This window comes from Streptomyces sp. NPDC017529 (genome assembly GCF_044329785.1).
Lineage (GTDB): Bacteria > Actinomycetota > Actinomycetes > Streptomycetales > Streptomycetaceae > Streptomyces.
In genome coordinates, this window is record NZ_JBIRJY010000010.1 from 204906 (window position 1) to 262576 (window position 57671).

The 57671-nt window shown below is 73.4% G+C and carries 24 protein-coding genes (1 of these 24 only partly in view); 17 read left to right on the forward strand and 7 right to left on the reverse strand.

The features are described 5' to 3' along the window. Positions 1-348: 348 nt before the first annotated feature. Positions 349-1002: a response regulator transcription factor gene (locus ACH4K4_RS25215; protein WP_398170234.1), complete on the reverse strand. Its 654-nt coding sequence runs from the start codon at positions 1000-1002 to the stop codon at positions 349-351. Between the two features lie 348 nt (positions 1003-1350). On the opposite strand from ACH4K4_RS25215, the gene ACH4K4_RS25220 reads away from it, so the two are divergent. The 3 genes from ACH4K4_RS25220 (at position 1351) to ACH4K4_RS25230 (ending at position 4942) form a co-directional block, all read left to right on the forward strand. After that, positions 1351-2775: a family 2B encapsulin nanocompartment shell protein gene (locus tag ACH4K4_RS25220; protein ID WP_398170235.1), complete on the forward strand. Its 1425-nt coding sequence runs from the start codon at positions 1351-1353 to the stop codon at positions 2773-2775. Between the two features lie 182 nt (positions 2776-2957). Next, positions 2958-4058 carry a family 2 encapsulin nanocompartment cargo protein terpene cyclase gene (locus ACH4K4_RS25225; RefSeq protein WP_398170336.1) on the forward strand — a complete coding sequence of 367 codons (1101 nt, stop codon included), beginning with the start codon at positions 2958-2960 and terminating at the stop codon, positions 4056-4058. A gap of 14 nt (positions 4059-4072) precedes the next feature. Next, the gene (locus ACH4K4_RS25230) at positions 4073-4942 is read left to right on the forward strand and encodes a geranyl diphosphate 2-C-methyltransferase (RefSeq protein WP_398170237.1); all 870 of its coding nucleotides are present in this window, start codon (positions 4073-4075) and stop codon (positions 4940-4942) included. 67 nt (positions 4943-5009) lie between these two features. Here ACH4K4_RS25230 and ACH4K4_RS25235 read toward each other — a convergent pair whose 3' ends face one another. Further along, a complete protein-coding gene (locus ACH4K4_RS25235; protein WP_398170239.1) occupies positions 5010-5999 on the reverse strand; it encodes a phospholipase in 990 nt (329 codons plus the stop codon). A 393-nt stretch (positions 6000-6392) separates the two neighbouring features. Here ACH4K4_RS25235 and ACH4K4_RS25240 point away from each other — a divergent pair, with 393 nt between their 5' ends. The 5 genes from ACH4K4_RS25240 (at position 6393) to ACH4K4_RS25260 (ending at position 38451) form a co-directional block, all read left to right on the forward strand. Continuing rightward, positions 6393-6551, forward strand: a complete 159-nt coding sequence (locus tag ACH4K4_RS25240) for a hypothetical protein (protein WP_398170241.1) — start codon at positions 6393-6395, stop codon at positions 6549-6551. Positions 6552-6995: 444 nt separating this feature from the next. After that, entirely contained in the window at positions 6996-29951 is a 22956-nt protein-coding gene (locus ACH4K4_RS25245; RefSeq protein ID WP_398170243.1) for a non-ribosomal peptide synthase/polyketide synthase, read from the forward strand. Beyond that, the gene (locus tag ACH4K4_RS25250; RefSeq protein ID WP_398170244.1) at positions 29948-37066 is read left to right on the forward strand and encodes an amino acid adenylation domain-containing protein; all 7119 of its coding nucleotides are present in this window, start codon (positions 29948-29950) and stop codon (positions 37064-37066) included. The genes ACH4K4_RS25245 and ACH4K4_RS25250 overlap by 4 nt, the downstream gene beginning before the upstream one ends. 61 nt (positions 37067-37127) lie before the next feature. After that, positions 37128-37358 (forward strand): MbtH family protein, encoded by a 231-nt coding sequence (locus tag ACH4K4_RS25255; protein ID WP_398170245.1) that lies wholly within the window; start codon positions 37128-37130, stop codon positions 37356-37358. A gap of 28 nt (positions 37359-37386) precedes the next feature. Then, entirely contained in the window at positions 37387-38451 is a 1065-nt protein-coding gene (locus ACH4K4_RS25260) for a TauD/TfdA family dioxygenase (protein WP_398170247.1), read from the forward strand. Positions 38452-38509: 58 nt separating this feature from the next. Here the strand turns inward: ACH4K4_RS25260 and ACH4K4_RS25265 are convergent, their stop codons facing one another. The 3 genes from ACH4K4_RS25265 to ACH4K4_RS25275 form a co-directional block, all read right to left on the reverse strand. Continuing rightward, the gene (locus tag ACH4K4_RS25265) at positions 38510-39295 is read right to left on the reverse strand and encodes an ArsR/SmtB family transcription factor (protein WP_398170249.1); all 786 of its coding nucleotides are present in this window, start codon (positions 39293-39295) and stop codon (positions 38510-38512) included. 365 nt (positions 39296-39660) lie between these two features. Further along, positions 39661-43197: a carboxylic acid reductase gene (gene car / locus ACH4K4_RS25270; RefSeq protein WP_398170250.1), complete on the reverse strand. Its 3537-nt coding sequence runs from the start codon at positions 43195-43197 to the stop codon at positions 39661-39663. Between the two features lie 56 nt (positions 43198-43253). After that, entirely contained in the window at positions 43254-43940 is a 687-nt protein-coding gene (locus ACH4K4_RS25275) for a FadR/GntR family transcriptional regulator (protein WP_398170251.1), read from the reverse strand. A gap of 171 nt (positions 43941-44111) precedes the next feature. Here ACH4K4_RS25275 and ACH4K4_RS25280 point away from each other — a divergent pair, with 171 nt between their 5' ends. From ACH4K4_RS25280 to ACH4K4_RS25295, 4 genes are all read left to right on the forward strand, one after another. After that, positions 44112-45677, forward strand: a complete 1566-nt coding sequence (locus ACH4K4_RS25280; RefSeq protein WP_398170253.1) for a glycosyltransferase family 39 protein — start codon at positions 44112-44114, stop codon at positions 45675-45677. Then, positions 45674-46912, forward strand: coding sequence for a glycosyltransferase 87 family protein (locus ACH4K4_RS25285; protein WP_398170255.1), 1239 nt, complete (start codon positions 45674-45676; stop codon positions 46910-46912). The genes ACH4K4_RS25280 and ACH4K4_RS25285 overlap by 4 nt, the downstream gene beginning before the upstream one ends. Before the next feature lie 238 nt (positions 46913-47150). Next, positions 47151-48191: a ParB N-terminal domain-containing protein gene (locus ACH4K4_RS25290; protein WP_398170257.1), complete on the forward strand. Its 1041-nt coding sequence runs from the start codon at positions 47151-47153 to the stop codon at positions 48189-48191. A gap of 107 nt (positions 48192-48298) precedes the next feature. Further along, positions 48299-48946 carry an HAD family hydrolase gene (locus tag ACH4K4_RS25295; protein ID WP_398170259.1) on the forward strand — a complete coding sequence of 216 codons (648 nt, stop codon included), beginning with the start codon at positions 48299-48301 and terminating at the stop codon, positions 48944-48946. 62 nt (positions 48947-49008) lie between these two features. On the opposite strand, the gene ACH4K4_RS25300 is transcribed toward ACH4K4_RS25295, so the two are convergent. Beyond that, entirely contained in the window at positions 49009-50283 is a 1275-nt protein-coding gene (locus ACH4K4_RS25300; protein WP_398170261.1) for a DegT/DnrJ/EryC1/StrS family aminotransferase, read from the reverse strand. 277 nt (positions 50284-50560) lie between these two features. On the opposite strand from ACH4K4_RS25300, the gene ACH4K4_RS25305 reads away from it, so the two are divergent. Both ACH4K4_RS25305 and ACH4K4_RS25310 read left to right on the forward strand, forming a co-directional pair. Further along, positions 50561-52120 (forward strand): GMC family oxidoreductase, encoded by a 1560-nt coding sequence (locus ACH4K4_RS25305; protein ID WP_398170263.1) that lies wholly within the window; start codon positions 50561-50563, stop codon positions 52118-52120. Positions 52121-52192: 72 nt separating this feature from the next. Continuing rightward, on the forward strand, positions 52193-53428 hold the full coding sequence (locus ACH4K4_RS25310; protein WP_398170265.1) for a DegT/DnrJ/EryC1/StrS family aminotransferase: 1236 nt from the start codon (positions 52193-52195) through the stop codon (positions 53426-53428). A 46-nt stretch (positions 53429-53474) separates the two neighbouring features. Here ACH4K4_RS25310 and ACH4K4_RS25315 read toward each other — a convergent pair whose 3' ends face one another. Next, on the reverse strand, positions 53475-54242 hold the full coding sequence (locus ACH4K4_RS25315) for an inositol monophosphatase family protein (protein WP_398170267.1): 768 nt from the start codon (positions 54240-54242) through the stop codon (positions 53475-53477). Positions 54243-54360: 118 nt separating this feature from the next. Here ACH4K4_RS25315 and ACH4K4_RS25320 point away from each other — a divergent pair, with 118 nt between their 5' ends. The 3 genes from ACH4K4_RS25320 to ACH4K4_RS25330 form a co-directional block, all read left to right on the forward strand. Then, positions 54361-55293: a phosphotransferase gene (locus tag ACH4K4_RS25320; protein ID WP_398170268.1), complete on the forward strand. Its 933-nt coding sequence runs from the start codon at positions 54361-54363 to the stop codon at positions 55291-55293. A gap of 108 nt (positions 55294-55401) precedes the next feature. After that, complete coding sequence (locus ACH4K4_RS25325) at positions 55402-56325, forward strand: aminoglycoside phosphotransferase family protein (RefSeq protein WP_398170270.1); 924 nt, start codon at positions 55402-55404, stop codon at positions 56323-56325. A gap of 468 nt (positions 56326-56793) precedes the next feature. Further along, positions 56794-57671, forward strand: the 5' portion of a protein-coding gene (locus ACH4K4_RS25330) for an inosamine-phosphate amidinotransferase 1 (protein ID WP_398170272.1). The gene runs 169 nt beyond the window's last position; the window shows 878 of its 1047 coding nt (coding positions 1-878); it begins with the start codon at positions 56794-56796; its stop codon lies off the right edge, out of view.

The window sequence follows — 57671 nt, forward strand, 5'->3', positions numbered from 1 at the left end:
GGGGTGTTGCGTGTTGCCCCCCCGGGGCGCGGGGTCGGCCCCCCCGCCGGCCCGCGCCCCGGGCCCCCCCGCGCGCCGCCCCCGGGGGCGCGGCGCGCGGCTCGTCACCGCTCAGGGCCGGTCCCCGCCGGACCGGCCGAACAGCTCGATCTCGGCGATGGCCACCTGCTTGTCGGCGGCGTTGCAGCAGGTAGGCGCTCTCCATGTTGGCGTACCTGCCGTGGGAGTCCTTTCCACTCCGCCCTGCCGCCGATCGTGGCCCCCGAACCGCCCCGAGCGCAGGCGCGTCGGGGACGGCGGCGGGGCAGCGCTCGTGCCTCAAGGGGCCGTGCCCCGCCGTCCGTCCGGTCAGATGTAGCCCTCACGGAGCGCGTACGCCACCGCGTGCGAGCGGTTGCGCAGGCGCAGGCGCGTGGTGAGACCGTGCATGACATTCTTGACGGTGCGTTCGGAGTACGACAGCTTGGCGGCGATCTCCGAGGTGTCGAGCCCCTCGGCCACCAGCCGCACCACGTCCACCTCGCGTGAGGTGAGGCCCAGGAAGGCCCCCGGATGGTCGGCACTGCCCCGGTGCAGCCGCCCCACCTGGCTGATGAGCCGGCCCAGCAGGTCCGCGGGCAGGTCGCCGCCGCCGTCGGCCGCGGTCAGCACCGCCTGCACCAGCCGGTGCGCGGTGGCCTCGCGGCGCCAGACGATGGCCCCCGCGCCGCACTCCATGACGTCCAGCAGTTCGTTCTCCCTGATGGTCCCCACGACGAGCACCACCCGCGCCCCCTCGCTGCGCACGACCCGCCGCAGCCGGGCGAGGGCGGCCTCGTCGAGTACGTCCTCGACGAGCACGGCCACGGTGGCGGAATCGTCCTCGCAGAGATCGACCTCCGGATGGCGGCGCAGCTGACTGACGACCCCTTCCCGGCTGATCGGATCGGGCGCCGTGACGACCACCCGCACCCGGCGCGCGGTGAGTACGGAAGCCGAGGCGGCCGGTTGCGAGCTGAGCAAGCGCTTCCCCTCTTCTACGTTGACTGCGACCCCAAGCATGCCGCCGGGACGGGGAACGCGGCGTCGGCAAGAACTACGTAGCCGGGACGCTACGTAATCGGACGCACCCCACCGAACGGCTTGGGCGGTCGTGTGCGCGTCGGTGCCGAGCGGGGAGAAGTGGTCGCCCGCGGGCCGTCCTTGCGAACGCGGGGTGCGCGGTACGTGCCGGCCGGGTGGGCGCGCCTGCCGCATCCGCCCGTCACGATGCGTTACCAATGCATGCGGAAAGCGACCGCGCCTGGCTCTCGGTGACGTCTGCCCTGCCGGCGCCAGGCGGGTTATCTCATGGACCGGGAGAGGTAGTCGATGACTGTCGAGACGAGCCCATCAGCAACTGCGGGGCCGCAGGAAGAAGCGCAGGAGCAGCAGCTCAGCCTCAACACGGCGGCGGCGCGGAACCTCGCGACCACCACCAAGTCCGAACCCCAGATGCAGGGGATCAGCTCGCGGTGGCTGCTGCGGAAGCTGCCGTGGGTCAACGTCCCCGGCGGTTCCTACCGGGTGAACCGGCGCCTGTCGTTCACCGTCGGGGACGGAAAGGTGACGTTCGAGAAGAGCGGGGCCAAGGTCCGCGTCGTCCCGGAGGAGCTGGCCGAGCTGCCGTTGCTGCGGGGGTTCGACGACCACACCGCGTTGGGCGCGCTGGCCGACAAGTTCGTCCAGAAGGAGTTCGAGCCCGGTCAGCTCATCGTGCAGCAGGGCCGGAAGGCCGACCACGTCTTCCTGATCGTGCATGGCAGGGTGGACAAGGTCAGGCCCGCCAAGTACGAGGGCGAGGCCATCGTGGGCCGGCTGTCGGACGGCGACAGTTTCGGCGGCAACGCGCTGGCGGGGGCGGACGGCGAGTGGCAGTTCACGGCCCGCGCGGCGACCGCGGTGACGGTGCTGACGCTGCCGCACAGTGCGTACAAGACGGTTGCCGGCCAGCACGAGGCGTTGCGGTCGCACGTCAGCAAGCGCAGTGGCGACGCGCAGAAGCCGACGAACAAGTCCGGCGAGGCCGCGATCGAGTTCCTGTCCAGCCACCAGGGTGAGCCGACGCTGCCGACCACGTTCGTGGATTACGAACTCTCGCCCCGCGAGTACGAGTTGAGCGTCGCGCAGACGGTGCTGAAGGTACACAGCCGGATCGCCGACCTCTACAACCAGCCGATGAACCAGACGCAACAGCAGCTGCGGCTCACCATCGAGGCGCTGCGCGAGCGCCAGGAGAAGGAACTGGTCAACAACCGCGAATTCGGGCTGCTCCACAACACCGACTTCGACCAGCGCATCCCGGCCCACTCCGGCCCGCCCACCCCGGACGACCTCGACGACCTGCTGAGCATGCGCCGTGGGACCAAGTACATCTTCGCCCACCCGCGCGCCATCGCCGCCTTCGGCAAGGAGTGCAACAAGCGCGGCCTCGCCATCAGCAGCGCCGACGTCGACGGCCACCACATCCCCGCCTGGCGCGGCGTGCCGATCCTGCCCTGCGGCAAGATCCCGGTCACGGAACACCAGACCTCGTCGATCATCGCCATGCGCACCGGCGAGGACGACCAAGGCGTCGTCGGGCTCTACCAGACCGGCCTGCCCGACGAGGTCGAGCCCGGACTCAACGTCCGGTTCATGGGAATCGACGAGAAGGCGATCATCTCCTACCTCGTCAGCACCTACTACTCCGCCGCGGTCCTCGTCCCGGACGCGATCGGCATTCTCGAAAACGTCGAGGTACGACCGCGTGACTGAGCGGCCGGTCCGGCGAGTGAAGGAGGGCTGAGACGGTGTCGTTGCCACCCCGGCTGTTCGCCGCTCCCGTCTGCCATGAGGCGGCAGACCAGGCGGGCGTCCCGCTTCCCGACCCGGCAGGTCCCGGGGAAGGGGACCCGGTCGCCCCGCCGCCCGAGCCTCCCGTACCCCTGGCGAAGCGGATGGCGGCGTGGCTTCCCGGCGGCCCCACCGGCTTGGGCACTTCGGCGGCCAGGGCCCTCCTTCCGCCGCCCCCGGACCACGGCAGGTCCGCTCCCGCTCCCGCTACCGCCCCCGCGGCCGGGCCCCGCGCCGGTGACCCGATTCCGGGTCTGTACTGCCCGCCCGCCGTGCCGGCCGACCCGGCCAAGGTCGCCGAGGTGGACCGGAGACTCGAAGCCTGGGCCCGTGACCTCTGCCTGTTCCCACCCGAATGGGCCGGGGACTTCGCCGGATTCCAGGTCGGCCGCGCGGTCGTCCTGCAACACCCGGCGGCAGCCGACCTGGAGCGCCTCGTCGTCGCGGGCAAACTGCTGGTCGCGGAGAACGTCGTCGACGACTGTTACTGCGAGGATTACGGCGGGTCCCCCATCGGCTTGGGCGGCCGGCTCGTCATCGCGCAGAGCGCCCTGGACCCCCTGCACACCGCGGACGCCTACCAGCGGCAGTGGAACGAGGGGCTGGGCGCGGACGCCCCGCTGCGCTCCTACGCCGACGCGGTCCAGGCCTACCGGGAGATCGCCACTCCCAGTCAGGTCACCCGGTTCGTCCACGACGTGGCGCGCCTGCACCTGGGATACCTCGCCGAGGGCGCCTGGGCGCAGACCCACACCACCCCGCCGGTGTGGCAGTACCTGGTGATGCGGCAGTTCAACAACTTCCGCCCCTGCCTGTCCATCGTGGACGCGGTGGACGGCTACGAACTGCCCGAGCCGCTCTACTCCCGCCCGGAAGTCCAACGCGTCACCGCGCTCGCCTGCAACGCCACCACGCTCGTCAACGACCTGTACTCCTTCACCAAAGAGATGGCCATCGACGAGCACCACCTGAACCTCCCGGTGGTGATCGCCGCCGAGGACCGCCGCGGCCTCAAGGAGGCATACCTGAAGGCCGTCGACATCCACAACGAGATCATGCACGCCTTCGAGGACGAGTCCGCGGCCCTGGCTGCCGCCGGCCCGGCCCTGGCCCGCTACACCACCGGACTCGCCGCCTGGGTCGCCGGCAACCACGAATGGCACCACACCAACACCTACCGCTACTCCCTGCCGAACTACTGGTGAGAGAAGGCAACCGCATGACCACCACAGCGCACCGCGGCAGCGCGGCATCCGCCCCGGCCATCAGCCCCTACCAGAAGTCGGTGGCCGACTACTGGAACCACGAGAGGAACGCCGTCAACCTCCGTCTGGGAGAAGTCGACGGCTTTTACCATCACCACTACGGCATCGGCAACGTCGACTGGTCCGTCCTCCAGGGGCCCGAGGACACCCGCGACGAGCGCACCATCGCCGAACTGCACCGCCTGGAGTGCGCCCAGGCCGACTTCCTCGCCGACCGCCTCGGCACCGTCACCCCCGACGACCGGCTCCTGGACTCCGGCTGCGGCCGAGGCGGCGGCAGCCTGGTCGCCAACAAGCGGTTCGACTGCCACGTCGACGGGATCTCCATCTCCGAGACCCAGGTGGCCTTCGCCGCCGCGCAGGCCAAGAAGCACGGTGTCGACGGCAAGGTGCGCTTCCACCTCAAGAACATGCTCGACACCGGCTTCGAGGCGGGCTCGTTCCGCGCCATCTGGAACAACGAGTCCACGATGTACGTCGATCTGTCGACTCTGTTCGCCGAGTACGCCCGCCTCCTCACCCGCGGCGGCCGGTACGTCACCATCACGGGCTGCTACAACGACACCTACGGGCTGCCCTCCCGCGAGGTCTCGATGATCAACGCCCACTACATCTGCGACATCCACCCCCGCTCCGCCTATTTCAAGGAGATGGCGAACAACCGGCTCGTGCCGGCCGGCGTGGTGGACCTCACCGCGGCGACCATCCCGTACTGGGAACTGCGCGCCAAGTCCTCCCTGGCCACGGGCATCGAGGACACGTTCCTGACCGCGTACAAGAACGGCAGCTTCCAGTACCTGCTGATCGCCGCCGACCGGATCTGACCGTCGGGCCCCCGACAACGGCAATCGGGGGCCGACAAGAGTGTCCGCAGGACACCGAGGCCGCCGACTACGTGAACAGGCGGTCACCGCTGTTGGCCATGCGGTGGGTGGAGCTGTGGCGGTTCACCCAGTCGCGGATGAGGTTGATGGCGTTGGCGCACTGCCAGCCGTTGTCGTACTCGTGCTCCCCGGTGAAGTTGGCGTAGCCCGCGATGATGCCGTCCACCCGCGCGTCGCCCAGCAGTTTGTCGACGTACCACGGGTCGTTGTAGGTGGTCGTCCAGGACAGCGTGGCCGCGAGCTGGCCGGCGGCGCGGTCCGCGGCGCCCTTCTTCAGTTCCGCGCACGTGTTCCAGGTGGCTTCCGTGCAGTTGCCGAACCCGTTGGTGATGTTGTTGTCGCCGTAGTCCATCACCCGGCGGCCGTTCGGGAACCCGGAACCGGACTGGTTGAAGGCGTTGCGGACCTTGTCGCGGCTGCCGGTCGTGGTGATGCCCTCCAGCTTGCCGAGCTTGCCTTCCAGGCTCTTCCAGCCCCGGCCGCCGACGTCCGGCGTGTCGCCGCCGTGGTACTCGAAGAACCCGTAGAGCACCTGGATTCCGGCAGCCGTCAGCCGCTGCGCCTTGTCGCGCAGCCCGGCGACGCTGCACGTACGGTTCTGCGCCTCCCCGCAGTAGTTCGGGTCCTTGATGTCCAGCCAGACCAGCGACAGCCGGCGCCCCGCGTTGGCGTTGGCGAGAATGCGGTCGATCATGCTGTCGAAGCTGGGGCCCAGCCGGTTCTCACCGGCCGAGGAGCAGTCGTGCCAAGCGCGCCATTCGTTCGGGTTCCACCAGGCGCAGACGTCGATCTCGATGGCGTTGGCACCGTGGTTGAGCGCGGCGTCCACGCCGTCCAGGGTGTCGACCCGGTGCGCGATGGCGTAGATCGCGTGACGCTGGTCGGCGGCTGCCGCCGGGGCCGTTCCGAGCGCGGTGGCACCGATGAAGCCACACAGCGCCGTTATCAGCGCCGGCAGCATCCGCGGGCGGATGCCACGGCGAAGGTGAGTGGTCAAGAAAGGTGCTCCTTCTTATTCGATGGGCGCGGCCGCCGTCGAGGGCAGCGCGCGGCGCTCCTCTTTCGCAAAACATGACGACAACAAGTCGCCTGCCGATCGCGAAAGTATCGCGCCGGGCGCCGATTTCGTGACGCGTTCTCGGTCTACTTTCGTCGTCAAGCAGCCATGTGCACGACCGAGGATCGGCGCGTACCTGCGCTCGCGCTCGCCGGCCACGAGCCGCAGGCCGGACCGAAGGGACCTCTGTACGTGGGAATTGCGTAACGCGCTACGTAGATCACGTCGGAACGGTGCGGGACGGCCGCGCCCGGACGTAGCGTCGGCGTCGGCAGGAAATTGCCTTTCCGAGCGAAACCCGCTCACGACTCAAGAACGAGCAAGGAGTTACCTATGAAGTCATGGCGTACCCGTGTCGCCGGCGGCGGGCGGTATTCCTCGGAGCAGGCCTGCGAAAGCGAAGCGCGCCAGGATTACGTCGACACCGGCAGGTACAGCGAGGTCGACTGCGTGGACAAGGGCGGCTCTTTTTACGAGATCTGGGTGCGTTGACGGACGCCGGGTCTTTGTCACGGTGAGTGAGGGAGACGGTGGGCGGGCGGTGCCTTCGCGCGGCTCTGCCGCTCGGCGATGTCTCAAACCGTATGAGACAGGCGGTCGGTTCTCGTCATGGTGGTCGGGCCTGTACTGCGGGTAACCGCGAACCTGGTTTCACGTCTGTCACTCTGACCAGCCAGGGCAACCCGCAACACAGTGGCAGGGGCACTAAACGTGACGTGAGGCACGTGGTGTTCGAATGTTGAACCTCTGTATCGTCCTCCGCGTCGGGCACCTTGTGCCCCTCCGACCCGAAATCGACCCCCAAGGCGCGTGCTTCCGGGCCTCGTTGAGCCGGGACGGGCAGGCGCCATCCCTCACAACCCTCCCACCACACGACACGACAACAGCTTCCACCTGTTCCGCCGCTCGGCGGGCACCCGAAAGATGGGATGGGTAGTGCCCGGTACTCCGCATCGCAACCGGCCCCTGTCGTCGGCGCAGCGTGGCATCTGGTTCGCGCAGCAGCTCGATCCGGACAGCCCCAGCTACAACACCGCCGAGTACGTGGAGATCGAGGGCCCGCTCGACCTGCCGGCGTTCGAAACGGCGGTGCGGCGGGCGGTGGCGGAGACCGACACGCTCAACGTCCGCTTCGCCGACGACGGCCAGGGACCGCACCAGACGTACGAGCCCGCGGACGACTGGCTGTTCCGCGTTCTCGACGTCGGCGCGGAGCCGGATCCGCGTGCGGCGGCCGAGTCCTGGATGCGTACGGAGATGGCCCGGCCGGGGAGCCTGGCGGAGGGCCGGACGTTCACCTTGGCGCTGCTGCGGGCCGGGGCCGGCCGTGACTTCTTCTACCTGCGTGCCCATCACCTCGTCACCGACGGTTCCATGTGCGCGCTGTTCACGCACCGGGTGGCCGAGATCTACACGGCCCTGGTCACCGGGGCGCCGCAGCGCGAGGACGACAGCGGCTCGCTGGACCTGCTGCTGGCCGACGACGCCGCGTACCGGGAGTCGGAGCGCTTCGCGCGCGACCGGGCCTACTGGCTGGACCGGCTGGCGGACCGCCCCGAGCCCGTGACCCTCGCGGGCCGGACCGCCCGGGTCTCGCGGAGCTTCCTGCGGCACGGCGCGCGCATACCGGACGTGACCGCTGACGGCCTGCGCGTGCTGGCGCGGCGATTACGCGTCGGCCTGCCCGTCTCCGTGATCGCCGCCACGGCGCTCTACCTCGGCCGGATGACCGGCGCCGATGAGGTCGCCTTGGGCATACCGGTGACCGCGCGGGCCGGCGGCGGCCGGTACATCCGCGGGCCGATGGCCAACGAACTGCCCCTGTGGGTGGCGGTCCGGCCCGACATGAGCGGCCGGGAGCTGGTACGCCAAGTGTCGGGCAGCGCCCGGCAGTTGCTCGGGCACCAGCGGTACCGGTACGAGGACGCCATTCGCGATCTGCGGTCGGGTGGCGGCGAGCGCCGCCTCTTCGGGCCGACCGTCAACATCATGTCCTTCGCCTCCGAGCTGACCTTCGGCCAGGCTCGGGGGACCGCCCGCAACCTGTCCATCGGGCCCGTCGCCGACCTCTCCGTCCGCGTCGACGACCGTCTGGGCGGCGGCGCGCTGCACCTCGACTTCGACGCCAACCCGGCCCTGTACGACGCGGCGGAGGTCGCCGCGCACCAGCGGCGTTTCCTGCGCGTGCTGGAAAGCCTCGCCACGGCCGACCCGGAACTCCCCATCGGCCGCCTCGACTTCCTGCTCCCCGGTGAGCGTGCCGTGGCGCTGCCCGTGCGGCCGCCGGCGGACGCCCCCAAGGCCGAGCCCTCCAAGGCCGTGCCACTCAAGGCCGACGCCCCCGGACCGACGCTGCCGGCACTGTTCGAGGAGCGGGCCGCGCGTACCCCCGGGGCCGTCGCCGTCGTCACCGAAGACGGCGAGCTGACCTACGCCGGACTGAACGAGCGCGCCAACCGGCTGGCGCGGCTGCTGCTGACGCGGGGAGCGGCGCCGGAGCGGCTGGTGGCCGTGGCGCTGCCGCGCTCCGCCGACCTCGTGGTGGCCCTGCTCGCGGTGGTGAAGACGGGCGCCGCGTACCTGCCGGTCGACCCCGGCCACCCGGCGGAGCGCATCGCGCTGATGCTCCGTGACGCCGCCCCCGTGTGCCTGGTCACCACGGGCGAACCGGCCGACGGGACCTCGTACGGAGCCGACGTCGTGCGGCTGGACGACGACGTCACCGTACGCGCCCTCGCCGACGGGCCCGGTGACGACCCGACCGACGCCGAGCGGGCCGGGCGGCTCGATCCCGCGCACCCGGCGTACGTCATCTACACCTCCGGGTCGACCGGCACCCCCAAGGGCGTGGCGGTCCCGCACCACAACGTGGTGCGGCTGTTCCGGCAGACCGAGGCGTGGTTCGGTTTCGGCCCCGATGACGTGTGGACGCTGTTCCACTCCTACGCCTTCGACTTCTCCGTGTGGGAACTGTGGGGGGCGCTCCTGTACGGTGGCCGGCTGGTCGTCGTCCCGCAGGACGTGAGCCGTTCCCCCGAGCGCTTCCTCGACCTGCTCGTACGCCACCGGGTGACGGTGCTCAACCAGACGCCGTCGGCCTTCTACCCGTTGACGCAGGCCGACCACGACCACCCGGAGCTGTCCGCGCGGCTGGCGCTGCGCACGGTCGTCTTCGGCGGCGAGGCGCTGGATCCCGGCAGGCTGCGCGAGTGGTACCGGCGCCACCCGGCCGACACGCCGCGCCTGGTGAACATGTACGGCATCACCGAGACCACCGTGCACGTCACGCACGCCCCGCTGGACGAGCGGGACGCCGCCGCCGAACCGCCCCGCAGCGTGATCGGTGAGCCGATACCGGACCTGCGTGCCTACGTGCTCGACAACGCCCTCCAGCCGGTGCCGCCGGGCGTCACCGGCGAGCTGTACGTGGCGGGCCCCGGCCTCGCCCGCGGCTACCTCGGACGGCCGGGCCTGAGTGCGCAACGCTTCGTGGCCGACCCCTTCGGCCGCCCCGGGCAGCGGATGTACCGCACCGGGGACCGGGTGCGCCGGCACGCGGACGGCAGGCTCGACCACGCCGGGCGGGCGGACGACCAGGTCAAGCTGCGCGGGTTCCGTATCGAGCCGGGCGAGGTCGAAGCCGTACTGGCCCGGCACGAGTCGGTGGCACGGGCGGTGGTGCTGCTGCGCGAGGACCGGCCCGGCGACCGGCGGTTGGTGGCCTACGCGGTCCCCGCCGACGGCGCCCGCCCCGGGGCCGCCGCACTGCGCGAGTTCGCCGGGCGGCACCTGCCGGGTCACATGGTCCCGGCGGCCGTCGTCGTCCTGGACCGGCTGCCCCTGACGGCCAACGGCAAGCTGGACCGGGCCGCCCTGCCGGCCCCGGAGTACACCCCGGGCGCGGCGCGGCGCCCGGCGCGCGACGCGGCCGAGCGGGTGCTGTGCTACCTGTTCGCCGAGGTCCTCGGCGTGGACCGGGTGGGCATCGACGACGGGTTCTTCGACCTCGGCGGGGACTCCCTGCTGGCGACCCGGCTGCTGAGCCGCATACGAACCGCCCTGGGCGCCGAACTGCCGATCCGCGCCCTGTTCGACGCGCCGACCGTGGCGGGGCTGGCCCCCGCCGTGCGGGAACCGGGCGGGGAAGCCCGGCCGGTGGTGCGGCGCGCGGAGCGGCCCGAGGTGCTGCCGCTGTCGTTCGCCCAGCGGCGGCTGTGGTTCCTCAACCGGCTGGAGGGCCGGGAAGCCGGGGCCGAGTACAACATGCCGTTCGTACTGCGGCTGGAGGGCGTGCTCGACCGGGCGGCCCTGGAAACGGCGCTCACCGACGTCGTCACGCGTCACGAGAGCCTGCGTACGGTCTTCCCCGAGATCGACGGCGCGCCACGGCAGGTCGTGCTCGGCCCCGGAACCGCCGCCCCCGCCCTGCCGGTGCGCGGCATCGACGCGGCCGGGCTGGCGGAAGCCCTCGGGAAGGGCGCCGCCACCGGCTTCGACCTGACCACCGAGCCGCCGCTGCGCGCCGAACTGTTCGCGCTCGCCCCGGACCGGCACGTGCTGTCGCTGGTGGTGCACCACATCGCGGGCGACGCCTGGTCCATGGTGCCCCTGGGCCGCGACCTGTCCACCGCCTACGCGGCCCGCCTGCTGGGCGAGGAGCCGTCCTGGGACCCGCTGCCGGTGACCTACGCGGACTACACGCTGTGGCAGCGGGACCTGCTGGGGGAGGAGCGCGACGAGGACAGCCTCGTCGCGCGGCAGGTGGCGTACTGGGCCCGCACACTGGCCGGGCTCCCCGACGAACTGGCCCTCCCCGCCGACCGCCCCCGCCCCGGCGTGGCCGGCCACCGCGGCGGGACCGTGCCGCTGCGTCTGGACGCCGCCCTGCACGCGCGGCTCGCGGCGCTGGCCGAGGCCCACGGGGTGACGCTGTTCATGGTCCTCCAGGCCGGGCTGGCCGCGCTGCTGACCCGGCACGGCGCGGGCACCGACATCCCGCTCGGCTCGCCCGTCGCGGGGCGCACCGACGACGCCCTGGACGGCCTGGTCGGCTGCTTCGTCAACACCCTGGTCCTGCGCACCGACACCTCCGGCGACCCGGGCTTCGGCGAACTGCTCGCCCGCGTACGGGAGACGGACCTCGCGGCCTACGCCCACCAGGACGTGCCCTTCGAGCACCTCGTGGAGGTGCTCAACCCCGCCAGGTCGCTGAGCCGGCACCCGCTGTTCCAGGTGCTGCTGACGCTCACCGGCCGCACGGCGGCGCCGGACGCGCTGCCCGGCCTGCGCGCCGAGGCCGAGCGGGTGGAGTCGGGCACCGCCAAGTTCGACCTGGGGTTCAACCTGACCGAGGCCGTGGACGCCGAGGGCGGCCCCGGCGGCGTCGAGGGGTACGTCGGCTACAGCGCCGACCTGTTCGAGCGGGCCACCGTCGAAGCGCTGGCGGACCGTTTCGTACGACTGCTGGAGGCAGCGGCGGCCGGGCCGGACCTGCCGCTGGGCGCCCTGGAAATCCTCGGCGAGGCCGAGCGCCACCGCCTGCTGACCGAGTGGAACGGCGCCGGCGCCGAGGTCCCCCGGCCCGTCGCGTGGCTGCCGGAGCTGTTCGAGCGGCAGGCCGCCGCCACTCCGGAGGCCCGCGCGGTCGCCGCGCCCGACGCCGAGCTGTCCTACGCGCAGGCCGACGCCCGGGCCAACCGCCTGGCCCGCCTGCTGATCTCCCGGGGGATCGGCCCGGAGCGGGTGGTCGCCGTCGCGCTGCCCGGCTCCGCCGGACTGGTCGTCGCGCTGCTCGCGGTGCTCAAGACCGGCGCCGCCTACCTGCCGCTCGACCTGGCGCAGCCCGGTGCGCGCCTCGCCGGCCTGCTCGATGACGCGGCCCCCGCCCTGCTGCTGACGGACGGCCCCTCGGCGACCGGGCTCCCCGACGACACCGGCACCGCCCGTCTGCTGCTGGACGACCCGGACACCGTACGGGCGCTGGAGCGGCAGCCCGCGACCCGCCCCACCGGCGCCGACCGGAGCGCCCCGCCGCTGCCGGACCACCCCGCGTACGTGATCTACACCTCCGGCTCCACGGGCCGCCCCAAGGGCGTGGTGGTCACCCACCGCGGCCTCGCGCACTACGTGGCCCGCGCCCGGCGCGTCTACACCGGCCTGGACGGGACGGTCCTCGTCCCCACGTCCCTGGCGTACGACCTGGCCGTCACCGGCCTGTACGGGGCGCTGACCTCCGGCGGTTGCGCGGTCGTGGCCGGGTTGGACGACGACCCGTGGCTGACGGCGCTGCTGGCCCGCACCCCGGCGACGTTCATGAAGGCGACCCCGAGCCACCTGGGCCTGCTGGCCGCGCTGCCCGCCGGGTTCGCCCCGGTGCGGCAGCTCGTGCTCGGCGGCGAGGCGCTGCCCGCCGGCCTCCTTGAGGAGTGGCGCGCACGCCACCCCGAGGTGGCCGTCGTCAACCACTACGGGCCGACGGAAGCCACCGTCGGATGCCTGGACCTCCACCTCGCCCCCGGAGAGGCGGCGGACGGTGCCACCGTTCCGGTCGGCCGGCCGATGACGGGCGTACGGGCGTACGTCCTCGACGCCGGGCTGCGTCCGGTGCCGCCGGGCGTGGCAGGGGAGCTGTACGTCGCCGGGCCGCAGCTCGCGCGCGGCTACCTCGGCCGCCCCGGCCTGACGGCGGAGCGCTTCGTGCCCTGCCCCTTCGGCGCGCCGGGCATGGGGGTCCCCCCGGCCGAAGGCTGGGGGAGGATGTACCGGACCGGCGACCTCGCCCGGTGGACCGCGGGCGGGGTGCTGGTCTTCGCGGGCCGCGCCGACGAACAGGTCAAGATCCGCGGCCACCGGGTCGAACCCGGCGAGGTCGAAGCGGCGCTGGCCGGTCACCCTTCGGTGGCGCGGGCGGCGGTGGTGGTACGCGAGGACCGGCCGGGCGATCAGCGGCTCGCGGCGTACGTCGTACCGGCCGGCGCGGACGGCGTGGACCCGGCCGAGCTGCGCGCGCACCTGGCGCGGCGGCTGCCGGAGCCCATGGTCCCGGCGCTGTTCACCACCCTCGGCGCGCTGCCGCTGACCCGCAACGGCAAGGTGGACCGGCGGGCCCTGCCCGCACCCGCTCTGGCACCGTCGAGTACCGGCCGGCCGCCGCGCAGCCCGGCGGAGGAGATCCTCTGCGGCCTGTTCGCCGAGGTGCTCGGCGTCCCCAGGGCCGGCGTCGACGACGGGTTCTTCGCCCTCGGCGGCCACTCCCTGCTCGCCACCCGCCTCGTCAGCCGCGTCCGTACCGTGCTCGGCGCCGAACTGCCCGTACGGGCCGTGTTCGAGACGCCCACGGTGGCCGGGCTCGCGGCCCGGCTGAAGGACGGCGCGGGCCGCAGGCGCCCCCCGGTCCGCCCCTTCCCCCGGCGTCCGGAGACGGTGCCGCTGTCGTTCGCGCAGCGCCGGCTGTGGTTCCTGCACCAGCTCGAAGGGGCCCCCAACTACAACCTGCCGTTCGTCGTGCGGCTGGAGGGCCGGCTCGACCGCGCCGCGCTCACCGCCGCGCTCGGCGACGTCGTGGCCCGGCACGAGAGCCTGCGCACGGTCTTCCCGGACAGTGGCGGCACGCCGCGGCAGGCCGTCCTGGACGCCGGTCCCGCCGCCGCGTCCGTCGAGCTGCCGGTACGGCACGTCGCGGACGAGGACGACATCACCGCGTCCGTCGTCGCGGCGGCCGCCCACCGCTTCGAGCTGACCCGTGAGCTGCCGCTGCGGGCGGAGCTGTGCGCGCTCGACGCGGACGTGCACGTGCTGGTCGTGGTCGTCCACCACATCGCGGGTGACGGCTGGTCGAACGGCCCGCTGGCCCGGGACCTGTCCGAGGCGTACGCGGCCCGCCGGGCCGGGCAGGCGCCGCGCTGGGAGCCGTTGCCGGTCCAGTACGCCGACTACACCCTGTGGCAGCAGGAATTGCTGGGCCGCGAGGACGACCCGGACAGCCTGGCCGCCCGGCAGATCGCCTACTGGGCGCAGGCCCTGGAGGGGCTGCCCGAGGAGCTGGAACTGCCCACCGACCGGGTCCGTCCCGCGGTCCCCGGCCATACCGGCAAAGTCGTGCCCGTCTCCCTCGACGCCGAGCTGCACGCCCGCCTGGAGGAGCTGGCCCGTACCTCGGGCGCGAGCCTGTTCATGGTGTTGCAGGCCGGTCTCGCCGCCTTGTTCACCCGCCTCGGCGCGGGCACCGACATCCCGCTCGGCAGCGCCATCGCCGGGCGCACCGACGACGCGCTCGACGACCTCGTAGGGTTCTTCCTCAACACCCTCGTGCTGCGCCTGGACACCTCCGGCGACCCGGCCTTCGAGGAGCTGCTGGGCCGGGTGCGGGAGACCGCGCTCGCTGCCTACGCCCACCAGGACGTGCCCTTCGAGCACCTGGTGGAGGTGCTGAACCCGGCCCGCTCGGCCGCCCGGCACCCGCTGTTCCAGACCATGCTGACCCTGCACAACAACGCCCGGCCCCAACTCGTCCTGCCCGGGCTGCGGGTGAGCCCGGACATGGCCGAGGTCGGCACGGCCAAGTTCGACCTGTCCTTCGGACTCACCGAGGAGCGCGGCCCGGCCGGCGAGCCCGCGGGCCTCGGCGGCATCCTGGAGTACAGCACCGACCTCTTCGACCACGCCACCGCCGAGGAACTGGTGGCCCGCTTCGTACGGCTGCTCGGCGCCGCGGCCGCCGACCCCGCCCGGCGCGTCGGGGAACTGGACGTCCTCGCCCCGCCGGAGCGGGAAAGGATTCTGGGCGCCTGGGCCGGCAGCCCGCAGGACGCGCCCGGCCGCACCGTCCCCGAGCTGTTCGAGCGGCAGGCGGCGCTGACCCCCGACGCGACCGCCGTCGTCGTCGCGGGCGTCTCGACGCTGACGTTCGCCCAACTGCGCGCGACGGCCGACCGGTTGGCCCGGAGGCTGGCGGAGCGCGGCGTGGGCCCCGACACGCTGGTCGGCCTGTGCGTGACCCGGTCGGCGGAGATGGTCCCGGCGATGCTGGGCATCTGGAAGGCCGGCGGGGCGTGCGTCCCCCTGGACCCGGGCTATCCGCAGGAGCGCCTGGCGTTCATGCTCGACGACACCGGGATACGGGTGCTCGTCACCGAGCCCGGTCTGCTGGAGGGCCACGAGGCGGAGACCGTCCTCCTCGGGACGGAAGAACCGGCGGACGCGGCCGGTGAGCCGTTCCCGATGCCGGCCGTGCGCGCCGACCACGCCGCCTTCATCGTCTACACCTCCGGCTCGACCGGCGTGCCCAAGGGCGTGGTCGTGCGGCACGGCGGCATCGCGAACCTGTTCGCCAACCACCGCGAGCGCGTCTTCGCCCCGGCGGCGCGGGCGGCGGGCGGCCGGCTGCGGGCGGCGCACACCGCGTCGCTCTCGTTCGACCTGTGCGTCGGGCAGCTCCTCGCCCTCCTCGCGGGCCACGAACTGCACGTCGTCGACGAGGACACCCGCCGCGACGCCGCCGCGTTGGGCACGTACGTCCGGGCCCATGGCATCGGCTATCTGTCCATCACCCCGACCCTCACCCAGGAACTGATCGGCCTGGGCCTGCTCGGCGCGGAGGGGCACCAGCCCGCCGCGATCCTGCACGGCGCCGAGGCCACCGGCCCGGCGCTGTGGCAGCGGCTGCGTGAACTGCCCGCCACCGAAGTGCACAACTACTACGCGCCCAGCGAGTGCACGGTCGACGCGGTCGGCGCCGTGGTCTCCGGCAGCGAGCGGCCCCGGATCGGCCGGCCGGTCGCGGGCATGGCGGCGTACGTGCTCGACGCCGGACTGCGCCCGGTGCCGCCCGGCGTACGGGGCGAGCTGTATCTCGCGGGCGCGCAGCTCGCCCGGGGCTACCTCGGCCGGCCCGGCCTGACCGCCGAACGCTTCGTGGCGAATCCTTTCAGCGGCGTGCCCGGCGCCCGGATGTACCGGACGGGCGACCTCGCGCGGTGGACCGCCGACGGCGCGCTGGAATACGCCGGGCGGGCCGACGACCAGGTCAAGCTGCGCGGGTTCCGCATCGAACTCGGCGAGGTCGAAGCGGTGCTGGCGCGGCACCCGGACGTGGCCCACGCGGTGGCCGTCGTCCGCGAGGACCGGCCCGGCGACCGCAGGCTGGTCGCCTACACGGTCGCGGCGCACGGGGCCGTGCCGGACCCGGCCGGGCTCCGCGCCCACGCCGCCCGCTCGCTGCCGGAGTTCATGGTCCCCTCCGCCGTGGTGCCGCTGGACGCGCTGCCGCTCACCCCGAGCGGCAAGGTGGCCCGCCGCGCCCTGCCCGCACCCGGCCCCGCCGCGCCGCACGGCGGCCGGGCGCTGCGCACGGCCCGCGAGGAGATCCTGTGCGGGCTGTTCGCCGAGGTCCTCGGCTGCGCACGGCCCGGCATCGACGACGGTTTCTTCGCGCTCGGCGGGCACTCCCTGCTGGCGACCCGGCTGCTGTCCCGCGTCCGCGCCGTGCTGGGCGTGGAGCTGGCGGTACGTGACGTGTTCGAGGCGCCCACGGTGGCCGCCCTGGCCGCGCGGCTGGACGCCGGAGACACGCCGCGACCCGCCCTGCGCCCGGCCGCGCGGCCGGACACGCTGCCGCTGTCGTTCGCGCAACGACGGCTGTGGTTCCTCAACCGGCTGGACGGCGCCGGCGCCGCGTACGCCATGCCGCTCGCGCTGCGCCTGCGCGGCGGCCTCGACCGCGCGGCGCTCGCCGCCGCCCTCGCCGACGTCGTGACCCGGCACGAAGTCCTGCGCACGGTCTACCCCGAGACCGCCGGCACCCCCGAGCAGGTCGTGCTCGCCCCGGACCGCGCCGCGCCCGCGCTGCCGTGCCGCGCCGTGGACGAGGCCGGTCTCGCCGCGGCGGTCGCCGCCGCGGCCGGGCACCCGTTCGACCTGAGCACCGATACCCCGCTGTACGCGGAGCTGCTCGCCCTCGGCCCCGACGACCACGTCCTGGTGATCGTCCTGCACCACATCGCGGGCGACGGCTGGTCCAACCTGCCGCTCGCCCGGGACATCGCCGCCGCCTACACCGCCCGCCACGCGGGCGAGGCCCCGGCGTGGACGCCGCTGCCGGTCCAGTACGCCGACTACACCCTCTGGCAGCACCGGCTCCTCGGCGACCCCACCGACCCGGACAGCCTGATCGGACGGCAGACGGCGTACTGGACCGAGACACTGGCGGACCTCCCCGAGGAACTCGCGCTCCCCGCCGACCGGCCCCGCACGGGCGTGGCCCGCCACCGGGGCGGCCGGGTGCCGTTCACCCTGGACGCCGCCGCGCACGCCGGGCTCGGTGACCTCGCCCGCGACTGCGACGCGAGCCTGTTCATGGTCGTGCAGGCCGCGCTCGCCGCCCTGCTCAGCAGGCTCGGGGCGGGCGAGGACATCCCCCTCGGCACCCCGGTGGCGGGACGCACCGACGACGCGCTGGACGACGCGGTCGGTTGCTTCGTCAACACCCTCGTGCTGCGCACCGCGACCGGCGGCGACCCGGCCTTCACCGACCTGGTGGCGCGGGCCCGCGAGACCGCCCTGTCCGCGTACGCCCATCAGGACGTGCCCTTCGAGCACCTGGTGGAGCAGCTGGAACCGGTCAGGTCGCTGGCCCGCCACCCGCTCTTCCAGGTGATGCTGGCGCTGCGGAACACCGGGGAGGCGCCGCTCGGCCTGCCGGGGCTGGCGGTGAGCGAGGTGCCGGTGGACACCACGGCCGTCAAGTTCGACCTGGCGTTCACGGTGACCGAGCGGACCGGCCCGCACGGCGAGGCCGCCGGGCTCGACGGCGAACTCGACTACGCGAGCTACCTGTTCGACCAGGAGACGGCCCGGAGGATCGCCGCCTGCTTCGTCTCGGTGCTGGAGGCCGTGGCGGCCGACCCCTCGCGGACGCTCGGGAACCTCCCCGTCCTGTCCCCGGCCGAGCGGGAGTCGGTCCTGACGGGGTGGAACGCGACCGCGCGGCCGCTGCCCCGGGTCACGTTGCCGGAGTTGTTCGAGGCGCAGGCGGTCCGGACGCCGGACGCGGTGGCGGTGGTCGGTGAGGGCGGCTCCTTGTCGTACGCGGAGTTGGACGCGTGGGCGAACCGGGTGACGCGCGCCCTGGCCGAGCGGGGTGCGGGGCCGGAGCGGGTGGTGGCCGTAGCCCTGCCGCGTTCGGTGGAGTTGGTGGTGGCGCTGCTGGGGGTGCTCAAGAGTGGCGCGGCCTACCTGCCCGTCGACCCTGGCCACCCTGCCGAGCGCACCCGGGCGATGCTGGACGAGGCGCGTCCCGTGTGTGTCCTGGACGATCTGGAGGGCGTGCGGAACCCCCAGCCGGAGACGGCGGGCACCGCGCGTACCGTACTGTTCGCCCCGTCGCACCCGGCCTACGTGCTCTACACCTCGGGCTCCACCGGCACCCCGAAGGGCGTCGTCGTCCCGCACGCGGGCATCGTCAACCGACTGCTGTGGGCGCAGGCCGAATACGGGCTGGACGCCTCCGACGCCGTGCTGCAGAAGACCCCGTACGGATTCGACGTATCCGTCTGGGAGTTCTTCTGGCCGCTGATCACCGGCGCCCGGCTGGTCGTCGCCCGGCCGGACGGGCACCGGGACCCGGCGTACCTGGCCGCGCTGATCCACGAACACGCGGTGACCACCGTGCACTTCGTGCCGTCGATGCTGCGGGCCTTCCTGGACGAGCCAGCCGCCGCCGGGTGCACGAGCCTGCGGCGGGTGCTGTGCAGCGGCGAGGCCCTGCCCGCCCGGCTGGCCGCACACGGCCGGGACGTGCTCGGTCCGAAGCTGCACAATCTCTACGGGCCGACCGAGGCGTCCGTCGACGTCACCTCCTGGGCCTGCGAGGACGGGCCGGGCACGGTGCCGATCGGCCGCCCGGTCCACAACACCCGGCTCTACGCGCTCGACGCCGCCCTGCGGCCCGTCGTGCCGGGTGTGACGGGGGAGTTGTACGTGGCCGGTGTCCAGCTTGCGCGCGGCTACCTGGGGCGGCCCGGCCTGACGGCGGAGCGGTTCGTGGCCTGCCCGTTCGGTGCGCCGGGGGAGCGGATGTACCGTACCGGGGATCTTGCCCGGTGGACCGCGGGCGGGGTGCTGGAGTTCGCCGGCCGTACCGACGACCAGGTCAAACTGCGGGGCTTCCGTATCGAACTCGGCGAGATCGAGGCCGCCCTGTCGGGGCATGACGCCGTCGCCCAGGCCGCTGTCGTCCTCCGCGAGGACCGGCCCGGTGACCAGCGGCTGGTGGCGTACGTAGTGCCCGCGCCGGGAGCCGGACCGGAGCCGGAGGAGCTGCGCGAGTCCACCGCCCGCGCGCTGCCCGACTACATGGTGCCCACCGTGGTCGTCGTGCTCGACGCGCTGCCCCTGACGCCGAACGGGAAGACGGACCGCCGCGCCCTGCCCGCCCCGGACGCCACCGCCCAGGCCCCCGGACGCGCTCCGCGCACCCTCCACGAGGAGATCCTGTGCGGCGTCTTCGCCGACGTGCTCGGCCGCTCCGTGCCCGGCATCGACGACGGGTTCTTCGACTTGGGCGGGCACTCGCTGCTCGCCACCCGGCTCGTCTCCCGCGTCCGGGACGCCCTCGGCGCGGAGCTGTCCGTACGCGACGTGTTCGAGGCGCCCACGGTGGCCGGGCTGGCCGCCCGCATCGGCACCGGGGGCGGTCGGCGGCCCGCCCTCCGGCCCGCCGCGCACCGCCCGGACACCGTCCCGCTGTCCTTCGCCCAGCGCCGGCTGTGGTTCCTGCACCGGCTGGAGGGCCCCAGCCCGACCTACAACATGCCCTTCGCGCTGCGGCTGTCCGGCACGCTGGACACGGCCGCCATGCGCGCGGCCCTGGCCGACGTGGTCGCCCGGCACGAGACGCTGCGCACCGTCTTCCCCGAGGTCCAGGGCGGTCCCGGGCAGGTCGTACTCGGGCCTGACGAGGCCGCCGTGGAGCTGCGCACCCACCGCACCGACGAGGCCGGACTCGCTGCGGCACTGACCGAGGCGGCCGGGTACCGCTTCGACCTGACCGCCGAACCGCCGCTGCGCGCGGACCTGTTCGCGCTCGCCCCCGACGACCACGTACTGCTCCTGGTCGTCCACCACATCGCCGGGGACGGCTGGTCGAACGTCCCGTTCGCCCGGGACCTGTCGACCGCCTACACGGCCCGCAGCGCCGGCCGCGCCCCGGCATGGGCACCGCTGCCGGTCCAGTACGCCGACTACGCGCTGTGGCAGCACGACCTGCTCGGCAGCGAGGACGACCCCGGCAGCCTGATCTCCGCCCAGGTCGCCCACTGGACCGAGGTGCTGGCGGGCCTGCCCGAGGAACTGGCGCTCCCCACGGACCGCCCCCGCCCCGCGGTCTCCGCCCACCGGGGCGGACGGGTGGTCTTCACGCTGGACGCGGAGCTGCACACCCGGCTCGCCGGGCTGGCCCGCGAGCACGGCGCGACCCTGTTCATGGTGGTACAGGCCGGTCTCGCCGCCCTGCTGACCCGGCTCGGCGCGGGCACCGACATCCCCCTCGGCTCCGCCGTCGCCGGCCGTACGGACGCGGCACTGGACGACCTCGTCGGCTTCTTCGTCAACACCCTCGTGCTGCGCCTGGACACCTCGGGCGACCCTGCCTTCACCACCCTGCTGGACCGGGTGCGCGAGACCGACCTGACCGCCTACGCCCACCAGGACGTGCCCTTCGAACACCTCGTGGAGCTGCTCAACCCGGCGCGCTCGGCGGCCCGGCACCCCCTCTTCCAGGTGATGCTGACGCTCCAGAACAACGCCGCCCCCGAGTTCGCGATGGCCGGCCTGCGGGTGACGCCCGACGTCGCCGAGCTGTTCGCGGCCAAGTTCGACCTGCTGTTCAGCCTCACCGACCGGTACACCGAGGACGGCACCCCCGACCGGGTCGACGGGGTGCTGGAGTACAGCGCGGACCTGTTCGACCACGGCACCGCCGAAGCCCTCACGGCACGCTTCGTACGGCTGCTGCGGGCCGTGGCGGCGGCGCCGGACCGGCCGATCGGCACCGCCGACCTCACCGACGCCGCCGAGCGCCAGCGGCTGTTGGAGACGTGGAACGGCGCCGCCCTCAGCACGCCGCCGGTGACGCTGCCCGAGGCGTGCGAAGCGCAGGCGCGGCGCACGCCGGACGCGGCCGCCGTCACCGACGGCACCACGCACCTCACCTACGCCGCACTGAACGCGCGGGCCAACCGGCTGGCGCGGCTGCTCGTCCGGCGCGGCATCGGCCCGGAGCGGCTCGTGGCGGTCGCCCTGCCGCGCTCGGCCGAGCTGGTGGTGGCGCTGCTGGCCGTCCTCAAGACCGGCGCCGCCTACCTGCCCCTCGACCCGGCGCACCCGGCCGAACGGCTGCGCTCCCTGCTCGGCGACGCCGGTGCGGCGTACGGGCTCAGCAACTCCGACCTGGCCGGAAACCTGCCGGGGACGGACACCCACTGGCTCACGCTCGACAGCGACGAGACGCGGCGGGAAACCGGGGAACAGCCGGAGCACGACGTGGCGGACGCCGAGCGCACCGCGCCGCTGCGGCCGGAGCACCCCGCGTACGTCATCCACACCTCCGGCTCCACCGGCACGCCCAAGGGCGTGGTGATCGAGCACCGCGCGCTCGCGGCCTACCTGGCGTTCGCCCGCGAGGCGTACCCCGGCACCGCGGGCACCGCCCTGCTGCACTCGCCCGTCTCCTTCGACCTGACCGTCACCGCGCTGTACGCGCCGCTCACCGCGGGCGGCCGGGTGCTGGTCGGCGACCTCTCCGGCGACGCGCCGGCCCCTGGCCCGTACACCTTCCTCAAGGTGACGCCCAGCCACCTCGCGCTGCTCGGCGCCACCCCGCCCGGCCCCGAGACGGCGGTCGCGGACCTCGTCGCGGGCGGCGAAGCGCTCACCGGCGAACAGCTCGCGCCCTGGCGGCGGGCACAGCCGCAGGCCGCCGTGGTCAACGAGTACGGGCCGACCGAGGCCACCGTGGGCAGTGTCGCCCTGCGGCTGCCGCCGGGCGCCGCTACCGGCGACGGCCCGCTGCCGATCGGGCGGCCGGTGCCCGGCACCCGGGCCTACGTCCTCGACGAGCGACTGCGGCCGGTGCCGACCGGGGTGACGGGGGAGCTGTACCTGGCCGGCGCGCAGCTCGCGCGCGGCTACCTGAACCGGCCCGCGCCGACCGCCGAGCGGTTCACGGCCGACCCGTTCGGCGGGCCCGGCGGGCGCATGTACCGCACCGGCGACCTGGCCCGGTGGTCCGCCGCGGGCGAACTGCACTTCGCCGGCCGCGCCGACGAGCAGGTCAAGGTGCGGGGCCACCGCATCGAGCCGGGCGAGATCGAGGCCGCGCTGCTGCGCCACCCGGCCGTCTCCCGGGCCGCCGTCGTCGCCCGCGAGGACCGGACGTCCGGTACGCAGCTGGTGGCCTACGTCGTCCCGGCGGACGGCGAGCGGCTCGGTGAAGCCGCGGCACGGGCCCAGCTCGACGAGTGGCAGCAGGTCTACGACTCCCTGTACGGGGGCACGGGCCAAGAGGCCCCCGAACCCGCCCCGTTCGGCGCCGACTTCCGGGGCTGGACCAGCAGTTACGACGGGCGGCTCCTGCCGGTCGAGCAGATGCGCCGGTGGCGGGACGCCACGGTTGCCCGCATCCGCGAGCTGCGCCCGCGACGGGTGCTGGAGATAGGCGTGGGCAGCGGACTGCTGCTCTCCCGGCTCGCCACCGACTGCGAGACCTACTGGGGCACCGACATCGCCGCCGACGCCGTCGACCGGCTGCGGGCCCAGGTGGCCGGGCGGCCTGACCTGGCCGGGCGGGTGGAGCTGCGCGTACAGGCCGCCGCCGAAGCGGGCGGCCTGCCGGCCGGCTCCTTCGACACCGTCGTGATCAACTCGGTCGCCCAGTACTTCCCGGACGCCGGCCACCTCACCGACGTGCTCGGCACGGCGCTGGGCCTGCTCGCCCCCGGCGGCGCCGTCTTCCTCGGCGACGTGCGCGACCTGCGGCTGCTGCGGTGCCTGCACACGGCGGCGCAGCTGCGCCGCGCCACGCCGTCCGCCGACCCCGCCGCCGTACGCCGCGCCGTGGAGCAGGCCGTCCTGCTGGAGAAGGAACTTCTGCTCGACCCCGGGTTCTTCACCGCGCTCGGGGCGCGGCACCCGGACATCGCCGGCGTCGACCTGCGGGTCAAGCGCGGCGCGTACGTCAACGAGCTGAACCGCTACCGGTACGACGTCGTCCTGCACAAGCGCCCTGCCGCCGGGCTGACGGACCTGACGGACGCACCGGAGCTGCGCTGGGGCCACGACGTGTCCGGGCCCGACGACCTCGCCCGGCGCCTCGCCGCGGAGCGCGTGCCCGCGCTGCGGGTGACCGGCGTCCCCGACGAACGGCTGGCGGGCGAAGCCGCTGCCGGGCGCGCCCTGGACGAGGGACAGTCGCTGGCCGACGCCCTCGCCCTCCTCGGCCCCGCCGAGCAGCCGACGGCGCCGGACCTCGGCCCGGACGCCCTCCACGAGCTGGGCGAACGCGCCGGCTACCGGGTCGCGGTCACCCGCTCGGGCGATGACGCCGAACTCCTCGACGTACTTTTCACCGACCCGGCGGCGACCGCTCTCGCCGGCGTACACCGCCCGGCGGCGGCTGCCCCGGCCGAGCCGGCGCGAGCGCTCGCCAACGACCCGGCGGCCTCCCGGCGGCGCGGCGAACTGGTCGCCTCGCTCACCGCGTCGCTGCGCGAGGAACTGCCCGCGTACATGGTGCCGGCCGCCGTGCTGGTCCTCACGGACCTCCCGCTGACCGGCAACGGGAAGCTCGACCGGGCGGCGCTGCCCGCCCCCTACCTCGGGTCCGTCGAGGGTTCACGCGGGCCTTCGACCCCGCGCGAGCGGGTGCTGTGCGACCTGTTCGCGCAGGTGCTGGGCCTGGCCGCGGCCGGCGTCGACGACAACTTCTTCCACCTCGGCGGACACTCGCTGCTGGCGACCCGGCTCATCAGCCGCATCCGTACCGCCCTGGGGGCCGAACTGCCCGTCCGCGCCCTGTTCGAGACACCCACGGCCGCCGGACTGGCCGCGCGGCTGGACGACGAGGAGAACCGGGACGCGACACGGCCCGCACTGCGGCCGGTGCCCCGGCCCGAGACCCTGCCGCTGTCGTTCGCCCAGCAGCGGCTGTGGTTCCTGCACCGGCTGGAAGGCCCGAACGCCACCTACAACATGCCGATCGCCCTGCGCCTGCGCGGCACGGTGGACCGTACGGCGCTGAGTGCCGCGCTGGCCGACGTGGCGGCCCGGCACGAGAGCCTGCGCACCGTCTTGCCGGTGACGGACGGAGTGCCCCGCCAACTCGTCCTCGACGCGGACGGCGCCCGCCCCGAACTGCTCGTACGGCATGCCGACGAGGCCGGGCTGCGCGAGGCCGTCCGGGCTGCGGCCCGTTACCCCTTCGACCTCGCGGCCGACCTGCCGCTGCGGGCGGAACTGTTCGTCCTGGGCGAGCGGGAGCACCTGCTGGTACTGGTGGTGCACCACATCGCCGGCGACGGCTGGTCGATGGCCCCCCTGGCGAGGGACCTGGCCACGGCCTATGCCGCACGCTCCCGGGGCCGGGCGCCTTCGTGGACGCCGCTGACCGTCCAGTACGCGGACTACACGCTGTGGCAGCGCGCGCTGCTGGGCGACGAGACCGACCCGGAGAGCCTGTTCGCCCGTCAAGTGGCGTACTGGGCCGAGAACCTGGCGGACCTGCCCAGGGAACTCGCGCTCCCCGTGGACCGCCCCCGGCCCGCCGTGTCCACCTACCGAGGCGAGACGCTCGGCTTCGACCTGAGCCCCGCACTGCACCGCCGGCTGGCGGACCTGGCCCGGGACACCGGGGCCAGCCTGCACATGGTGCTGCACGCCGGCCTCGCCGCGCTGCTCACCCGGCTCGGCGCGGGCACGGACCTGCCGATCGGCAGCGGCGTCGCGGGGCGCCACGACGAGGCGCTCGACGACGCGGTCGGCCTCTTCGTCAACACGCTCGTGATGCGCACCGACACCTCCGGCGACCCGTCGTTCGGCGAACTGCTCCGGCGCGTACGGGACACGGCCCTGAACGCCTACTCCCACCAGGACGTGCCCTTCGAGCACCTGGTGGAGGCGCTCAACCCGGTCCGCTCACCGAACCGCCACCCGCTGTTCCAGGTGGCGCTGGTGCTACAGAACACCCCGGAAGCCGGGCTGGCGATGCCCGGCGTCGAGGTGACGCCCGAGCCGGCCGCCTCGGGGACCTCGCGGTTCGACCTGTTCTTCAGCGTCACCGAACGCGGCCCTTCGGGAGGCGTACGCGGGACGCTGGAGTACAGCACCGACCTGTTCGACCGGCGGACGGTGCGGACGCTGGTGGAGCGGTGGACACGGTTGCTGGAGGCGGTCACCGCCGACCCGGCGCTCCCCATCGGCGAGGCCGACGTCCTCACCCCCGCCGAACACGCCCGTACACAGGACGCCGACGGCCCCCGGGTGCCGTCCGCCACCGTGCCCGAGCTGTTCGAACGCCAGGTGGCCCGGCACCCGGGCGCCCCCGCGGTGCTGTCCGCTTCCGGCACGCTGACGTACCGGGAGCTGAACGGCCGGGCCGACCGCCTGGCGCACCTGCTGCTGTCCCGCGGCATCGGCCCCGGGCACGTGGTCGCCCTGGCGTTCCCCCGCGGCGCCGATCTGGTCGTGGCGGTCCTCGCGACGCTCAAGGCGGGGGCGGCCTACCTTCCCCTCGACACCGGCTACCCGGCCGAACGCCTGGCCTTCATGCTCGACGACGCCCGCCCGTCGCTGCTGCTGACGGGTGCCGCCGGCCTGGAGGTGCCCGGTTCCGACGGCTTGCCCAGGCTGGGTCTGGGCGACCTGGACGACCTGGGTGCCCGCGATGGGCACCCGGCCCGGGACCTGTCCGTGTGCGCCCGGCCGCCGGTGCCCGCCGATCCCGCCTACGTGATCTACACCTCCGGCTCGACCGGCGTACCCAAGGGCGTGCTCGTCACCCACTCGGGCGCGGCCGCTCTGGCGGCGTCGCAGGCGGACGCCTTCGGCGCCGGGCCGGGCAGCCGGGTCCTCCAGTTCGCCTCGCCCAGCTTCGACGCGGCGTTCTGGGAGCTGTGCATGGCGCTGCTGACCGGCGCGGCCCTGGTGGTGGCGCCGGCCGAACGGCTCCTGCCGGGCCCCGACCTCGCCGCCGTGGTGGCCGAGCACGACGTGACGCACCTGACCGTGCCGCCCGTGGCGCTGGGCGTCATGACGCCCGAACAGCTCGCCCCGGTGACCTGCCTGGTGGTCGCGGGAGAGCACTGCCCGCCGCGGACGGTGACGGCCTTCGCCCCCGGCCGGCGGATGGTCAACGCCTACGGGCCGACCGAGTCGACGGTCTGCGGCACCATGAGCCGGCCGCTGACCGGGGACGACGCCGTCGCACCCATCGGCACGCCCATCACCGGCACCCGCGCCTACGTCCTGGACGCGGCGCTGCGCCCGGTGCCGACCGGCGTGGCGGGCGAACTGTACCTGGCGGGCGCGGGCCTGGCCCGCGGCTACCTGGGGCGGCCCGGCCCGACCGCCGAGCGGTTCACCGCCGACCCGTTCGGCGCGCCGGGCACCCGGATGTACCGCACCGGCGACCTCGCGCGGTGGAACGCCGAAGGCGAGCTGGAATTCGCCGGGCGGACCGACGACCAGGTCAAGGTCCGGGGCCACCGGGTCGAACTCGGCGAGGTCGAGGCCGCGATGGCCGCCCACCCCGAGGTGGCGCAGGCCGTCGCGGCGGTCCGTGACGACGGCCCCGGCGGGACCCGCCTGCTCGGGTACGTGGTCCCGGCGGCGGACGGCCCGGAGCCCGCGCGGGCCGCCGACGACGCCCCGGAACGGGTCCTCGGCGAGTGGCGGCAGCTCTACGACACCCTGTACGGGACGTCGGAATCCGCCCCGTTCGGCGAGGACTTCACCGGGTGGAACAGCACCTACGACGGGGAGCCCCTGCCCGCCGACGAGATGCGGCAGTGGCGGGACGCCACCGTCGCGCGCATCCGGGAACTGCGGCCCCGGCGGGTGCTGGAGATCGGCGTCGGCCGCGGCCTGCTCCTGTCGCGGCTCGCCGAGGAGTGCGAGGCCTACTGGGGCACCGACCTGTCGGCGGCCGTGATCGAGGCGCTGACGGCACAGGTCGCCGAACGCCCCCGGCTCGCTTCCCGGGTGGTGCTCAGGGCCCAGCCGGCGGACGACCTGACCGGACTGCCGGAGGGCTTCTTCGACACCGTCGTGCTCAACTCGGTGGCCCAGTACTTCCCCGGCGCCGCCTATCTGACCGACGTGCTCGGCGCCGCGCTGCGGCTGCTGGCGCCGGGCGGCGCCCTGTTCCTCGGCGACGTCCGCAACCTGCGGCTGCTGCCGAGCCTGCGGGCGGCCACCGGTGCCACCGCACCCGAGCGGGAACTGCTGGTCGATCCGGACTTCTTCCCGGCCCTGCCCACCACCGTCCCCGAGATCGCCGCCGTCGACGTACGCCTCAAGCGCGGGGCGTACCACAACGAGCTGTCCCGGTACCGCTACGACGTCGTCCTGCACCGCACACCGCCGGCCGCGCAGGCCCGGTCGTTCGCCGACGCGCCCGCGCTGCCCTGGCGTCCGGACCTGGGCGGGGCGCAGGGGATCGCCGCGCTGCTGGCGGAGCGCCGGCCGGACCGGCTGCGCCTCACCGGCATCCCCAACGCGCGGCTGGCGGGCGAGGCCGCCGCCGGGCACGCCGTGACCGTGGACCCCGAGACGCTGTGCGCGCTGGGGGAGGAGCTGGGGTTCTGGACGGCCGTCACCTGGTCGGGCACGGCCGGCGACGACTGCTTCGACGCCCTGTTCGCCACTCAGGACGACGGCGCCCCGGTCACCGGGGTGTACGTGCCGGCGGCCGACCGCTTCGCGCCGCCGTCCTTCACCAACGACCCGGCGGCCGCCGTGCCGCCGGCCGCCCTGGGCTCCTCGGTACGCGCCTGGCTGCGCCGGCGGCTGCCGGAGTACCTGGTGCCCGCGGTGGTCGTCACGCTGGACGCGCTGCCGCTGACGCCGAACGGCAAGGCCGACCGCAAGGCGCTGCCGGCGCCGGAGACGGCCGGGGTCACTACGGGCCGCCCTCCGGCGACCGCCCGGGAACGGCTGCTGTGCGACATCTTCGCGGAGGTGCTCGGCCGCCCGTCCGTCGGCGCCGACGACGACTTCTTCGAACTCGGCGGCGACAGCATCGTCTCCATCCAGGTGGTCAGCCGGGCCCGGGCCGCCGGGCTGGCGATCGGCCCGCAGGACGTGTTCCGGCACAAGACCGTGGCGGCGCTGGCCGCGGCCGCCGGGACGCCGGATGCGGCGGCCGCCACCACGGAGGCGCCGCAGGCGGGCATCGGCGTGGTGCCGCTGACCCCGGACCTGCACGCGCTGTGGGAGCACGACGCCGACCCCGGCACCGGGTACGAGGCGATGACCGTACCGATCCCGGCCGGACTCGGCCCCGAAGCGCTGGAGACCGCCCTCCAAGCGGTCCTCGACCACCACGACGCGCTGCGGATGCGCCTGGCCCCCGGCGGGCCTGCGGAGGCGGACGGGCCGAGGTGGCTGCTCGAAGTGACGCCGCCCGGCACCGTCCGGGCCGCGGACCATCTGCGCCGCGGCGGGGCCGCACCGCACGAGGCCGCCGTCGCCGAGGAGGAGCGGGCCGCCGCGGCCCGCCTGGCGCCGCCGTCCGGAGTGCTGTTCCAAGCAGTCGGTTTCGACGCCCGGCCCGGCCGCCCCGGTCTGCTGCTGCTCGTCCTGCACCGCCTCGTCGCCGACCCGCAGTCCTGGCGCGTCCTGCTGCGGGACGTCACGGACGCCTGCGAGGCCGCGGCCGAGGGGCGGCTCCCCCGACTCGCCCCGGTCGGCACGTCCTTCCGGCGCTGGGCCCAGCACCTGCGCACCCAGGCACAGGACCCCCGGCGGACCGGGGAACTGCCCCGGTGGACCGGCATCCTCGCCGGGCCCGGCCGCCCGGACGAGGACCCGGGCGACACCTTGGGCGGCCTCCAGGCGCGGGAGGCGGGGGACGGCGCGCTCACGACCGTCCTGTCCGCCGAGCGCTCCGCGCAGGTGCTCACCGACGTGCCGGCGGTCTTCCACACCGACGCCGAGGACGTGCTGCTGACCGCGTTCGCGCTGGCGGTCGCCGACTGGCGGCGCCGTCGCGGCGCCTCCGACGGCACCGTGCTCGCCGACGTACGGCGTCCGGGCCGCGCACCCATCGGCGAGGGCATCGACCTGTCCCGCACCGTGGGCCGCTGCACCGCCACCCACCCGGTCCGCCTGGACCTGGGCGACCCGGACGGGGAAGCGCTGCGGGAGGACGGCGGGCACGCCGCCGCGACGGCTCTCAAACGGGTCAAGGAGGAGCTGCGGTCCCTGCCGGACGGCGGCGTGGGCCACGGCCTGCTGCGCCACCTCAACCCCGCCACCGCCCCCGAGTTGGCGGCCCTGCCCGGCCCCCGGTTCGCCTTCCACTACCTCGGACGGCTGCCGCAGGTCCCGTCCGGCCCGTACGCGGCCGACGAGGCGCCGCGGTACTGGGCAGAGGTGGACGTCACCGCCGTGGACGGCCCCGGCGGACCGCGGCTGGCCGCGACCTGGCGCCGGGCGCGCTCGCCCCTGACCGGCCGCGACCTGGACGACCTGGCCGCCGCCTGGGCCCGCGCGCTGGAGACGCTGGCCGCCCACGCCGCCCGGCCCGACGCCGGCGGCCGCACCCCGTCCGACGTACCACTGGTCCGGCTCAGCCAGGACAAGTTGGAACAGCTCGAAGCCGCATGGAGGCGATCACAATGACGCAGGCGGGGCCGCAGGGCGAACTGGAGGACATCCTCCCCCTCGCACCACTCCAGGAAGGGCTGCTGTTCCACGCGCTGTACGACACGGCGGCCCTCGACGTCTACACCTTGCAGAGCGCCTACGACCTGGACGGCGACCTCGACGCGGTGGCACTTCGCGAGGCAGCGCGCGCCCTGCTGCGGCGCCACGCCGCCCTGCGCGCCGGCTTCTGGCACGAGGGCCTGGACGAGCCGGTGCAGGTCGTGCCGCGCGAGGCCGCCCCGGCGTGGCATCAGGACGACCTCACCGGGATTCCCGCCGAGGAGCGGGAGGCGCAGGCGGAGCGGATCGCGGCCGAGGACCGGCTCCGCCGCTTCGACCCGGCCCGCCCGCCCCTGCTGCGCTTCACGCTCCTGCGGCTCGGCCCGGCACGGCACCGGTTCGTCATCACCGCCCACCACTTGGTGCTGGACGGATGGTCCGTGCAACTGCTGCTGGGCGAGCTGTTCCAGTTGTACGTGCGGGGCGGCCGGGAGGACGGGATGCCTCCCGCGGCCCGGTACCGCGACTACCTGGCCTGGCTGGCCGGACAGGACCGGGCCGAAGCCGAGGACGTGTGGCGCCGGGTGCTCAAGGGCGTCGAGGAGCCCACCCGCGTGGCACCCGCCGACCCGTCCCGGAAGCCGGCACTGCCCGGCCAAGTCCTGCGCGACCTGCCGGACGGCCTCACCGCCGCGCTGGACGCCCTGGCCCGCCGCGAGCGGCTGACCCTGAGCACGGTCTTCCTGGGCGCCTGGGCGATCGTCCTCGGCCGGCTGACCGGCAAGGACGACGTGGTCTTCGGCACCACCGTCTCCGGGCGACCGCCCCAGGTGCCCGGCGTCGAGCGGATGATCGGCCTGTTCGCCAACACACTTCCGGTACGGGTACGCCTCGACCCGGAGCAGCCGCTGACCGGGATGCTGGCCAGGCTCCAGGAAGCGCAGACACGCCTGCTGGCCTGCCAGCACGTGGGCCTCTCCGGCATCCAGCGCACGCTGGGCGCGGGCGAACTGTTCGACACGGTGACCGTGTTCGAGAACCTCCCCGCCGGTGAGAGCGGACTCGCCGCCACCGCGCACGGCAGCGGACTGCGGGTGACGGCGAACCGGAGCCACGGCGTCACCCACTACCCGCTCAACTTCATGGTGCTGCCCGGCGGTCCGCTGCGCCTGCGCCTGGACCACCAGACCGCCCTGTTCGACCGGGAGGCCGCCGAAGCGATCATGGCGCGGGTGGTCCGGGTCCTGGAGAACCTGGCCGCGGACCCCGGCCGGCGGATCGGCGCGCTGGAGATCCTGGACCCGGCCGAGCGGACCCGGGTGCTGGAGGAGTGGAACGGCACGGCCGGCGAGCCGCCGTCCGAGCTGGTGCCGCAGGCGTTCGCGGCCCGTGCGGCGCGGACCCCGGACGCGGTGGCCGTCGTCTGCGGCCGGGTGTCCTGGACGTACGCCGAACTGGACGCGCGCGCGGACCGCCTCGCGCGGCGCCTGGCCGCCCGGGGCGCCGGGCCCGACGTCATGGTGGGGTTGTGCGTGCGCCGGTCGGCGGAGATGATCGCCGCCGTGCTGGCCATCTGGAAGGCCGGCGGGGTGTGCGTACCGCTGGACCCCGGCTACCCGGCGGAGCGGCTGGCGTTCATGCTGGCCGACGCGGCCGTGCCGCTGGTGCTCACCGAACGGGACCTGACCCATCGCCTCGGGGAGGACCGGGCGGCGTCCGTGGTGCTGCTGGACGACGACGACCCGTCCGAAGCCGGTGCCGCCTTCCCTGCCCCGGCCCCGCTCGGCGACCAAGCGGCGTACGTCGTCTACACCTCCGGATCTACGGGCGTGCCCAAAGGCGTGGTCGTCACGCACCTGGGCCTGGCGAACCTGTACGCCGACCACCGTGACCGGGTGTTCGCCCCGGCGGCCGACGCCGTGGCCGCGTCGGCCGGACGGCGGCTGCGCGTGGCACACACGGCGTCGGCGTCGTTCGACGCCTCCATGGGACAGTTGACGGGCCTCGTCGCCGGCCACGAACTCCACGTCGTGGACGAGGACACCCGCCGCGACGCCACCGCGCTCCTGGCGTACGTCCGCGAGCGGACCATCGATTACCTGGGCGTCACCCCCTCGCTGATGCGGGAACTGACCGCACTCGGGCTGATGGACGGCCCCGGGCACCGCCCAGGGGTGATCCTCCTCGGCGCGGAGGCCGTCGACGCGGCACTGTGGGAGACGCTGCGAGCCCACCCGGAAACCGAGGTGCACAACTACTACGGGCCGAGCGAGTGCACCGTGGACGCCGTCGGCGCACGGGTGCGCGACAGTACACAGCCCGTCATCGGGCGGCCGGTCGCCAACACGCGGGCCTACGTGCTCGACGCACGGCTGCGCCCGGTGCCGCCCGGCGTGGTGGGTGAGCTCTACGTGTCCGGCATCCAGCTGGCCCGCGGCTATCTCGCCCGGCCCGGCCTGACCGCCGCACGCTTCGTCGCCGACCCGTTCGGCGGACCGGGGACGCGGATGTACCGCACCGGAGACCTCGCCCGCTGGACGGCCGACGGACTGCTGGCCTTCGCCGGACGGGTGGACGACCAGGTGAAGCTGCGCGGCTACCGGGTCGAACCCGGGGAGATCGAGACGGTGCTCGCCCGGCACGCCACCGTCGCGCACGCGGCCGCCGCCGTACGCGAGGACCGGCCGGGCGACCAGCGCCTGACCGCCTACGTGGTACCCGCGCCCGGCACCCGGGTACGCCCGGAGGAACTGCGCGAGTTCTGCGCCGGGACGCTGCCCGAGTTCATGGTGCCCGCCCTGGTCGTCGTGCTCGACGCCCTGCCGACGACCCCCAGCGGCAAGCTGGACCGCCGCGCCCTGCCCGCCCCCGGCACGGGCGGCACCGCCGGCCGGGAGCCGCGCGACCCGGTCGAGGACATCCTGTGCGGCCTGTTCGCCGAGGTCCTCGGCGTGGACCGGGTCGGCGTCGAGGACGGCTTCTTCACCCTCGGCGGCCACTCCCTGCTCGCGACCCGGCTGGTCTCGCGCGTCCGCGCGGCCCTCGGCGCGGAACTCGCCGTGCGGGACGTCTTCGAGGCACCGACCGCCGCCGGGCTCGCGGCCCGGCTCGCCGCGCCGCGCGAGGACGCCCGGCGGCGGCCGCCGCTGCGGCCCGCCGACGAGCGCCCGGCCGAACTGCCGCTGTCCTTCGCCCAGCGGCGCCTGTGGTTCCTGCACCAGATGGACGGGCACACACCGGCGTATCACATGCCGTTCGCGCTGCGCCTGACCGGCGGGCTCGACGTCGCGGCCCTGCGCGCCGCCCTGAACGACGTGGTGGCCCGGCACGAGGTCCTGCGCACCGTGTACCCGGACACCGGGGGCACCCCGCGCCAGCACGTCCTGGCACCCACCGAGGCGCCCGCGCCGCTGCCCGTGCGCAAGGTCGCCGAGGACGGGCTCACGGCGGCCCTCGCGGACGCGTACGCGCGCCCCTTCGACCTCGCCGGCGAACCGCCGCTGCGCGCCGAACTGTTCGAACTCGGCCCCGGCGAGCACGTCCTGCTGCTCGTGCTCCACCACATAGCGGGCGACGGCCGGTCCAACCACCCGCTCGCCCGCGACCTGTCCGCCGCCTACGCGGCCCGCCGCGCCGGCGAGGCCCCGGCCTGGGCGCCGCTGCCGGTCCAGTACGCCGACTACACCCTGTGGCAACGGGACTTCCTCGGCGAGGAGAGCGACCCGGACAGCGCGCTCTCCCGCCAGGTGGCGTACTGGCGGGAAGCGCTCGACGGACTGCCGGACGAGCTGGAGCTGCGGCGGGACCGGCCCCGGCCGGAGGTGTCCGGACACCGTGGCGCAACGGTGCCGCTGCGTGTCGCCCCCGGTACCCACGCCCGGCTCACCGGGCTGGCGCGGGCGAACGGCGCGAGCCTGTTCATGGTCGTCCAAGCGGCCCTCGCGGTGTTCCTGACCCGCGAGGGCGCGGGCACCGACATCCCGATCGGCACGCCGGTCGCCGGGCGCACCGACGACGGCCTGGACGACCTCGTCGGATGCTTCGTCAACACGCTGGTGCTACGCACCGACACCGGGGGCAACCCGCCCTTCACGGAGCTGCTCGACCGGGTCCGCCGGACCGGCCTGGCCGCGTACGGCCACCAGGACGTGCCCTTCGAGCACCTGGTGGAGGTGCTCAAGCCGGCCCGCTCGGCGGCCCGGCACCCGCTGTTCCAGGTACTGCTGTCCCTCCACCACGCCGGGGACCTGCCGGTGGAGCTGCCCGGCCTGCACGTCAGGGCCGAGGAGACGCGGTCGCAGTCGGCCAAGTTCGACCTGCTGTTCCGGCTGGCCGAGCGGAACACCACCGACGGCGGGCCCGGCGGCCTCGAAGGCGGTGTCGAGTACAGCACCGACCTGTTCGACCTCGGCACGGTGGAGGGCATGGTCACCCGCTTCGAGCGGCTGCTCGACGCCGTCGCCGCCGACCCCGGCCGGCGGATCTGGCGGTTCGGCATCCTGTCCCCGGCCGAGCGGGAGTCAGTCCTGACGGGGTGGAACGCGACCGCGCGGCCGCTGTCCCGGGGCACGTTGCCGGAGTTGTTCGAGGCGCAGGTGGTCCGGACGCCGGACGCGGTGGCGGTGGTCGGTGAGGGCGGCTCCTTGTCGTACGCGGAGTTGGACGCGTGGGCGAACCGGGTGACGCCCGCCTTGGTCGAGCGGGGTGCGGGGCCGGAGCGGGTGGTGGCCGTCGTGCTGCCGCGTTCGGTGGAGTTGGTGGTGGCGCTGCTGGGGGTGCTCAAGAGTGGCGCGGCCTACCTGCCCGTTGATCCCGCCCTTCCGGCTGAACGCGTCAGCCTCCTGCTCGACGAGGCCCGGCCGGTGTGTGTCCTGGACGATCTGGAGGGCGTACGGAACCCCCAGCCGGAGACGGCGGGCACGGCGCGTACCGTACCGCTCGCCCCGTCGCACCCGGCCTACGTGCTCTACACCTCGGGCTCCACCGGCACTCCCAAGGGTGTCGTCGTCCCGCACGCCGCGGTCGTCAACCGGCTCCTCGGCATGCGGGAAGAGTTCGGTCTCGAACCCTCCGACAGTTGCCTGTACAAGGCGCCCGCCGCCTTCGACGCGTCCGTGTGGGAGCTGTTCTGGCCCCTGATCACCGGCGCACGCGTCATCGTCGCCGCCCCCGACGGGCACCGGGACCCCGCCTATCTGGCCGCGTTGATCCGCGAACACGCGGTGACCACCGTGCACTTCGTGCCGTCGATGCTGCGGGTCTTCCTGGACGAGCCCGGCGCCGCCGGGTGCACGAGCCTGCGACGCGTCCAGACCGGTGGCGAGGCGCTGCCGGCGGAGCTGCGCGACCGCGCCACCAGCCTCCTCGGCGCGCCCCTGAACCACCTGTACGGACCGACGGAAACCACCATCCACGCCACGACCTGGTCCTGCGGGCGGCACCCGGCCGCCGGCCAGGACACCACCACCCGCCCGGTGCCCATCGGCCGCCCCGTCCGCAACACCCGCGCCTACGTACTGGACGCGGGCCTCGGGCCGGTGTCTCCGGGTGTGACGGGGGAGTTGTACGTGGCCGGTGTCCAGCTTGCGCGCGGCTACCTGGGGCGGCCCGGCCTGACGGCGGAGCGGTTCGTGGCCTGCCCGTTCGGTGCGCCGGGGGAGCGGATGTACCGTACCGGGGATCTTGCCCGGTGGACCGCGGGCGGGGTGCTGGAGTTCGCCGGCCGTACCGACGACCAGGTCAAACTGCGGGGCTTCCGTATCGAACTCGGCGAGATCGAGGCCGCCCTGTCGGGGCATGACGCCGTCGCCCAGGCCGCCGTCGTCCTCCGCGAGGACCGGCCCGGTGACCAGCGGCTGGTGGCGTACGTGGCGCCCGCGCCGGGAGCCGACCCGCGCCCCGCCGACCTGCGGCGCCACGCCGCGCAGCTACTGCCGGAGTACATGGTGCCGGCCGTGGTGGTGGTACTGGCCGCCCTGCCCCTGACCACCAGTGGCAAACTCGACCGGCGCGCCCTGCCGGAGCCGGGCCCGCTGTCCGTGGCGGCCAAGCGGCCCGCCCGCACCCCCGAGGAGGAGGTGCTCTGCGGCCTGTTCGCCGAGGTCCTCGGCCTCGCGGGAACCGGGATCGACGACGACTTCTTCGACCTCGGCGGGGACTCGCTGGCGGCCATCCGGCTGGTCCGCCGCATACGAGAGGCGGCGGACGTCGAGCTGTCGGTCAGCGACCTGTTCGCGGCGCCCACGGTCGGCCGCCTGATAGACCGGCTGCGCCTCGGCGTCCGGGGCGACGCCTTCGAGGTCCTGCTGCCGCTGCGCGGCTCCGGCGCGCTGGAACCGCTGTTCTGCGTCCACCCCGCCGGCGGCCTGAGCTGGTGCTACACCGGACTGCTGCGCCACCTGGGGCCGGACCGTCCCGTATACGGGTTGCAGGCCCGCGGTCTCGCCCGCCCCGAGGCGTACCCCACGGCCATGCACGAACTGGTCACCGACTACGTCCGGCAGATCCGCTCGGTCCGGCCCACCGGCCCGTACCACCTGCTGGGCTGGTCCTTCGGCGGCCTCGCGGCCCACGCGGTCGCCGTCCGCCTCCAGGCCGAGGGCGCGGACGTCGCCTCCCTCACCCTGCTCGACTCCTACCCCCGCGACCCCGAGTCCCCGGCCCCGCCCGTGGAGGAGCGCGAGATCCTGACGACGCTGCTCGACTTCGCGGGCCACGGCGAGGACGCCACCGGCGCCGAAGAACTGCGCATCGAGGACGTCATGGAGATCCTGCGCCGGGGCGGCGGCCCCCTGGCGGACATCGGGAAACGCCATGTCGCGGCCCTGGCCGACGTCTTCGCCAACAGCAGGGAGCTGGCGTCGGCGCATGCGCCCGGCCGGTTCGACGGCGACATCCTGCACTTCACCGCGGCCGCCGGCCGCCCGGACGAAGCGCCCACGGCGGCCGCCTGGGAACCCTTCGCCACCGGGCGCGTACACCGGTACGCCGTGTACTGCACCCACCACGACATGTGCCGGTCCGAGCCGCTGGCCGACATCGGCCGGGTGCTCGCCGAGCGGCTGGAGGGCCCGGGCGAGCCCGCCCGGTAGCCGTCCGACACTTCCGAACCCCCGTCCCCGAAAGCAAGCTCACCCGGAGAAGGACCACACCATGACCAACCCTTTCGAGAACCCCGACGCCACCTACCTGGTACTGGTCAACGCCGAGGGCCAGCACTCGCTGTGGCCGTCGTTCGCGGAGGTCCCGGCCGGCTGGACGGTCGCCCGCGACGAGGACACACGGGAGGCCTGCCTCGCCCACGTCGAGGAACACTGGACCGACATGCGCCCGAAGAGCCTCGTCCGGGCCATGGACGAAGCCGGGTTCCCGTCCGCCCGTTGACCGCCGCGGACCGCGAGGAGACACCGCTGTGCTGACGTACCGGGAACCTTCCGCCGGCGGCGGCGCCGAGGGCGTGACGGTGGAGCTGACACCGCAGGAGACCGAACAGTTCCGCAAGGTCGCCGCCGAGATCACCGGCATGCTGCCGCACGGGGAGCCGGCCGGGCCCGGGCAGTTCGACGACTCCCGGCTGCTCGCGGAGATCGAGGTGGCGGCGCGCTGGGTCCCGCCGCGCCTGGCCCGCGCGCTCAGCCACTTCCGGAGGCAGGGCGACCCGCACGGCGCCCTGCTCGTACGCAACGTGCCGCTCGACGAGGACGTGCCGCCGACCCCCGCCGACGGCGCCGCACCCGCCTGGTCAGGCCTGCGGACCGCGACCGTGGCCCAGCTGGCCGTGGTGTCCTGGCTCGGCGACGTCATCGCCTACGCCGACGAGAAGGCCGGTCACCTGGTCCAGGACATCGTCCCGGTCAGGGGCGCCGAACAGCGCCAGGAGAACAGCGGCAGCGTGCTGCTCGAACTGCACACCGAGGACGGCTTCCACCCCTACAAGCCGGACTTCGTGACGCTGCTGTGCCTGCGCGCCGACCACGAGCGCCGGGCCCGCACCACCTATGGTGCCGTCGCCCGGGCGCTGCCCCGCCTGTCCGCCGAGTGCGTCCGCGTACTGCGTCGCCCGTTGTTCCGCATCCACCCCAGCAGCTCGTTCGGCGGCCCCGGCACCGGGGCGGACGCCGGTGCCGGCATCGTCTCGCCGCCGCTGCCCGTGCTGTCCGGGCCGGCCGCCGATCCCGAGATCGTCGCCGACTTCCACGCCATGGAACCGCTGGACGAGACCGCGGCGCGCGCGTTCGACGAGCTGCGCGAGGCCATGCTCGCCGTACTCGTCGGTACGGTCCTGGAAGCCGGCGACCTGATCGTCGTGGACAACCGGACCGCCGTGCACGGCCGCACCGCCTTCCGGCCCCGCTACGACGGACGGGACCGGTGGCTGCGGCGCTGCTTCGCGGTCGCCGACCTGCGCCCGTCCCGCGCCGTGCGGGCCCCCGGATCCCAGGTGTGCGCGCCGCTGAGGCCGGTGGGCGGGCCGTGACGACGCCGCTGACCGGCGGGAACGGCGAGATCCCGGCGGGGGCCCGCCGAGCGGCGGGTCAGGCCCTTTCGAGGATCGTCTTCAGCTCCGACAGCATCATGGTCCAGCCGCCGCTGACGCCCTCCAGCATCTTGGAGTCGGCCGAGGTGAAGCCGTCGTGGGTGATGGTGAGCTTCACACCCAGCTCCGGCTCCTCGGCCGGCTCGATGTCGAAGGCGACCTGCGAACGCTCCTTGACCGCCTCGGCGAACTCCGCGTCACTCATGCCGAACATCTCCTGGTGCATCGGCTGCAGCCGGTGCCAGGTGTAGGCGAGCCGCTTGCCGGGCTCCGACTCGGTGACGACCTGGCCGAGGTCCTGCGGCTCACCGCCGTCCTCGACCGGCCACAGCACCTTCGAGCCGGCCTTCCAGTCCGAGGAGGGCGCCCAGCCGCCGTGGTACTGCTTCAGGAACTCCGGGCTGGTCAGCCCCTCCCAGAGCTTCTCGGGCGTGGTGTGGATGTAGATCGTGTAAACGAACTCGGGCTTGCTCATCGCCGTTCCTTCCAGGGCGTGCTTCAGGTTGCCGAGCGCGGCCATCCGGCCCCGCTCGTACTGGCCGATCCAGCGGTCGGCAAGGTCGTGGATGGGCACGGGGTTGAGATAGTGCAACCTCTCCCGGCCGTTCCGGACCGTGGTGACCAGGCCCGCGCCTTCCAGCACCGCCAGGTGCTTGGACACCGCCTGTCTGGTCATCTCCAGCCCCGCGCACAGCTCGCGCAGGCTCTGGCCGGCCCGTTCGTTCAGCCGGTCCAGCAGCCGCCTGCGGCTTGCGTCCGCGAGCGCCTTGAACACCTCGTCCATGCCGTCCAACCCCCTCCACACCAGATTGGCAACCGTTGGGTTGCCTGTCAAGGCGAGGGGACGGCGCGGCGGCCCGACGGGGCCGGGGTACTCAGCCGGGACCGGCGTGACCCTCCAGGGCACCCGCCTGCGGGACCGCCTTCCCGGCGGGCCGCCACCGGGTTCGGGCTGCTCGCGATGCGGGAACGGGTGCACCTGGTGGGCGGAAGCGTGCACATCGGCAGCAGGCCCGGCGCCGGTACGGGTACTCGTCGTGGACGATCAGCGGCTCATCCGGGACGGCAATGGCGGGCCACAGCGCCCCGGCAGCACGCAGGAAACTGAGGCGGAGGCGCCCTACGTGGTGATCGTCGGCGGAGTTCCGGTCACAGCAGGTGCTGCGACCGGAGGTCCGCCACGTACTTGGTGATCAGATCCTGCGACAGGTGGGGGATGTCGTCCTCCTGGGTGAGGGCGGCGGCTTGGACTGCCGCGCGGAACCGGTCCGCGGGCAGGGCGGACCCGGGCAGGGGCTCCTCCGGCCTTGCGAAGGCGTGCAGCAGGGGGAGCAGCGAATGCTGCCTCTGGCGGTCGGGCAGACCGCGCAGGGCGGTTTCGAAGCGGTCGAGCCACTCGTCGTAATCGTCAACGCGCGTCAGGGGGTGTCCGGCTGCCATCAGCCAGTCGACGAACGTGTCGAGTGAGATGCCGTCCTCGTGCGGGTTCACGACGTTGAAGGTCCGGTACCCCTCGCGTGTGTCGTCGCCCAGCGAGGCGATGGCCCGCGCCGTGAAGTCCACGGGGAGCCCGTCGTAGTGCCCGCTGCCGTCACCGGTGCCCCGGGCGTAGAAACTGCCGGGGGCGATGCCTGTCGCCAGCAGACTCAGCAAGAGGCGCGTGAACACGTCCGGGATGTTCAGCTGGCCCCGGTAGTGTGGGTGCGCGAGGATCAGGTTCGAGCGGAACACGGCGACCGGCAGGCCGAATGTGTCGTGCGCCTCGCGCAGCAGCACCTCGCCCGCCCACTTGCCGGCCGCGTAACCATTCGCGTAACCGCTGCCGAGGTCGCGCGCCCCGCAGGCCGTGCGGATGTCTGCCGCCTCGTCGGCCGCGGCCTCGGCCCCGAAGGCGACGGCGACCGTCGACAGGTAGGTGAACTGTTTGATCCGGGAGGCGACCGCGAGCCTGATCAGTTCGGCCGTGCCCAGTACGTTGGGGCCGAACAACTGGTCGTACGGCAGGACGTGGTTGACGAGTGCCGCCGGGTGGACGATCAGGTCCACGGTGTCGGCCAGCCGCTGCCAGGTCTGCTCGTCGAGCCCGAGGCCGGCCTCTCCGATGTCGCCGGCGACCACCTCCAAGTGCTGGGCTGCCAGGTCGTGGTAGCGCTGGAGGAGTTCCGGGTCGCCGCTGTCGAAGGCCGTGTCGAGGCGTTCCCGTGCCGACTCGTCGGTGCTTCCGCGGACCACGCACACCAGCGTGCCACCGCGTTCGGCGACGCGCTCCAGCCATTCGAGGCACAGGAAGCGGCCCAGGTAGCCGTTGGCGCCGGTCAGCAGAACGGTCCGTGCCTGGGGCAGTGGGCCGGGCGGCCTGTCGGTCTTTGCCTTGGGGGTCGTGTCGAAGAACGCGTTCAGCGTCAGGTCGCCCGCCACGAGCCGTGTCACGCCGGGGCCGTGGACGCTGTCGGCGGTCGGGCGCCGGTGTCCCGACGCGAGGGCGTTCTCGATGTGATCGGCTATGTGCCGAAGTGTGTTGACCGGGTTGATGACGACGTCGACAGGGACGTCGACGTGGAAGATCTCCTTGAGGAGCTGGCAGAACGACAGCGCGGAGAGGCTGTCACCGCCGAGTTCGAGGAAGCGTGTGCCGGGCTTCACGTCCCCCTGTTGGTGTCCGAGAAGCGCTCGGGTGGCCCGCAACACGGTTTCCCGTACTGGCTGGGAGGGGCCTGCCTGGCGCAGTGCCTGGAGTTCGTCGGTCCCGCGCTCGGCCAGCTCGGCGTACAGCGCTTCGAGGCGCTCGCCGTAGCGCTTCGTCAACGCGGGGCGCAGCAGCTTGCGTACTCCGGAGAGCAACCCGTTCTGCTGGCTGAACGGCTCGGTCTCGACGAGGAAGTCCCGTGGGATCTCGTACGAGTTGAGGCCCGCCTCGGCCGCAAGGCGGTGCAGGGACTCGCGCAGGATCGGCCTGAGGCGTTGGGTGTCCTCGCCGACGCGGTCGAGCGCGTCCCGCGTAGGCACGATGACCGCGAGCAGGTAGGCGCGAGCACTGTTGCCGTACACGAAGGCTTGCCGGACGACCGGACTGCCGGTGAAGAGGGCCTCCAGACGGGAAGCGGCCACGAACTCGCCCTGGGACAGCTTGAGGACGTTGGAACGGCGGTCGACGTACACCAGCTCGTCGGGACCGGTGCGGGCCATGATGTCGCCCGTGTGGTAGTAGCCGTCCTCGTCGAAGACCTGGGCGGTGGCATCCGGTCGCTGGAAGTAGCCGGGGACGAGCCGGTCCGACTTGATCAGCAGTTCGCCCCTGGGGTGCGGCGAGTCGGTGCGGAAGTACCCCAGCTCGGGCACGTCCGCCAGTTTGTGGTCGGTCACCGGCGGGCGCAGCACCCGGCCGTCGAGCGAGACGATGCCGGCTTCCGTCGACCCGTAGCCGTCGAGCAGCCTGACGTGCAAGCAGCTCTCGACGAACGCCGTCATCTCCGCGCTCAGCGGAGCCGAGGCGCTGACGAGCCACAGGAGGCGGCCGCCCAGGGTCCTCTCCCGCAGTTCCTCCTTCACGCGGTCCGCCTGCCCGGCCGGATCGCCTCCCGCCCCCGCGTCGTTCCGGCGGGTCAGCTCGCTCTGGTAGCGCTGGAAGAGCATGTCGGCGATGCGGGGCACCATGATGAACTCGGTGGGGCGGACCAGGGAGAGGTCCTCGAAGAGGGTCGACAGGTCACTCGACGCCACGAAGCAGGCGATGCCCCCCTTGGCGAGTGTGCCGTACAGCACGCCCCGGCCCATCATGTGGTTCAGGGGCAGGTAGTTGAGCACGATGGACGGCCGCGTCTCCTGGCCAGGCACGAAGTCGACCCAGAACTGCCTGACAAGACGCTCGGTGTACATGGCGCCCTTGGGGGTGCCCGTACTCCCCGAGGTGTAGATCAGCGCGCTGAGCGCGTCGGCTGCCGGCCTCTCGGGGCTCCTGGGGGCCGGTGGCAGGGTCCGGCCTCGCTCGACGACCGACGCCAGTGTGTCCAGGGCGACGCCTCGTCCCTGCGCCGCGAGTCGGCCGCGCGCGGCGTCCAGCATCTCCTGGTGGGCGGTGACGCCGGGGTGGTGGCCGAGTACGACGATCCTGCCCAGCGACGGGGCGTCCGCCGCGACCTGAAGCGCGACGTCGAGGTGTGCCACGTCCACCGCGAGCAGGCGCGGCCCGGTCTGCGCGACGATGGGGGCCAGGTGTTCCGCCGAGGCGCCGGCCTGGAGAGGGACGCTCACCGCGCCGGAGCGGACGCACGCCAGGTCCACCACGGTGTACTCGGCGCCCGTGGGGCCGAGAACCGCTACGAAGTCACCCGCGCCCACGGCGTGGCCGGGGTGGTGCCGCCACTCGGCGGCCACCGCGCCGACGCGTTCCCACAGTTCGCCGTAGGTGATCGTGTCGAAGCGCTCCAGGAGGCGCAGCGCGGTACGGCCCGTATCCGGGTCGGTGACCGGCTCCGTGGCACGCTCGCCCAGGGCGGGGCGGTCCGCGTACCCCTCCATCACCGTGGCCACGAGGTCGGCGAGCGGCAGGCCGGGCCGCCGGATCGCCTCGGAGACGGCGTCCAGGGGAGCGGCGTCGCGGAACTGGGGATCCGTCGCGTACAGGTGAGTGCTGCGCTGAGCGGTACGTGCGCCTAACTGAGCGGTCGGGGGCGTCGAGCCGGACATGAGTGGTCTCCTCTGTGGCCTTGAAGGTTCGTTCAGGTGGGGAGGTTCTGAACTTCTCAGGTGCGGGGCCGGTCGCGGGTGAGCCGGACGATCGCGCCGCCCGCGTCGCGGGCGGCGCTCTCGTCCTGGGCCTCGATCGCGTCGACGAGCCGCCTGTGCAGGCCGGCGTGTTCCTCGGCGTTGGCGGCGTCCCAGGGCAGGCCGCCCAGGGAGGAGGTGAGAGCCGTGCCGAGGTAGTCGTACACCTCGATCAGGAGGTCGTTCCCGCTCGCCCGGACGACGGCGCGGTGGAACAGCGCGTCGACACTCTCGGCCGCGGACACGTCCGCACCGGCGCAGGCCGCGTCGGCGTCGGCCAGCAGCTCTTTCAATTGGTGCAGCTGGTCCTCGCTGCGGCGCAGGGCGGCGGCCCCCGAGGCGTACTCCTCAAGGACGGTACGCAGTTCCAGGACGTTGTCCCGCTGTGCGGAACTCGCTCGCCGCACCATGACCGACTGGAGCTCGCTCGACGAGCGGACGTAGGTGCCGTCCCCGACCCGGGCTTCCAGCAGACCCAGGTGCACGAGCGCGCCGAGTGCCTCCCGCAGCGTGCTGCGCCCGACCCCGAGTTCCTCGATGAGGGCCTGCTCCGGCGGGATGCGTGTGCCCACCGGCCATCCGCCGGCCTCGATGTGCGCGCGGAGGCTGTCCACGAGCTGCGCGGACAGGCTCGCCGTACGCCGCGGTGTACTGATGCGTTTCATGGGGACACCGTACAGCCAAACATCAGACATTTGAACATCAGCCCGGTGTTCAACGGGGGCGTTCGGCAAGGTTGAACACCGGATCACCGCCCGGAACACTGGTCGGTCGCGATGCCTGCCGCATTCACGGCGCTCTTGTCCGCGGGCCCCCTCCCTGAAGAGAGCAGCGATGTGACGACTTCGTTCGACAGTGCCCGACGGTCCGCGCGTGAGGTCGGCGGGCTCGGCGGAACGCGGCTGTCCCCGCTGGCGCGCTTACCGGTGTTCGGCATCGCGGCCGGCACCGCCGCGCTGCTGTTCGCGCTGGCCGGGCGCTACGGATACGACGGCGACGAGCTGTACTTCATCATCGCCGGACGCCATCTGGACTGGGGCTACGCCGACCAGCCACCGGGAGTGCCGCTGCTGGCCCTGCTGGCGGACACCCTCGCCCCGGGAACACTGCGGGTGCTGCGGCTCCCGGCGATCCTGGCCACCGCGGCCGCGATCGTGCTGGCGGCGCTGCTGGCCAGGGAGTTCGGCGGGGACCGGCGGGCGCAGTGGCTGAGCGCGGGAGCCTGCGCGCTGGCCTTCGGCGCGCTGGGGCGGTTGCTGTCGACCATGGCCTTCGACGTTCCGCTGTGGACGCTGCTGAGCTGGCTCCTGGTGCGCTGGGTACGTTTGCGCGGCGAGGGTGTGAAGCGGGACCGGCTGCTGCTCGCCGCGGGAGCCGTCGCCATGGTGGCGGTGCAGGTGAAGTTCCAGATCGCGCTGTTCTGCCTCGCCCTCCTGGTGGCGGCGCTGGTGTGCGGGCCCCGTGGGCTGCTCGCCCGGCCGCTGTTGTGGGCGGGCACGGTCCTGGCGCTGCTGTCGGCCGTACCGACGTTGGTATGGCAACACCGGCACGGTTGGCCGCAGTTGCGGATGGGGCAGGCCATCGCCGCCGAAGTGACCCAACGCGACGGAACGGTGGCGAACCTGGCGCTGATGGTCCTGGGCCTGGGTCCGGTGCTCGGACTGGTGCTGGGCCTGTACGGGCTCGGACGCCTGTTCACCGGGAGGGAGTTGGCGCCGTACCGGTTCTTGGCCGTGGCCGCTCTGCTGGTGACCGGGTTCGTCGTACTGAGCGGTGGGCGTGCCTACTACCTCCACGGTGTGTACCCGGTGCTGTGGGCGGCGGGCGCGGTCGGATTCCAGCGGCGGTGGCCGGCCGCGCCCTTCGCGGGCCGCCGGCGCATGCGCTGGCCGCTGTACCCCGCGCTCGTCGCGTCGGTGGTCTGGCCGCTCCTCGACCTTCCGCTGCTGCCGCAGGAGTCGTACGTCGGGAAGCCGCACCACCGCTTCGACAAGCGCTCCGAGATCGGCTGGCCGCAACTGGCCGACCAGGTGGGGGAGGTGTACCACCGGCTGCCCCCCGGCCGGCGGGACCGTACGGTGATCATGTCCGACGACTACTGGGCGGCCTCGGCCCTGGCGTACTTCGGCCCGGCCCGCGGCCTGCCACCGGTGTACAGCGGCTCCCGTGGTTTCTGGTTCTTCGGCGCGCCCGGCGCCGACCGGACCGCTCTGATCTACGTCGGCCGTCCCGAACCCGCGGTGCGCGCGCACTTCGGCGAGATCCGGCAGGTCGCCGTCGTCGACAACGGACTGCGTATCGACACCGACTACCAAGGCCGTCCGATTTTCCTCGTCAGCCGGCCCAAGCAGCCGTGGCCGCGCATGTGGCCCGCCTTCCAGCGCCTGGACGTACACGCATGAACACGAAGCCGCACCGTAACCCGTCGGCCGCGCGAAAGGCCGGCTACGCGATCCTGGTCGGCGGAGCAGGTCTGTTCGGGATCGTGAGCGTGGTGCTCGCGGGGCACGCCGACGCGGTCGACCTGGAGGTCTACCGGGCGGGCGGCGCGACGGTGCTGGCCGGCCGGGACCTCTACGGCGCACCCGTCTGGTACGACTTCCGCTTCACCTACCCGCCGTTCGCGGCCCTGGTGTTCACGCCCTTGGCCCTGCTGGGCACGGCCGCCGCGAAGGCTCTCGTGGCGGTACTGAACGGCGCCCTGCTGGCGTTCGTCGTGGCGCGGTCGTGGCGTTCGCTCGGCCTGCGGGGGCGGCGGTTCGTGCCCGCGGTGATCGCCGTGTCCGGCGCGTCCTTCGCCCTCGAATCGGTGCACAGCAACTTCATCGACGGGCAGATCAACCTGCTGCTGGTCACGCTCGTCCTGGCCGACCTGACGGGGCGCGCGGACCACCGGGCCCGGGGCGTGGGCGTCGGGCTCGCGGCGGGGCTGAAACTCACGCCGCTGATCTTCGTGGCCTACCTGGTCGCGGCCCGCAGGTACCGCCAGGCCGCCGTGGCGTCCGCGTGCGCGGCGGGGACCGTGCTGGTGAGCTTCCTCCTGGTGCCCGCCGCCGCGCACGACTTCTGGCTGGGGGGCCGGTTCGCCGACCTCAGCCGCATCCACACCGATCCGGCGTCGCGGCACAACCAGTCGCTGCGCGGGCTCCTCATGAAGACCGGCGTTCCGGAGACCCCCGCCCTGGTGCTGTGGCTCCTGCTCGGTGCCGCGGCCGGCCTCGGGGCGCTGGCGCTCGCGGTACGGGCGGCGCGGCGCGGGGAACACCTGCTGGCGGTCTCGCTGTGCGGCCTGTGCGGGGCGATGGTGTCCCCGTGGTCCTGGGGGCATCACTGGGTGTGGCTGGTGCCGTTCGGCGTGTTCCTGGTGTGGGTGGCGGGCCGGCCGCGCCGGCGCGGCCGGTGGCTGCCGGCCATGGTGGCGACCGCGCTCACCGTACCGGGGCTGCTGGCCCTGGCCGATCCGATGGACGACGACGCGAGACCCGTCCTGGCGGACGGACCGCTCACGTTCGTCCTCGCCAACATCTACGTGCTCGTCTTCGTGGCGGCGCTGGTCGCCGCCGTGCTGGACCTTCGAGGGCCCCGGGACGCGCGGTGTGCGGGCGACCCCGTCGCCGTACGGAAAGCGGACCTGTAGAGGAACGCGAGGCGGCTCCGGGTCCGGCTGGCTGAATCTCTCCCGAAAGGGGCGGAATCCGGCCGGAAACTTGACTTTCTGTTTGCTGAAGTTGGCAGAGAGGCAGATGTTGCTCGAAATTTCCGTGAGCTTGCCGACCACCACAGTGGCCGGTGAGGCGTCGGCCGCAGCGGAGCACCCTCCCTGGCGTGCCGGTACGGATGGGCAGTTGGCGAGAACATCCACGGGAGACTGTTCAGTGATCGATGAACCCACAGCCGATGACGCCTGGTCCGGGGCACCGGTCGGACTGTTCGCCGAACTCGTCGGTGACGAAGGGCCGTTACCCGTCCGTACGGTGAAGGTGCCGGTCGATTCCCTGCTGCCGGCCGACTCGCCCCGTACGGACGGCGAGTGCGACGCCCACGCGGCCCTGCTCGCCGAGTGCGGGGCGCCCCTGCCGCCCATCGTCGTCCAGCGCTCCACGATGCGGGTCGTCGACGGCATGCACCGGCTGCGCGCGGCCACGCTGCGCGGCGAGGCCGAGATCGAGGTGTGCTTCTTCGACGGGGACGAGGAGGACGCCTTCGTCCTGGCGGTCCAGGCGAACGTTGCGCACGGCCTGCCGCTCTCTCTCGCCGAGCGCAAAAGAGCGGCGGCCCGCATCATCCGGTCGCACCCCCAGTGGTCCGACCGGGCCATCGGTACGGTGGCCGGTCTGAACGCCAAGACCGTCGGGGCGCTGCGGCAGCCCGCCGGGGACCTGCCGCCGCTGCGGGTCCGGGTCGGCCGTGACGGCAGGGCGCGGCCCGTCGACGGGGCGGAAGGCCGCAGGCGCGCGAGCGAGCTGATCGCCGAGAACCCGCAGACGCCGCTGCGCGAGATCGCCAAGGCGGCGGGCATTTCCCTGGGAACGGTCTCCGACGTCCGCAGACGGTTGCGCAACGGCGAGGACCCGCTTCCACCCAGGCAGCGTTCGGCCGGCGGGCAGCAGCACCGCGAGGCAGCGGACCCGGTGGGTCCCCGTGCCGACGCGGAAGCCTCGAAGGCGGTGGGGCGGGAGCGGATCATCATGCTGCACAACCTGCGCAAGGACCCGTCCCTGCGCTTCACCGACGCGGGACGTGCGCTGTTGCGCTGGCTGGACGTCCAGGCGACGGAGAACCAGGAATGGGAGCGGGTGCTGGCCGGAGTGCCCTCGCACTGCCGCGAAACCGTCGCGGAGCTGGCCCGCACCTGTGCCCGTGTGTGGCAGGAATTTGCCGTACAGCTCGAACAGCGGGAGCCGGCGAGCGTTTGAGTGATTCCGTGTCGCCGGTGCGTCGCGGTGCCCGGGAATTCCACTGTTCCCCGCCAACCGGGGTCTGCGGTATGAAGGACCCCATTATTTCGGCACGAGGGAGCAGCATGACGATTCGGGCGCTTTTCGTGGACGCGGGCGGTGTGCTCTACAACAACATCAACGAGGAAACGGAATTCCTCGTCCGGGTAGCCGATCGCTACGGCCTGGACCGGGAAGAACTGGAACGCAGTGTGTGCGACGTCGCTCCTCTCTACGAAGGCGGCGTCAAACACGTGCATCAGGTGTTCCAGCGCCTGGTCAATCCCGGGCGCTGGACACGCAAGGGGAAGCGCCTGGACACCCGGTGGCTGGACGCGGCCTACATCGACAGCGTCCGCGCGTACCGCGAGAATTTCCAGGCGCTCAAGGACGTGCGCCGCGACGATCCCCGGTTGACGGTGGTACTGACCAACAACGAGGCCGAACACTGGGACCGCCTGAAGGACGAGGCCTTCCGGCACTTCCGGATGTTCGACACGCTGTGCTCGTCCTGGCACATCCGCCAGGTGAAGCCGTCGCGGGCGTATTTCGCCGAGGTCATGCGCAGGATCCGGGTGCCGGCCGCCGAGACCCTGCTGATCGACGACCGGGCGGCCGTCCTGCGGGTGGGCGCCGCCCTCGGGATGCGTACGCTGCACGTCGACGCGCCGGGGGTGTTCTCCGGCCGGCTCCGCGCCGCCGTCCGCGGGGAAGCGGTCCCGAGCGCGCACTGACGGCTGGACGCCGGACGCCGGACCGCCGGACCGCCGGGCCGCAACGGCCCGGCGGTCACCGGTCACTCGGCGAGTTCGCGGATATGAGCGAGGACCTTCTCGAAGGCGAGGGCTATGTCCTCGATGGCGTCCAGCGGCGCCAGCAGCACCTCGTGGCCGAAGCTCACCACGCTGGCATGGATACGCCGGGCCACCGGCAGGTCGAACTGCGAGGGTTCCACCCGGGCCATGTACTCCGCGTCGGTGGCGAACCTCCGCCGCGAACTCGGCCGGTTCAGCGGGTTGTCGTTCAGCGGCCGGTGCGTCTGCGTCACCGGGAAGCCCAGCTCGGCCGTGAGCGCCTGGGCGATGCGGTGCACGGGGGCGACGGCCAGGATCTCGTCCGGCAACTGCACCGCGTAGCGGTAGTAGGCGCGGTCGGTCGTCCCCGTGGCCGTCCCCTGCACCGTCAGCCCCAGCGCGCCGAGGCGCGCGCTCAGGTGGTCGGCGGACCTGCTGCGCCGTAAGGTCTGCTCGTCGAGCAGGTCGAGCTGGTCCAGCAGCACCGCCGCGTGGAACTCGGACAGGCACGCGTTGCTGCCCATCAGCTGTCCGGTCTCCAGCAGCTCCATCTCGCCGATGTTGACCGGCTCGCGCCGCAGCACCCGGCCGTCCGCGCGCAGGTGTTCCGCGCGGACCGCGATCTCGGGGTCGTCGGTGACCACCGCGCCGCCCTCGCCGGAGGTCAGCAGCTTGCTGCCCTGCATGCTGAAGACCCCGGCGGTGCCGAAGGCGCCGACCGGCCAGTTGTTGTAGCGGGCACCGTGCGCGTGCGCGCAGTCCTCGATCAGCGGCAGGTTGTGCCGCCGCGCGATCTCCAGGAGGGCGTCCAGGTCGGCGACGGCCGAATAGGCGTGTACCAGGGTGATGGCCCGGGTCCGGTCGGTGATGGCCGCCTCGACGGCCGCCGGGTCGAGGCAGTACGTCCGGGGATCGACGTCGACCAGGACCGGTACCGCGTTGATGCCGAGCACCGCCGACGCCGACGCCACCCAGCTCAGTCCGGGGACCACGACCTCGTCGAAGGCCCCGACCCCGCACGCCTCCAGGGCCACGGCCAGGCTCGCCGTCCCGGTCGACGTCGGTACGCACAGGGCGGAACCGCAGTACTCCGCGAATGCCGTGGCGAATTGCTGCTCGTACGAGGTACGGCCCTGATAGGCGCAGCTGATCGTCCAACGGCCGCTTTCCAGCACGTCTTCGAGGCTTTTCAGCGCACGGCCTCCCGGCTGCGGCCAGCGTGGCCATTCCCGGTCGGCCAGTCGGGGCCCACCGACGAGCGCCAAAGAATTTCCCATAGTTGCCCCAGCCTTCCGAGGAGGTGACGGATCGGCATACGCGACCGGGCCGGGGAACGGCCGGTGGCCGCGGCGGCCCACACGTGAATTCGTGGAAATCTACGCACGCCGGTGCGGCGTACGCCACTGTCGGCGGGCCGGGCGGCACCGGTTTCCGTTCGAGTGAGGAACCTCCACAGTCGAACGGGTCGGTACGCTGCTGCGCACCATTCGGTCGGTACGGCCGGCCGTGCCCCGGGGCGCGGCCGGAAACGAGGAACGGGCAGGGGAGTTGAGGATGTCCGGCAATGCCGAAGCGGGAATCAACGGTGCCGACACGCGGGGCGCCGGGCCATTCGCCGGGCGGGTTCCCGAGCGGGCCGGCATCGTGGTGGTGGGCGGCGGGCTGGCGGGGCTGGAACTCGCCGGGGAGCTGGCCGGGCACGGCGTCGGGGACGTCCTGGTGCTGGAGGCCGGCCCCGGTGACGACCTCGCCCACATCCACCTGGCGCGGGACCAGGACGCGGCGACGGAGCTGGTGTTCGCGCCGGACCGCGACCCGTGTTTCCGCCGGACGTGGGTGTCGGACGCGGCTCCGCACTACACCGGCATCTCCGGGCTGCGCCGCAGGCTGGGCGGGCGGTCCCTGTACTGGCACGGGGTGATCCTCCCGCTGGAGGACTGGGCCTTGCGCGACTGGCCGTCCGACGTGGCCGACGCGCTGACCGGCGGCTGGCACGGCGGACCCTCCCTCTACAAGCGGGTCACCGCCGACCTGATGAGCTGGAGCGCCGGTACGGACGGCACCCTGCCCCCACCGGACGAGCGGACCGTGGAGTGCGGCGGCCTGGCCTTCCGGCCCCTGCCACGCGCCTGCCGGTACGTGCCCGACGAGGCGTCCGGCGGCGTCCGCTGGGAGGCGTACACCGCACTGGACCACTGGCGCACCGGCGCACACCGCCCGGCGCCGCCGGCCGGTGTGCGCATCCGCTGCCGTACCGAGGTGCTGGCCGTGCAGGTGCGCGGCGCCACGGCACAAGGCGTCCTGGTGCGCGACGAGGACACCGGCGAGGTGTCGACGATCGCCGCCGGCACCGTCGTCCTGTGCGCCGGCACGGTGGAGAGCACCCGGCTCGCCATCCAGGCCCTCACCGAGGCGGGCGCCCTGCGCGAACCCCGGCTGGGCAACCTCGCCGATCACATCGTGCAGGGCTTCACGGCCCGCCTGGACGGCGCGCTCGCCTCCCTCGCCGCACGCGGGCTGGAGCCCGGCTCGTACTACGTGCCGACGAGCGCCGCCACCCGCTCGTACCTGCGGATGGACCTCCACCGCACCGCCTCCGAGGGCGTGCTCCTCGACGTCCGGGTGACCGGCGAGCAGCTTCCGAACCCCGACAGCGTGGTGGAGTGCCGGCCCACGGGACCGGCCCCCTGGCAGGCGCGGGTACGCACCGCCCTGCACGCGCGGGACCGCGAGATGATCGGCGTGCAGCGCGCCGAATTGGGCGTGTTCTGGCAAAACCTCTCGCGGGAACTGGACCTGCCGCCGGTCCCGCTGGAATTCGAGGACTTCGGGGACCCGGCCCGGGACAACACCCTCGTCCTGCCCGGACGCACCCGGGCCCTGCCGCACGGCGTGCCGGACACCTGGACGAGCCTGCTCGGCACGGAGGACCACGAGGGCGGCAGCCTGCCGCTGGGCACGGTCCTGACGAGCCGTCATGAATGCGCGGGGCTCGCCGGGCTCTACGCCGCGGGGCCGGTGGTCTTTCCCCGGCTGGGCGCCGCGAACCCGTCGCTCACCACCCTGGCCCTGTCCCGCCGGCTCGCCGCGATCCTCGCCGGTGCCGATGGCTGAACCGGCCTGGCGCGCCGGCCGCGCGCACCCGCACGAGAAGACATCAACGTACGCAGGGACCAGGGAGGAACCGTGCCGGGACCGGGATACGGAAGCATCGGCGACGAGGAGCGGGCGAACGTGCTCGCGGTGCTCGACCGCTGGCACGCCACACGGGAGGCGTTCGACGACCCCGGCGAGGGCGTCATGGTCCGCCGCTTCGAGCGGGCCGCCGCCGACCGCTTCGGCGCGGCGCACTGCCTCGCCGTCAACAGCGGCACGTCCGCGCTGATCGCCGCGCTGGTCGGCCTCGGGATCGGGCCGGGCGACGAGGTGATCGTGCCCGGGTACATGTTCGTCGCCTCGATCGCGTCGGTGCTCCACTGCGGCGCCGACGCCGTCCTCGCCGAGGTCGACGCGTCGCTGACCCTCGATCCGGCGGACGTGCGGGCCAAGATCACTCCCCGTACCAAGGCGATCATGCCGGTGCACATGCTGGGCGCGCCCGCCGACCTGACCGCTCTGCGCGCGCTCGCCGACGAGCACGGGCTGCGGCTGATCGAGGACTGCGCGCAGAGCGCGGGCGGCAGCTATCGGGGGCGCCCGCTGGGCACGATCGGCAGTGCCGGGACGTTCTCCCTCAACCACTACAAGGTCATCACGGCCTTGGGGGGCGGATTCGTGCTGACCGACGACCCCCGCGTCTTCCAGCGCGCCTACTCCTTCCACGATCAGGGCTGGTTCCCCTACCGCCAGGACCACGGCGAGGGCGACCCGCTGCTCGGCATGAACCTCGGACTCGGCGAGCTGCCCGCCGCCGTGGCGCTGGCCCAGCTCGGCAAGCTGGACCGGATCCTGGACCGGGTCAGGCAGGTCAAGCGGCAACTGGTGGCGCACATCGGCGAACTTCCCGGCGTACGGCAGCGGCCGCTGCACGACCCGGAGGGGGAGTGCGGGACGTGCGCCGTGTACGTCTTCGATGACGCCGCGCACGCCCAGGACGTCGCCACCCGCCTCGGCACCAAGACCCTCATCGACTCGCCGACGCACTACTACGGCGGCCTGCCCACACTGGCCGCGTTCGGGCGGGGGCAGTGGTCGGCCGTACCGTTCCGCGCCCCCGGGACCGGGCGGGCGCTGCACCACTGCGAACCGGGCGCGCTGCCGCGCACCGACGACATCCTCGCCCGGACCGTGGCGCTGGCCACCGGCGTCTCCGACAGCTACCTGGGAGCGGGCTTCGGGGTGCACGCCGGGTCGGACGCGGAGGAGATCGAACGGGCCGCGGAGGGGTTCCGCGGGGCGGTGGCGGGCGTGCCGGCCGTCTGACAGCGCGCGCCGGGCGGTCCGTGCGAAGGGCCGCCCGGCGCGCCGCTCAGCGGGCCACGCCCCGTACCAGCTCCGTCAGTTCGCGTGCGATCCCATGGGACGCGTACACCAGCCACGGCCGGTCGAGCCGGTGACTGCCGTGCAGGTCGTCGACGTGGCCGCCCGCCTCCCGTACGAGCAGCGCGGCCGGCGCCCGGTCCCACACGTGCCCGCCCTCGTCGATCACCGCGTCCACCCGGCCCTCCAGGAGGTCGCCGATCAGGCACACGTCCGACTCGACCCAGCGCATGTGGTCCTGGAGGGCGTCGGCGGGGGAGCCGGGGAAGAGGAAGCCGCCCACCCGGGCCCGCCGGAGTGCGGCGGCGCGGGACAGGCGCAGCCGGTGCTCCGTCGACAGGGGCTGCCCGGTGGTGGCGGCGAAAGCCCCGTGACCGTGCCGGGCCCACCAACGGGTGCCCTCCGTAGGGCGGCTGAGGACGGCGAGCCGCAGCTCCCCGTCGATTTCGAGGGCCACGTGCGTGCCCCAGGCCCGGTCGCCGCGCAGGAACGGGATCGTGCCGTCGATGGGGTCGAGGATCCAGCGGCGCCGGGCGTCCGCGATGGCTCCGCTCTCCTCCGTCAGTACCGCGTCCGCCGGCCGTTCGGCGGCCAGCACGGCGAGCAGGGCCCGCTCCACCGCCAGGTCCGCCTCGCTGACCGGGCTGCCGTCCGCCTTCGTGCGGGTCGGGGGGCGCCGGCCGAAGAATTCCAGGGAGATTCGATCCGCCACGTCCACGAGATGGTGCGCGAGAACCACATCGCTGTCCGTTTCCATCGGCACACCATATCTTTCGCGCAAGGCCGGGCTGCGTGGCTTATGCCCGTGCCCGGCAAGGCAGTTGAACACCGAGGCGAGGAACTCGTCTTTATCGCGAGCGGTGTTAGCCTTTGGCATGCTCTTGGAGAACGAGCTCGTAGATCACCGGAAACTGCTCCGGCTCGTCGCAGAGGAATTCCACGGTGCTGCGCTCGGGCACGGAGAAACAGACACTCTGGAGTTTGTCCCGCTCGGCGAGGACAGTTGGTCCTACCGGTGCGGATCGTTGTGGATCAGCGTGCGCCGCGACCTCGACGGCCATTTCCCCGGCGCCTACGAGGCCGCCCTACTGCTGCGCGCCGGCGGCAAGGAATTCGTCCTCGCCCCGCTCGCCGGACGGAGCGGCAGGGTGGTGTACGAGGTCGGGGGGCTGCCGGTGGTGGTCTTCCCGTACGTCGAAAGGGCCGCCCTGCCGTCGGCGAACCCTCCGGGCGACAGCCATCTCGCCGCGCTGGTGCGCCAGTTGAGGGAGATCCACCGGTTCTCCACCCCGGCGGACCTCCAGGCCGAAGTGCCCGTCGAGGACTTCCAGTTCCCCTTCGAAGCCGACCTGGACAAGGCGCTCCAGGCCGCACTGGACGGGGACGTCTCCGGCGGCCCGTACAGCGCACGGCTCACCGCGCTGGTCACCCGGCGGTGGGACCACCTCACCGCGCTGCGCCGGGACGCCGCGCGCACGGCCGAGCGGTGCGCCGACCTGTGGCGGGGGGAGCCGCCCGCGCTGACCCACGGCGACCCCAGCCCGGCCAACGTCCTCTTCGGCGAGGACGTACTGATCCTGGACTGGGGCGGCCTGATGTGGGCCCCGCCCGAACGTGACTGGTCCGCCGTCAGCAGGGCCTTCGGCACAGCGCCGCGCGGGCGCGCCGAACTGCTGCGCTTCTACGAGGTGCGCTGGACCCTCGCCGAGATCGCCGAGTATGCCGCGCGGTTCGCCGGGCAGCACACGGGCGACGCCGACGACGAGGCCATGTGGGGGCGGCTGATGCGCTACCTCCCGGCCCCGTGAGAGGCCGGGCCGGCCACCGGCGGCCGAAAAACCACCACGCGTGATCAAGGCGCGTAGGATTCCGGTACGTTGGCGGCGCGCATCCCGACTCCGGTGAAGGAAAACCCCATGAGCACGTCGGAAAACATCGCCGTCCCGGACGCACTCGCCGCGTCGTACGAGAGAGGCGGCGACCCGGCAGGAAAGGCGTGGATCGCCTCCCTGCCCGCGCTGGCCGCGCAATTCCTGGAGCGCTGGGAGCTGAAGCGGGACGGCGAGGCCGGCTTCGGGGAAGCGTCGTTGGTACTGCCGGTGCTGCGCAGGGACGGCACGCGCGCCGCACTCCGGTTCCAGATGCCCAAGGAGGAGACCACCGCGGCGCTGATCGGGCTGCGCACCTGGAACGGCGACGGCGTCGTGCGGCTGATCGACAGCGACCGGACCAGCGGCACCATGCTCCTGGAGCGGCTGGACGGCTCGCGCACGCTCGCGTCGCTGGAGGACGACGACGCCGCGATGACCGTCCTGGCCGGGCTGCTGCGGCGGCTGGTCTCCGTCCCCGCGCCGGAGGGGCTGCGCGGCCTCGGTGACATCGCCGCCGAGATGCTGGAGCAGGTGCCGGAGGCCGTGGCGGCGCTGGCCGACCCCGACGGCCGGCGGCAGCTGCGGTCCTGGGCGTCCGCGGTCGCCGAGCTGGCGGGCGAGCCCGGGGACCGGCTGCTGCACTGGGACCTGCACTACGACAACGTGCTGGCCGGGGAGCGCGAGCCGTGGCTCGCCATCGACCCGGAGCCGCTGGCCGGGGACCCCGGGTTCGACCTGTGGCCCGCCCTGGACAGCGGATGGGCCGACGTGGTCGCGTCCGGCGACCCCCTCCGGGTCGTCCGGCGCCGGTTCGACCTGCTGACCGACGCCCTCGGCCTGGACCGCGAACGTGCGGTCGGCTGGACCCTGGGGCGGCTGCTCCAGAACTCGCTGTGGGACATCGAGGACGGGAAGACCGTACTCGACTCCTCCCAGACCGCCATCGCGGAGGCGCTGCTGAAGCGGTGACGCACTGACCGCGAGGCCCGATACCCGGTATTCGGGCGGCAGGCGGCGGGCCCGGACGCAGGGATGCGTCCGGGCCCGCCGGTGTTTTCGGCGCGCGCTCGCGGAATGCGCCGGCCCCGAGGACCCGGCCCTTCCGTATTTCCCCGCCGAAATGCGTGGCGACTGCGAAGCGGGCCTTTGCCGTGTGCGTTGAAAAACCCCCGGTGGTTGGCGAGAATATTCCGGAACGCATCGCGGGAGCACAGCAGAAACCGGTGACGGCACCGGGCTCGGTGCGTTTTCGTATGGTTCCCTGCCACGTCGGTGGACCGAATCCGCAGACCGGCCCGTCTTTCCGGCTGCCGCCGGCACCCGCCCGCGCGGACCGGCCCCGCCGCGGGCCCGGGACGTCCCGCCCGCAGCCCGGCCCAGCGCCCCGACCGCGGCGCCGGCCCACCGCATCCACGACCACAGCCACCGAGGAGTGCCATGAGTCTGGTCAGCGTGCACAACGAATGGGACCCGCTGGAGGAGATCATCGTCGGTACGGCCGTCGGCGCGCGGGTGCCCGTGGCCGACCGCAGCGTGTTCGCCGTCGAGTACGCGGGGGAGTACGACCACCAGGAGCAGATCCCCTCCGGCCCGTACCCGGACCGGGTGCTCAAGGAGACCGAGGAAGAACTGCACGTCCTGTGCGAGGAACTCACCAAGCTCGGCGTCACCGTCCGGCGCCCCCAGGCGCGCGACAACGCCGCCCGGATCACCACCCCTGACTGGCAGACCGACGGGTTCCACGACTACTGCCCGCGCGACGGCCTGCTCTCCGTCGGCCAGACGATCATCGAGACGCCGATGGCGCTGCGCGCCCGGTTCCTGGAGTCGCTGGCCTACAAGGACATCCTGCTGGAGTACTTCGACAGCGGCAGCCGGTGGATCTCCGCCCCCAAGCCGCGGCTCGCCGACGGCATGTACGACCCGTCGGCGCCCGCGGGGGAGCGGCTGACCGAACTGGAGCCGGTGTTCGACGCCGCCAACGTGCTCCGCTTCGGCACCGACCTGCTGTACCTGGTCTCCGACAGCGGCAACGCACTCGGCGCCAAGTGGCTCCAGTCGGCCGTCGGCGACACGTACACCGTGCACCCCTGCCGCAAGCTGTACGCCTCCACCCACGTCGACTCCACGATCGTGCCGCTGCGCCCCGGCCTCGTCCTCATCAACCCGGAGCGCGTCAACGACGGCAACATGCCGGACTTCCTGCGCTCCTGGCAGACCATCACCTGCCCGGAGCTGGTGGACATCGGCTTCAGCGGGGACAAGCCGCACTGCTCGGTGTGGATCGGCATGAACCTGCTCGTCGTACGGCCCGA

Coding starts and splice junctions, on each gene's coding strand:
- ACH4K4_RS25220 (WP_398170235.1), top strand. CDS start 1,351: ATGACTGTCGAGACGAGCCCATCAGCAACTGCGGGGCCGCAGGAAGAA.
- ACH4K4_RS25225 (WP_398170336.1), top strand. CDS start 2,958: ATGGCGGCGTGGCTTCCCGGCGGCCCCACCGGCTTGGGCACTTCGGCG.
- ACH4K4_RS25230 (WP_398170237.1), top strand. CDS start 4,073: ATGACCACCACAGCGCACCGCGGCAGCGCGGCATCCGCCCCGGCCATC.
- ACH4K4_RS25240 (WP_398170241.1), top strand. CDS start 6,393: ATGAAGTCATGGCGTACCCGTGTCGCCGGCGGCGGGCGGTATTCCTCG.
- ACH4K4_RS25250 (WP_398170244.1), top strand. CDS start 29,948: ATGACGCAGGCGGGGCCGCAGGGCGAACTGGAGGACATCCTCCCCCTC.
- ACH4K4_RS25255 (WP_398170245.1), top strand. CDS start 37,128: ATGACCAACCCTTTCGAGAACCCCGACGCCACCTACCTGGTACTGGTC.
- ACH4K4_RS25265 (WP_398170249.1), bottom strand. CDS start 39,295: ATGGACGAGGTGTTCAAGGCGCTCGCGGACGCAAGCCGCAGGCGGCTG.
- car (WP_398170250.1), bottom strand. CDS start 43,197: ATGTCCGGCTCGACGCCCCCGACCGCTCAGTTAGGCGCACGTACCGCT.
- ACH4K4_RS25275 (WP_398170251.1), bottom strand. CDS start 43,940: ATGAAACGCATCAGTACACCGCGGCGTACGGCGAGCCTGTCCGCGCAG.
- ACH4K4_RS25285 (WP_398170255.1), top strand. CDS start 45,674: ATGAACACGAAGCCGCACCGTAACCCGTCGGCCGCGCGAAAGGCCGGC.
- ACH4K4_RS25295 (WP_398170259.1), top strand. CDS start 48,299: ATGACGATTCGGGCGCTTTTCGTGGACGCGGGCGGTGTGCTCTACAAC.
- ACH4K4_RS25300 (WP_398170261.1), bottom strand. CDS start 50,283: ATGGGAAATTCTTTGGCGCTCGTCGGTGGGCCCCGACTGGCCGACCGG.
- ACH4K4_RS25305 (WP_398170263.1), top strand. CDS start 50,561: ATGTCCGGCAATGCCGAAGCGGGAATCAACGGTGCCGACACGCGGGGC.
- ACH4K4_RS25315 (WP_398170267.1), bottom strand. CDS start 54,242: ATGGAAACGGACAGCGATGTGGTTCTCGCGCACCATCTCGTGGACGTG.
- ACH4K4_RS25320 (WP_398170268.1), top strand. CDS start 54,361: ATGCTCTTGGAGAACGAGCTCGTAGATCACCGGAAACTGCTCCGGCTC.
- ACH4K4_RS25325 (WP_398170270.1), top strand. CDS start 55,402: ATGAGCACGTCGGAAAACATCGCCGTCCCGGACGCACTCGCCGCGTCG.